Origin of the sequence: Calidithermus roseus, from assembly GCF_003574095.1 — a bacterium.
GTDB classification, from domain to species: domain Bacteria; phylum Deinococcota; class Deinococci; order Deinococcales; family Thermaceae; genus Calidithermus; species Calidithermus roseus.
Genome location: NZ_QWLA01000022.1, coordinates 1 through 44,237, shown reverse-complemented (window position 1 = coordinate 44,237; position 44,237 = coordinate 1). Strand labels below are relative to the sequence as shown.

The 44,237-nt window shown below is 66.1% G+C and carries 42 protein-coding genes; 33 read left to right on the top strand and 9 right to left on the bottom strand.

The features are described from left to right. Positions 1–380 precede the first annotated feature (380 nt). Positions 381–2,996: a leucine--tRNA ligase gene (leuS, locus tag Mrose_RS07355; protein ID WP_182482720.1), complete on the top strand. Its 2,616-nt coding sequence runs from the start codon at positions 381–383 to the stop codon at positions 2,994–2,996. A 144-nt stretch (positions 2,997–3,140) separates the two neighbouring features. Here leuS and Mrose_RS07350 read toward each other — a convergent pair whose 3' ends face one another. Further along, on the bottom strand, positions 3,141–4,289 hold the full coding sequence (locus Mrose_RS07350) for a phosphopentomutase (RefSeq protein WP_119276941.1): 1,149 nt from the start codon (positions 4,287–4,289) through the stop codon (positions 3,141–3,143). A 49-nt stretch (positions 4,290–4,338) separates the two neighbouring features. Next, positions 4,339–5,316 (bottom strand): cell division protein ZapE, encoded by a 978-nt coding sequence (gene zapE, locus Mrose_RS07345; protein ID WP_119276940.1) that lies wholly within the window; start codon positions 5,314–5,316, stop codon positions 4,339–4,341. 145 nt (positions 5,317–5,461) lie between these two features. Between zapE and Mrose_RS07340 the strand changes: the two genes are divergently transcribed. The 4 genes from Mrose_RS07340 to Mrose_RS07325 all read left to right on the top strand — a co-directional run bounded on the left by Mrose_RS07340 (position 5,462) and on the right by Mrose_RS07325 (position 9,989). Then, the gene (locus Mrose_RS07340) at positions 5,462–7,429 is read left to right on the top strand and encodes a diguanylate cyclase domain-containing protein (protein ID WP_182482717.1); all 1,968 of its coding nucleotides are present in this window, start codon (positions 5,462–5,464) and stop codon (positions 7,427–7,429) included. 66 nt (positions 7,430–7,495) lie between these two features. Further along, positions 7,496–8,338 carry an isoprenyl transferase gene (locus Mrose_RS07335; protein ID WP_119276936.1) on the top strand — a complete coding sequence of 281 codons (843 nt, stop codon included), beginning with the start codon at positions 7,496–7,498 and terminating at the stop codon, positions 8,336–8,338. A gap of 406 nt (positions 8,339–8,744) precedes the next feature. Then, the gene (locus tag Mrose_RS07330) at positions 8,745–9,113 is read left to right on the top strand and encodes a EutP/PduV family microcompartment system protein (protein WP_119276934.1); all 369 of its coding nucleotides are present in this window, start codon (positions 8,745–8,747) and stop codon (positions 9,111–9,113) included. 3 nt (positions 9,114–9,116) lie between these two features. Continuing rightward, the gene (locus tag Mrose_RS07325; protein ID WP_119276932.1) at positions 9,117–9,989 is read left to right on the top strand and encodes a DMT family transporter; all 873 of its coding nucleotides are present in this window, start codon (positions 9,117–9,119) and stop codon (positions 9,987–9,989) included. A gap of 71 nt (positions 9,990–10,060) precedes the next feature. On the opposite strand, the gene Mrose_RS07320 is transcribed toward Mrose_RS07325, so the two are convergent. Further along, positions 10,061–11,032 (bottom strand): hypothetical protein, encoded by a 972-nt coding sequence (locus Mrose_RS07320; RefSeq protein WP_119276930.1) that lies wholly within the window; start codon positions 11,030–11,032, stop codon positions 10,061–10,063. A gap of 146 nt (positions 11,033–11,178) precedes the next feature. On the opposite strand from Mrose_RS07320, the gene Mrose_RS07315 reads away from it, so the two are divergent. From Mrose_RS07315 to Mrose_RS07255, 13 genes are all read left to right on the top strand, one after another. Continuing rightward, complete coding sequence (locus Mrose_RS07315; RefSeq protein ID WP_245969681.1) at positions 11,179–11,748, top strand: DUF3105 domain-containing protein; 570 nt, start codon at positions 11,179–11,181, stop codon at positions 11,746–11,748. 3 nt (positions 11,749–11,751) lie between these two features. After that, positions 11,752–12,333, top strand: a complete 582-nt coding sequence (locus Mrose_RS07310) for a DUF305 domain-containing protein (RefSeq protein WP_119276926.1) — start codon at positions 11,752–11,754, stop codon at positions 12,331–12,333. A 75-nt stretch (positions 12,334–12,408) separates the two neighbouring features. Further along, complete coding sequence (locus tag Mrose_RS07305; protein ID WP_119276924.1) at positions 12,409–13,074, top strand: response regulator transcription factor; 666 nt, start codon at positions 12,409–12,411, stop codon at positions 13,072–13,074. Continuing rightward, complete coding sequence (locus Mrose_RS07300) at positions 13,074–14,159, top strand: sensor histidine kinase (RefSeq protein WP_119276922.1); 1,086 nt, start codon at positions 13,074–13,076, stop codon at positions 14,157–14,159. The genes Mrose_RS07305 and Mrose_RS07300 overlap by 1 nt, the downstream gene beginning before the upstream one ends. Positions 14,160–14,203: 44 nt before the next feature. Next, complete coding sequence (locus Mrose_RS07295) at positions 14,204–15,169, top strand: alpha/beta hydrolase family protein (RefSeq protein ID WP_119276921.1); 966 nt, start codon at positions 14,204–14,206, stop codon at positions 15,167–15,169. A 76-nt stretch (positions 15,170–15,245) separates the two neighbouring features. Further along, positions 15,246–15,479 carry an SHOCT domain-containing protein gene (locus Mrose_RS07290; protein WP_119276919.1) on the top strand — a complete coding sequence of 78 codons (234 nt, stop codon included), beginning with the start codon at positions 15,246–15,248 and terminating at the stop codon, positions 15,477–15,479. 13 nt (positions 15,480–15,492) lie between these two features. Further along, positions 15,493–16,170: a peptidase M4 gene (locus Mrose_RS07285; RefSeq protein WP_119276918.1), complete on the top strand. Its 678-nt coding sequence runs from the start codon at positions 15,493–15,495 to the stop codon at positions 16,168–16,170. Positions 16,171–16,242: 72 nt separating this feature from the next. After that, complete coding sequence (locus tag Mrose_RS07280; RefSeq protein ID WP_119276916.1) at positions 16,243–16,650, top strand: hypothetical protein; 408 nt, start codon at positions 16,243–16,245, stop codon at positions 16,648–16,650. Positions 16,651–16,812: 162 nt separating this feature from the next. Next, positions 16,813–17,379, top strand: coding sequence for a DUF305 domain-containing protein (locus Mrose_RS07275; RefSeq protein WP_245969673.1), 567 nt, complete (start codon positions 16,813–16,815; stop codon positions 17,377–17,379). A 111-nt stretch (positions 17,380–17,490) separates the two neighbouring features. After that, complete coding sequence (locus Mrose_RS07270) at positions 17,491–17,694, top strand: CopZ family metallochaperone (RefSeq protein WP_119276914.1); 204 nt, start codon at positions 17,491–17,493, stop codon at positions 17,692–17,694. Between the two features lie 26 nt (positions 17,695–17,720). Beyond that, a complete protein-coding gene (locus Mrose_RS07265; protein ID WP_119276953.1) occupies positions 17,721–18,011 on the top strand; it encodes a metal-sensitive transcriptional regulator in 291 nt (96 codons plus the stop codon). Positions 18,012–18,038: 27 nt separating this feature from the next. After that, the gene (locus tag Mrose_RS07260) at positions 18,039–20,588 is read left to right on the top strand and encodes a heavy metal translocating P-type ATPase (RefSeq protein ID WP_182482716.1); all 2,550 of its coding nucleotides are present in this window, start codon (positions 18,039–18,041) and stop codon (positions 20,586–20,588) included. Between the two features lie 72 nt (positions 20,589–20,660). Next, complete coding sequence (locus Mrose_RS07255) at positions 20,661–22,514, top strand: serine/threonine-protein kinase (protein WP_245969671.1); 1,854 nt, start codon at positions 20,661–20,663, stop codon at positions 22,512–22,514. A gap of 58 nt (positions 22,515–22,572) precedes the next feature. Here Mrose_RS07255 and Mrose_RS07250 read toward each other — a convergent pair whose 3' ends face one another. From Mrose_RS07250 to Mrose_RS07235, 4 genes are read right to left on the bottom strand one after another with little or no spacing between them, the layout of a single operon-like run. Further along, positions 22,573–23,268: a CHAD domain-containing protein gene (locus tag Mrose_RS07250; RefSeq protein ID WP_119276910.1), complete on the bottom strand. Its 696-nt coding sequence runs from the start codon at positions 23,266–23,268 to the stop codon at positions 22,573–22,575. After that, positions 23,265–23,732: a phosphohistidine phosphatase SixA gene (sixA, locus tag Mrose_RS07245; RefSeq protein ID WP_119276908.1), complete on the bottom strand. Its 468-nt coding sequence runs from the start codon at positions 23,730–23,732 to the stop codon at positions 23,265–23,267. The genes Mrose_RS07250 and sixA overlap by 4 nt, the downstream gene beginning before the upstream one ends. A 2-nt stretch (positions 23,733–23,734) precedes the next feature. Continuing rightward, complete coding sequence (locus Mrose_RS07240) at positions 23,735–25,237, bottom strand: Ppx/GppA phosphatase family protein (RefSeq protein ID WP_119276907.1); 1,503 nt, start codon at positions 25,235–25,237, stop codon at positions 23,735–23,737. A gap of 57 nt (positions 25,238–25,294) precedes the next feature. Further along, positions 25,295–27,175, bottom strand: coding sequence for a polyphosphate kinase (locus Mrose_RS07235; RefSeq protein ID WP_182482715.1), 1,881 nt, complete (start codon positions 27,173–27,175; stop codon positions 25,295–25,297). 208 nt (positions 27,176–27,383) lie between these two features. Here Mrose_RS07235 and Mrose_RS07230 point away from each other — a divergent pair, with 208 nt between their 5' ends. The 8 genes from Mrose_RS07230 to Mrose_RS07190 all read left to right on the top strand — a co-directional run bounded on the left by Mrose_RS07230 (position 27,384) and on the right by Mrose_RS07190 (position 33,226). Further along, positions 27,384–27,734: an ArsR/SmtB family transcription factor gene (locus Mrose_RS07230; RefSeq protein WP_245969669.1), complete on the top strand. Its 351-nt coding sequence runs from the start codon at positions 27,384–27,386 to the stop codon at positions 27,732–27,734. Between the two features lie 278 nt (positions 27,735–28,012). Then, on the top strand, positions 28,013–28,516 hold the full coding sequence (locus Mrose_RS07220) for a DUF6428 family protein (protein ID WP_119276903.1): 504 nt from the start codon (positions 28,013–28,015) through the stop codon (positions 28,514–28,516). Between the two features lie 19 nt (positions 28,517–28,535). Further along, entirely contained in the window at positions 28,536–29,774 is a 1,239-nt protein-coding gene (locus Mrose_RS07215) for an MFS transporter (protein WP_119276901.1), read from the top strand. Next, complete coding sequence (gene arsN2, locus Mrose_RS07210) at positions 29,771–30,196, top strand: arsenic resistance N-acetyltransferase ArsN2 (protein WP_245969659.1); 426 nt, start codon at positions 29,771–29,773, stop codon at positions 30,194–30,196. The genes Mrose_RS07215 and arsN2 overlap by 4 nt, the downstream gene beginning before the upstream one ends. Before the next feature lie 26 nt (positions 30,197–30,222). Continuing rightward, positions 30,223–30,666, top strand: coding sequence for an arsenate reductase ArsC (locus tag Mrose_RS07205; protein ID WP_119276900.1), 444 nt, complete (start codon positions 30,223–30,225; stop codon positions 30,664–30,666). 85 nt (positions 30,667–30,751) lie between these two features. Then, positions 30,752–31,111, top strand: coding sequence for a hypothetical protein (locus tag Mrose_RS07200; protein WP_119276898.1), 360 nt, complete (start codon positions 30,752–30,754; stop codon positions 31,109–31,111). Continuing rightward, on the top strand, positions 31,108–31,782 hold the full coding sequence (locus Mrose_RS07195; protein WP_119276896.1) for a response regulator transcription factor: 675 nt from the start codon (positions 31,108–31,110) through the stop codon (positions 31,780–31,782). Before Mrose_RS07200 ends, Mrose_RS07195 begins: the two co-directional genes overlap by 4 nt. Positions 31,783–31,888: 106 nt before the next feature. Further along, positions 31,889–33,226, top strand: a complete 1,338-nt coding sequence (locus tag Mrose_RS07190; RefSeq protein WP_119276894.1) for a sensor histidine kinase — start codon at positions 31,889–31,891, stop codon at positions 33,224–33,226. A 134-nt stretch (positions 33,227–33,360) separates the two neighbouring features. Here Mrose_RS07190 and Mrose_RS07185 read toward each other — a convergent pair whose 3' ends face one another. After that, on the bottom strand, positions 33,361–34,227 hold the full coding sequence (locus Mrose_RS07185; protein ID WP_119276892.1) for an alpha/beta hydrolase: 867 nt from the start codon (positions 34,225–34,227) through the stop codon (positions 33,361–33,363). Between the two features lie 121 nt (positions 34,228–34,348). Then, on the bottom strand, positions 34,349–34,888 hold the full coding sequence (locus tag Mrose_RS07180) for a Uma2 family endonuclease (protein ID WP_119276890.1): 540 nt from the start codon (positions 34,886–34,888) through the stop codon (positions 34,349–34,351). Positions 34,889–35,164: 276 nt separating this feature from the next. Here Mrose_RS07180 and Mrose_RS07175 point away from each other — a divergent pair, with 276 nt between their 5' ends. The 7 genes from Mrose_RS07175 to Mrose_RS07145 form a co-directional block, all read left to right on the top strand. Beyond that, entirely contained in the window at positions 35,165–35,941 is a 777-nt protein-coding gene (locus Mrose_RS07175; protein ID WP_119276888.1) for a (Fe-S)-binding protein, read from the top strand. Beyond that, entirely contained in the window at positions 35,931–37,322 is a 1,392-nt protein-coding gene (locus tag Mrose_RS07170; RefSeq protein ID WP_119276886.1) for a LutB/LldF family L-lactate oxidation iron-sulfur protein, read from the top strand. Before Mrose_RS07175 ends, Mrose_RS07170 begins: the two co-directional genes overlap by 11 nt. Further along, positions 37,319–37,900, top strand: coding sequence for a LutC/YkgG family protein (locus Mrose_RS07165; protein WP_119276884.1), 582 nt, complete (start codon positions 37,319–37,321; stop codon positions 37,898–37,900). The genes Mrose_RS07170 and Mrose_RS07165 overlap by 4 nt, the downstream gene beginning before the upstream one ends. Before the next feature lie 124 nt (positions 37,901–38,024). Further along, on the top strand, positions 38,025–39,440 hold the full coding sequence (locus Mrose_RS07160) for a sigma 54-interacting transcriptional regulator (RefSeq protein WP_119276882.1): 1,416 nt from the start codon (positions 38,025–38,027) through the stop codon (positions 39,438–39,440). An 87-nt stretch (positions 39,441–39,527) separates the two neighbouring features. Further along, positions 39,528–40,751, top strand: a complete 1,224-nt coding sequence (locus tag Mrose_RS07155) for a vWA domain-containing protein (RefSeq protein ID WP_119276880.1) — start codon at positions 39,528–39,530, stop codon at positions 40,749–40,751. Between the two features lie 599 nt (positions 40,752–41,350). After that, the gene (locus Mrose_RS07150) at positions 41,351–42,925 is read left to right on the top strand and encodes a hypothetical protein (protein WP_119276879.1); all 1,575 of its coding nucleotides are present in this window, start codon (positions 41,351–41,353) and stop codon (positions 42,923–42,925) included. Positions 42,926–42,937: 12 nt separating this feature from the next. After that, positions 42,938–44,237: Ig-like domain-containing protein (locus Mrose_RS07145; protein ID WP_182482714.1), on the top strand; the 1,300-nt coding region annotated here is incomplete at its 3' end.

The window sequence follows — 44,237 nt, the reverse complement described above, 5'->3', positions numbered from 1 at the left end:
CTGCTCCAGCTGGGCCAGTTTCATCCCCTTACCCTTCGCTTCCGCTTCCCCAATCAGCGCCATCAACCGCTCTTGTAGTGGGCTCATGCCTCAGTCTAGGCTATTGGGTTGTTTTTGGGACACACCCGGGCTTGCGCTTCTGGGGCCTCCCGGCGGCAAAGCGTGTTATCATGAACCCATGAGGTTTGCCGGACGGCTACTAGGGCAATTGGGAGGCCCCTGCTAAGAAGCCAGGTGTCCGGCCTCCCCCTTCACGTCGAAGGGGGATTTTTAGTACCCCAAATCGGGCCATGGGCCAGCGAGCGTCCCAACGACGATGCACGGCAACCGTCCGATTCAAGAACCCCTACTGTAAGAACGAGGAACAGGTAAAGATGAGCATGGACAAATACAACCCGCACGAACTCGAGCCCAAGTGGCAGAAGTACTGGCAGCAGACCGGCCTGCTCAAGGCGCAGGAGGGCGGCGCCAACAAGAGCTATATCCTGGTGATGTTCCCCTACCCCTCGGGCGACTTGCACATGGGCCACCTCAAAAACTACACCATGGGCGACGTGCTGGCCCGCTTCCGCACCCAACAGGGCTACTCGGTGCTGCATCCCTTCGGCTGGGACGCCTTTGGCCTGCCCGCCGAGAACGCCGCGCTCAAATACGGCGTCAGCCCTGCCGACTGGACCTATGGCAACATCAGGCAGTCGAAGGAGTCGCTGGCCCTCATGGGCATCCAGTACGACTGGAGCCGCGAGGTCACCACCTGCACACCCGAGTACTACAAGTGGAACCAGTGGATCTTCCTCAAGATGTACGAGCGGGGCTTGGCCTACCGCAAGAAGAGCCTGGTCAACTGGGATCCGGTCGAGCAGAGCGTGCTGGCCAACGAGCAGGTCATCGACGGGCGCGGCTGGCGCTCGGGGGCTTTAGTCGAGAAGCGCGAGCTCGAGCAGTGGTACCTCAAGATCACCGACTACGCCGAGCGGCTGCTGAATGACCTCGATAAGCTCCCCCGTTGGCCCGAGAAGGTCAAGGCCATGCAGCGGGCCTGGATCGGTAAGAGCACCGGGGCAGAGTTCGACTTCCAGGTCAAGGGTCACGACGCGAAGATCCGGGTCTTCTCCACCCGCCCCGATACCATCTTCGGGGCCACCTTCATGGTGCTGGCCCCCGAGCACGAGCTCGTCGCCCAGATCACCACCCCCGAGCAGAAAGAGGCAGTGGAAGCTTACGTCGCTGCGGCCAAGATGAAGAGCGAGGTCGAGCGCCAGCGCGAGGACCGCGAGAAGAGCGGGGTGTGGACCGGGGCCTACGCCATCAACCCGGCCAACGGCAAGGAGATCCCCATCTGGGTCGCCGACTACGTGCTCTCGGGCTACGGCACCGGCGCGATCATGGCGGTGCCGGGCCAGGACGAGCGCGACTGGGAGTTCGCCGAGAAGTTCGGGCTCGAGATCATCCGTACCGTAGAGCCCCCCGCCGGCTGGCAAGGCAAGGCCTACACCGAGGACGGCCCGGCCATCAACTCCGACTTCCTCAACGGGCTCTCCGTCGAGGAGGCTAAGAAGAAGATCATCGCCTGGATGGAGGAAAAGGGCATCGGGGAGGGCAAGGTCAACTACCGGTTGCGCGACTGGCTCATCAGCCGCCAGCGCTACTGGGGCACCCCCATCCCCATGATCCACTGCGATAGCTGCGGCATCGTCCCGGTGCCCTACGAGCAGTTGCCCGTCGAGTTGCCCACCCTCAAGGACGTGGAGGACATCCGGCCCAAGGGCAAGAGCCCGCTGGCCGCCCACCCTGAGTTCTACGAGGTGGACTGCCCCAAGTGCGGGCAAAAGGCCCGGCGCGACACCGACACCATGGACACCTTCATCGACTCGTCGTGGTACTTCCTGCGCTACGCCGACCCCCACAACGAGAACCTGCCCTTCGACCCCCAGAAGGCCAACTTCTGGATGCCGGTAGACCAGTACATCGGCGGCATCGAGCACGCCATTTTGCACCTGCTCTACGCCCGCTTCTTCACCAAGTTCCTGCACGATATCGGCATGGTGGAGGTCGAAGAGCCCTTCGATGGCCTCTTCACTCAGGGCATGGTGCAGGGCTGGACCGACGTGGGCCCCGTAGAGGTCAGCGGCGAGGAAATCCGCTTTCTGACCCACGACCGCCGGGTCAAACTCGACCTCCCCGAGACCCTCAGCATAGAGGAAGCCAAGAAGAGCGGAGCCGAGCTGCGCACTCACGACGACGGCAGCATCCACTTCTGGAAGCCCGCCACCATGTCCAAGAGCCTGGGCAATGGCGTGATGGTGGGGCCCTTCGTGAAGGAGCAGGGTGCCGACATCGCCCGCATCACCATCCTCTTCGCCGCCCCGCCCGAGAACGAGATGATCTGGACCGAGGAGGGCGTGCAGGGCGCCTGGCGCTACCTCAACCGGGTCTGGCGCCTGGTGGCCGAGAACCTGGCCGAGCTCAAGGCCCAGGGCGACGTGCACGACCCCAAAGCCTTGAGCGCCGCCGACAAGGCCCTCTACCAGAAGCTGCACCAGAGCATCAAGAAGGTGGGCGAGGACATCGAAGCGCTGCGCTTCAACACCGCCGTGGCCGCCTTGATGGAGCTCCTGAACGCGATGTACGACTACCGCAAGGAAAACCCGGTCTCCCCCGTGTTCCGCCTGGCCACGCTCAACTACATCCAGCTCCTGGCCCCCTTCGCCCCCCACATCGCTGAGGAGCTGTGGCACCAGTTCCACAACTCCTCGGTCTTCGAGGCCCGCTGGCCCACCGTGGACGAGGACGCCCTCGTCGCCGACGCCTTCGAGCTGGTGGTGCAGGTCTCGGGCAAGGTGCGCGGCAAGGCCACCGTCCCCGCGCAGGCCAGCGAGGACGAGATCAAGCGCATCGCCCGCGAGATCCCCAACGTGCAGGTGCACATCAACGGGAAGCAGGTGGTGAAGGAGATCTACGTACCCGGGAAGCTGCTCAACATCGTGGTGAGGTGAAGGGAAAAGCCGGCAGCGGTCAGCTTTCATCCTTCAGCCGTCCGCGGGAGGCTCGTGGCGTGTGGTAACCCCTCCCTGGCCCTCGACGCGTCTTACGTACGACGTAGGACGTACGACCCGCGTTCAGCGTTCGGCCGTCGGCGTTCACACGATCCGCCTCCCCGGCCCTCCCCACTCGAGCCCGAACAACCCTGCCCACGTCGCCGCCAGGTCGGCGAAGGTCTCGCGGGTGCCCAGGTCCCGCCCGGCCAGGCCCGGCCCTACCGCCAGGAGCATGCCGTACTCGCGGGTGTGGTCGGTGCCGCGCCAGGTGGGGTCGTTGCCGTGGTCGGAGACGATGAAGAGGTAATCGTCTGGCCCCAGCCCGGCCAGGATGCCGGGGAGGGCGGTGTCGAAGTCGCGCAGGGCGGCGGCGTAGCCCTCGGGGTTGCGGCGGTGGCCGAACTTGGCGTCGAAGTCGACGAGGTTGGTGAAGACCAAGCCGGAGAAGTCCTGTCGCATGAGCCCCAGCGTGCGGGCAATCCCGTCGGCGTTATCCTTCGACTTCACCTCGCGGGTGAAGCCGCGGTGGGCGTAGATGTCGGGGATCTTGCCCACCCCCACCACCTCGAGCCCGGCCCCCTTGAGCACATCGAGGACGTTGGGAGGGGGCTCGAGGGCGAAGTCCTTGCGCAGGTCCTCGCGGCGGGCGTAGTGGCCGGGCTCGCCCTCGAAGGGGCGGGCGATCACGCGGGCGACGGCCAGCGGGCCCACCAGCATCTCGCGGGCCACGCGGCACCACTCGTAGAGGGTCTGGAGGGGCACCTTGCCGACGTGGGCCGCCACCTGGAACACCGAGTCGGCGGAGGTATAGACGATGGGAAAGCCGGTCTTCAGGTGCTCGTCGCCGTAGTCGCGGATGGCGTCGGTGCCGGAGTAGGGCCGGTTCAAGAGCCAGCCCCCCACGCCGATGCGCTCGGCGTAGCGCTGCAGGAAGTCCTGTGGAAAACCCTGTGGAAAAACCTGGAAGGGGTGCTCGAGTTGGATGCCCACGAACTCCCAGTGCCCCGTCGAGGTATCCTTGCCGGGGTTGACCTCCCGCATGCGGCCAAAGGCCCCTCTGGGCCGCTCGACCTTGGGCAAAGTGTGAACCCCCGGCACGTGGCCCAGGCCCAGCGCGGCCAGGTTGGGCAGTTCCACGCCGGTCTTGAGCACGGTGTGGTCGAGGGTGTCGGCCCCCTCGTCGTCAAAGCGCGAGGCGTCGGGAAGGTAACCCAGGCCCACGGAGTCGAGGACGATGGTGGTGATCTTCATGGCCCGAGCATACGTGTACGGCGGGAGCGGCGTCGAGCTACCGGATGCCTCAGCGCTGGCTGAGCAACTCCGATAGCCTCGACAAGCAGCGGCCAAACTTCTTGGCGAAGGCCCCGTGGCGGTAGCTCTCGAGGAAGATCTGCTCCAGCGGCACCCCCGAGGCCCGAAGCTGCAGGCCGCGGTCGTAGAGTTTGTCGATGAAGTGCACGAAGCGCAGCGCGTCGTTGAGGTCGGGGATGGGGGCCAAGCCCTCGAGGTAGACGACCTCGAGCGACTCGAAGAGGTAACGGTAGCGGATAGGGTGCAGGCCGCGCAGCAGGTAGAAGAGTTCGGCGAAGGAGTCGTAGCTGGCCGCTCGAGTCTCCTCGTGATAGAGCTCCTCGAGTTCCTCGGCGTCTAAAGGCAGCGGGGGGTGCTGGAAGTCGCGGTGCCGATAGTCCTCCCCGTCGATGCTCTCCACCGCGAAGCGGCGGGCCAGGCTCTGGATCTGAATGCGGAACTGCTCGGCGTTGAAGCGGCCCTGGCCCAAGGCGCTGGGCTGGGTGTTGGAGGTAGCCGCCACGCGCAGGCCCTTTTCCATGGTCTGGCCCAGCAGGTTGGTGACCATCTGGGCGTTGCCGGGGTCGTCGAGCTCGAACTCGTCGATGAAGAGGTAGGCCAGGCCCCCGAAGCGCTCGACCGCCTGGGCCATGCCCATCAGGCCCACGGCGTAGGTGAGTTCCTCGAAGGAGAGGTAGGCCTTGGGCTCGGGGGCTTGCCAGTAGGCGGCTACCAGCAAGTGGGTCTTGCCCACTCCGAAGCCCCCATCGAGGTAAATTCCCCTCGGATCGGGCAATTTCTTGCGGAAAAAGCCCTGGGGACGGTCCCGCACCCAGCGACCCAGGCGCTCCTTGGCGGTGGCCTGTGAGGAAAAGCGGGGGTCGGGGTGGTAGGAATCGAAAGTGGCCCCGCTGTAGCGTGGCGGCGGCACGAAGTGGGCGAGCAGGGTCTCGAGGTTGACTTCAGGCGTTCGTTCGACCAGACGCACGGCTTCAAGCCTATCGCCTTTGGCGGGGTTTGGTCAGCGGCTCCGATCACCCCTGCGTCTTGCGAAATTTTCCCGTTTTTCCACCAAACCAAGGTGAGGGATGCAAAAAGGGTATGATCTCGATAAGCAGAACCCACCACGCGCTATGAAAGCCCGACCTCGCCCGACCCCCATCACTGCCCTCAGCAAGAGCGAACTCGAGCGCCGACTGCGCGAGGCCACCATGCTCAAGCAGATCGTGGCCACCTCGGGGGCCCCCCTCGAGCCCCTGACGGTGCTCAACGTCATTTGCAGCGAGCTGGTGGCGGTGGTGGGCGTGCAGCACGCGGGCTTTGCCCGCATGTCGGAGGATGGACACTACCTCACGGTGGTGGCCGAGTTTGGCCTCGAGCACCGCACCGGCCTCAACGAGCGCATCCCCCTCAAGGGCAACGTCATTACCCAGAAGGTCATCAAGACCCGCAAGCCCATAGCCGTGCTCGACGCGCAGAATGACCCCCGCATGGGCGCGGGCCGCGAGGCCGCCAAGCACTTTGGTGTGGTCTCGATGCTGATCGTGCCCATCCTGGCCGGGGAGCGGGTGGTGGGCACGCTGGGCCTCGACAGCTACGAGCCGCGTCGGTTCGGACGCAACGAGATCGCGCTGGTGGAGGCGGTCTCCAGGGCCGCCTCGCCCCTGCTGGAAAACGCCCACCTCTTCGACCAGCTCAAGAGCGAGCTGGCCGAACGCCAGCGGGCCGAGGAAGAGCTGCGCAAGTCGCGCACGCTCTACCAGGAGCTGGTCAACAGCCTCGAGGGCGTGGTGTGGGAGGCCGAGTTCCACAAGGATAGCCTCGTCTTCACCTTCGTCAGCCGCCAGATCGAGCGGGTGCTGGGCTATGGCATGAGCGAGTTTCTGGGCCCGCGCGAGAAGAGCGTGTGGCCCAGGGTGCTCTACCCCAGCGACTTCGAGCAGGTGGCCCAGCGGCTGCGTACTCTGGCCATCACCCTCGAGACCGCCGAGGTCGAGTACCGCGCCCTCGACAGGGACGGGCGGCTGCACTGGTTCCAAGACCGCATCTCGGCCCTGCGGGAGGTGGACGGCACCGTGCGGCTGCGCGGCCTGATCGTGGACGTGACCGACCACAAGCGCGCGGTGCGTCTGGAGCGCGACCGCAACCTGGCCCTGGAGCTCATCGCCCGAGGGGCCGAGCTGGAGGACATCCTCGAGGTGCTCATGGAGATGCTGGCCTCCCAACTCCCCGAAGTCGCCTGCGCCATCCAGGTGCTCAAGAGTGGCCGAGTGCGCTTCGCCGCCAGTGCCAACCTGCCCGAGACCCTCCGCAAGCTCTTCGAAGGCGGCACCATGGGGCCGCTGGGCTACCGGGTGCAGGAGGGCGAAGCCTCGGTGCTAGACGACCTCGAGCAAAACCAGCGCCTGAAGGCTGCCACGCGCCAGACCCTGCTGCGCGCGGGATACCGCAGCGCCCTGACGCTGCCGGTGATCTCCAAGGACAACGTGCTGGGCGCGCTTACCGTGCTGAGCCCGACCCCCCTCGAGCCCGACGTGCGCGCCGCCCACATCGTCGCCGACCTCGCCGCCATCGCCGTGGACCGCCAGGGACTCATCGAGCAGCTGGAGTACCAAGCCACCCACGACCCCCTCACCAAGCTGCCCAACCGCATGCTCTACCAGCAGCGTCTGGCCCAGGCCATGCAGCGGGCCGAGGAGAAGGGCCGCTTGGTGGGCGTGCTCTACATCGACCTCGACAACTTCAAGAAAGTCAACGACACCTTCAGCCACGCCACCGGCGACGAGCTATTGCGCAGCGTGGCCCGCCAGCTCGCCAGCGCCGTGCGCCCCAGCGACACCGTGGCCCGGCTGGGCGGCGACGAGTTCGGTGTCATCCTGGCCGACCTACCCTCGGTGGAGATGGCCGAGCGCATCGCCCGCAAGCTGGGAGCAGAGGTCAACACCAGCGTGCGCATCGGCAACCGGGCCCTCGAGGTCACCGCTTCCATCGGCCTGGCCCTCTACCCCCGCGACGGCACCGACGCCGACGCACTGTACCGCCACGCCGACCGCGAGATGTACGCGGTCAAGGGAAAATTGTCGGACCAAGTGGGCCATTGAAATCGAACGAACCAGGCAGGGTCTGGGCACTAGAATGGGCTTTGGATTGAGCCTCGAGGTTCACGCATGGCAGTAGACACCTCCGCAATTCCCCGCAAAAACTCGGCGCGGCAGCAGCTCATCAACGTGCTGCGCGTGGCCCTCAAGCCGTTGTACTGGTGGTACGAGAAACGATTGGAGGCCGAGGTGCGCCAGGGCCACGTGCCCCGCCACCTGGGCATGATTTTGGACGGCAACCGACGCTTCGCCCGCGAGCTGGGCCTCGCCGGCCACGAGGGCCACGAATTCGGCGTGCAGAAGGCCTACGAGGTGCTGGAGTGGTGCTTGGAGCTCAAGATCCCCACCGTCACCATCTGGGTCTTCTCAACCGACAACTTCAACCGCTCGCAGCTCGAGGTCGAGACCCTCATGAACCTCTTCGTCAAGGAGGCCAGGCGCATGGCCCAGGACCCGCGCATCCACGCCAACGAGGTGCGGGTGAAGGTCATCGGGCGCCACGACCGCTTCCCCCCGAAGGTGTTGCAGGCGCTGGAGGAGCTCGAGGAGGCCACCAAGCACCACGAGGGCATGCTGCTCAACATCGCCATGGGCTATGGTGGGCGCGAGGAAATCGTGGACGCGGTCAAGAGCCTGCTGCTCGAGGCCGCCCGCACCGGCAAAAGCCCCGAGGAACTCGCCGCCGAACTCGACATGGAGCACATCTCCGAGCGGCTTTACACCGCCGGCGTCCCCGACCCCGACTTCATCATCCGCACCTCGGGCGAGATCCGGCTCTCAGGCTTCCTGCTGTGGCAGGCCGCCTACAGCGAGTACTACTTCTTCGACGCCTTCTGGCCCGCTTTCCGCCGGGTGGATTTCCTGCGGGCCATCCGGGCTTACCAGGGTCGCGAACGGCGCTTCGGCAAGTGAGTGCCGCGTCCATTCTCAGGCGAACTCGAGGGCGCTCGAGCAGACGGCAGGCTGTCTATATAGACAGCGTCCATAGTAACTATGGAATTGCACATCCAGGATCAATTCTGTATTATTACGAAGCATGGTCTGGCGTTCATGGTTCAAAATGCGGCTACGCTGGTGGGAACTGCTTATTTTGGGCGTCCCCCTCATCGAGTGGCACTGAGCAGTGGGCTTGGCTGCTGAAGAGAAGGGGCTCGGGTTTCTCCCGAGTTTGCCCGGCAGATTCCAAGCTACACCTTGGTGGGTTTCCGTTGACACTCCCACGCCGTGGCGGGGCGTGGCAGGAAGTGCGTGGGATTCTTGGCTCGTCACCGCTTGCCCATCGACCTTTGCCCCTTCCCACGTTGTATTCTGAAGTTCTATGCCTTTGGAGCGGATCGTCGTATTCGGAACCACCGGCAGCGGCAAAAGCACCCTGGCCAGGCGGCTCAGCGAGCATCTGGGCCTGCCCTACTTCGAGACCGACGCCCTGCACTGGAACCCCGGCTGGATACCCACGCCCGAGCTCGAGTTCCGGGCCAGGGTCGAAAAGGCCACCGAAGGGCCCCGTTGGGTCACGGAGGGCAACTACAGCGCCATCCGCGACATCCTGCTCTCTCGCACCGACACCGCCATCTGGCTTGACTACCCTTTCCCCCTCGTCTTCAGCCGCTTGCTCAAGCGCATGCTGAGGCGGGTGATCCATCGGGAAGTTATTGTGAGGGTGACCCTCCGACCCGGTAGACTCTGATTCGTGCGCCGCGATCACCTGCTGGGACTGCTCTACCTCAACGTCGCCACGCTGCTGTGGGGCACCACCTTCGTCGTAATCAAGCAATCGCTGGAGTCGCTCAGCGCTTCGCAGATCACCCTGGCCCGCTTTGCGGTGGCGGCGCTGTGCTTCGTGCCTTTTTTGCTGCGGCTGGAGCGCAGGGTATGGCGGGCGGGGCTCGAGCTGGGCTTTTACCTATGGCTGGGCTACGCCACCCAGGCCATCGGACTGGAGTACACCACCGCCAGCCGCAGCGCCTTCATCACCACGCTCTACGTGGTGATTCTGCCGATGTTTCTCGGGCTCATCGGACACAAATTGCGCCTGCCGGTGTGGGCGGCGGCGATGATGGCGATCGCGGGCGTGGGGCTTTTATCCTACGACGGCTCCCCACCGAACCTGGGCGACGTGTGGACGCTGGGAACCGCGCTGGCCTATACCTTTTACATCTGGCGCCTCGAGCACTTCGTGGCGGTGCGCAGCTATCCCACGCTGCCCATCACCGGCGTACAGATGCTGGGCGTGGCCCTGCTGTCGGGGCTGTGGGTCGCCTGGGAAGGCCCCGGTTGGAGCGCTTCAGGCTTTCCCTATGCCCAGATGCTCTACCTGGGGCTGGTCGCCACCGCCCTGTGCATCTGGCTGCAGGCGCTAGGGCAGCGCACCGTCCCCGCCCCCGAAGCCGCCATCGCCTTCACCCTCGAGCCCGTCTATGCCGCCATCTTCGCCTACTTCCTGCTGGGCGAGCGCTTGGGCGTGCAGGGGCTGGTGGGGGGGTTCTTAATCCTGGGCGCGACGCTGGTGAGCCAGCTTCCCCAGTTGCTCAGGCCAAGGAAGGCCCTGAAAACAGAACGGTGAGCGGGAAAAGGGCCGGGTCTCGGACCCGACCTACCCACAGCATTTTGCGTTTGGCTACCTATCGACGCCCTTCACTCCACCGCCCCGCCGTTGAGCGTCACCGTAAACTCACCGCAGCCGGTGAACTCGAGACGCAGGGTGTCCTGCTCGCCGTTGGGGCGGGTATAGACCCACACCTTGGCTCCGCTGTCGTAGTTGAGCAGGCGGGCAGGGCTGGCGCAGTCGGCGCGGTTCCAGTGAAGGGTGGGATCGGTGTACCAGATCAGGTTGCGCACCCTGCCGCCGCGCTCCCAGGTCAGGCTGCCGGGGTTGTCCTGGGCGATGGTGATGGTGCCCTTAGCCCAGGGGGTATCGGGGAGCTCGGGAGCGTAGGTCTTTTCGACCTCTAACCGGGCGCTACCGTCGTAGGTGTTGCCGCCGGTGGTAACGCTCACGGCCTGGCTGTAGTTCTTGGCGATGGTGTAGAGGCTAGCGTCGCTCTTGTCAAGGGTGAAGCTGCCCTCGAGGCTGCGATCGATGACGGTGCCGTCGTCGCGGGTCACGACGGTGTGAAAACCATTGAAGCTGACGCTATAGCCGCTCAGGGGCAAGGCATCGTTAGTGTCGCTGAGGCTCACGCTGCCCTCGGTGGTGTAGCTGGCGCCGCCCGCGCGGGTTCCGGCGCAATCGAAGGTCACGGTGATGCTGGCGGGCACACCGTCGTCGTCGGCATCCACGAAGTTGGGAGGGCTCACCGTCACGCTGCACTCGCCCGAGCCAACAGGGGGTAGGTAGGCGCCCAGGGCGTTGAGCAGGTGGATGATCCGGCGGGGCAGGTTGTAGCCGATGGCGTTGAACGCGCCCTCGGAGAGGGCTGCTGCTTGAAGGCTCGTGCTTCCACGGGCATCGGCCAGCAGGCCGCCGTCGAGGGCGAGGTCTCCAGCCGCCACCTCGGAGAGGGCCCTGGCGTCTTGCTGGCTCAGGCCGCCAGAGCCGGGATTCTGGGTTCCGCAAGCCGCCAGCAGAAGGGTCAGGGTCAGACCGGCCAGATACTTATGCTTCATCGCTCTTACCTCCGCCTCCAAGAATGCTCACGCAGCCTTAAGCCCATACCAGGTCCAAGCTGAAGACAAGCTGAAGTCCCAATTGCTCTCATCCAGAATGGGGTAGTTTGGATGGGCGTATGGGAAAGAGCGCGAGAAAACAGGCCATGAAATATGCATCCAAAGCCAAGCCCAGCCCCTGGCCTTGGGTGATCGGCGGGGTCATCGTGCTGGCGGTGGCGGGCTGGGGCTTTATGCGCTGGCAGAGCCAGCAGGGGGTGCCCAGCCTCGAGAGCCTCATCGAGCAAGGCAAACCGGCTTTGGCCCAGGTGCAGAGCCAGCCCGATTATGGGCGCAGCCACGCCAATATTGGCACCTCGTTGAGCTACGCCACCGACCCGCCCACCTCGGGCACCCACTGGTTCAACTGGACCGAGCCGGGCTTCTACAGCCGCAGCGAGCCCAGGGAAAAGCTGGTGCATTCCCTCGAGCACGGCAACGTGGTGATCTACTACGACCAGCCCTCGGAGGAGGCGCTCAAGACCCTGCGGGCCTGGGCCAGCCGCTACCGGGGCCAGTGGGACGGGCTGGTGGTGGTGCCCAAGCAAGGGCTCGGACAGACCATCGAACTCACCGCCTGGACCAAGCTACTGCGGCTGGAGAACTGGGACGCCGCCGCCGCGGCTGCCTTCATCGACGCCTACCGGGGTCGGGGGCCGGAGAACCCGGTTCGTTAGGGCATGACTCTCCGCAACCTCGCGCTGCTACTGGCACTGGCGTTGCTCGCCACCGGGGTCTGGGCCCTGAGCACCTGGCGCTCCGGTCCCGAGGCCGCCTTCGCCCGACACATGATCCCCCACCACGCCCAGGCCGTCGAACTGGCCCGGCTGCTCGAGGCCCGCACCTCCGACCCCAACCTGCAAACCCTGGCCCGCGACATCTACCTCACCCAGGAGGCCCAGATCGGCCAGATGAACGCCTGGCTGCCTCCGTGGGAGCGGCCTTTCAGCCGCTCGGCCCGTTTTGAGGCGGCCATGCTGGCGGCGATGGGCATGGCCAGCAGGGCCGAGATAGACGACCTGGCGCGGAAGTCGGGCCGCGAGGCCGAGGTACGCTTCCTCCAGCTCATGATCCGCCACCACCAAGGGGCCATCCCCATGATCACCGAAGCCCTGCCAAAAGTGCAGGGCGAGCTGCCGCGCAAGCTGCTCCTGGCCATGGCCAGGAGCCAGATCCTCGAGATCGCGCTGATGGAGCAACTGCTGGCCGAACGCGGGGGAACGCCGCTAAAGCCGCCCCCCTCAGCCGGGCACCGGCACTGAAGGCCAGCCATCCCTTGGTGAACCCCCTTCCGCGGGCTGAAGCAGGGCAGAGCCACGGGTAAGCTGAGGGAGAACATGGCTCGGGTGCTGCTCGTTGACGACGACCCTTCCATCCACGAGGTGCTAGGGGCCTACCTGCGCCAGGAGGGGCACGAGGTCCTCGAGGCGCGCGACGGCGCCGAGGCGCTGGCCCGCCTCGGCAGTGCCGACGTGCTCATCCTCGACCTGATGCTGCCCAGGGTCGGAGGGCTCGAGGTAGCCCGGGAGGTGCGCCGCAACTACCCGGACATGCCCATCCTCATGCTCACGGCCAAGGGCGAGGAGGAAGAGCGCATCCAGGGCCTCGACAGCGGGGCCGACGACTACGTGGTCAAGCCCTTCAGCCCCCGCGAGGTGGTGGCGCGGGTGCGGGCCCTGCTGCGCCGCGGCGGGCTGAAGGACGAGCTGGTGTTTGGCGACCTGGCCCTGAGGCCCGCCGAGCGCATCGCCCGGCTGGGTGGCGAAGTCCTGCCCCTGTCGCGGCTGGAGTTCGACCTCCTGCTCACCCTGGCCCAGCATCCCGGCCTAGTGTGGAGCCGGGACCGCTTGCTGGAGCGCGTCTGGGGCGGGGGTTTCCCTGGGGTAGACCGCGTGGTGGACGTGCACATCGCAGGCCTGCGCAAGAAGCTGGGTGAGGACGGCGACAACCCCCGCTACATCGAGACCGTGCGCGGGGTAGGGTACCGCTTCCGGGAGGAGTGATGTTCACGCGGCTGTTCCTGACCCACCTGCTGGCGGCGCTGGTAGCGCTGGTGGCCCTGCTGGGCTTCGCCGAGTGGCTGGCTCCGCGCTTCTACCAGCGCCACATCGAGCGGATGGTGGCGGCCATCGGGCCGCAAGGCCACGACCTTCACGCCGACCTCGAGCGCGGCCTGCGCTCAACCCTCACCACCGCCTGGCTGGCCTCGCTCCCGCTGGCCGGGTTGCTGGCGGCGGGCACGGCCTGGGTGGTCTCGAGGCGGGTGAGCCAGAGTGTGCGGCTGCTGGCCCACGGCAGCCGGAACATCGCCCAGGGGCATTACCGCAACCGCCTGAAGGTTCAGGGGAACGACGAGCTGGCTTCGCTGGCCCAGGACTTCAACCGCATGGCCGAGGCGCTGGAGAAGGTCGAACAAGGACGAATCGAACTCATCAGCTCCGTGGCTCACGAGTTGCGCACTCCACTCGCCGGCCTGCAGGGTTATGCCGAAGCCCTGGCCGATGGGGTCCTGCCACCCGAGCAGGTCGCCCAGCGCATCGCCCACGAGGTCCGGGCCATGCGCCGCCTGGTCGAGGACCTGTCACTGGTCTCGAGGGTCGAGGCGGGCGCGGTGGAGATCTACCCGCAAACCCTCAACCCCAAAGACGCCCTGACCCAGGCCGCCGAACGCTTCGCGCTGGCCTTCAGCGAACAGGGGGTGGCCCTGGAGCTAGAACTCCCCCCACAATCGCCCCCCGTCTGGGCCGACCCCGAGCGCCTCCAGCAGGTGTTGTCCAACCTGCTCTCCAACGCCCTGCGCCATACCCCCCGTGGGGGGAAGGTGACGTTGAGCGCCGAGCCCGTGAGGGGAATGGTGCGTTTTGGTGTTCGGGATACGGGCTGCGGCATTCCCCCCGAACAGCAGGCACGGGTCTTCGAGCGCTTTTACCGGCTGGATTCGGCCCGCAGCCGCCAGGACGGCGGGAGCGGGGTGGGCCTCACGGTCGCGCGGGGCCTAGTCGAGGCCATGGGCGGGGAGATGGGCCTGCAGAGCGAAGTAGGCAAGGGCAGCACCTTCTGGTTCACCCTTCCCGCTTCGCCTTGGTAAGGCGGCTTCTACTCGAGGCTGCCTTCTGAGTTTAATTTTGGTCCATGAACCTCAATCGGTTCCTTCCGGCGATGGCCGCTCTGGCTCTCAGCACAGCCCTGGCCCAAGCCAGTCCCCTCGAGCACCCCATGTCCATCGAGGCCATGCGGCGGGGCAGCTACCCCGGCTCTGCCATCGTCCTCGAGCAGCGCCTGGCCCCCGGCTCCAACTATCAGCGCTACATCGCCTCTTACCGCTCGGAGGGGCTCAAGATTTACGGGTTGCTCACCGTCCCCACCGGGAAGAAGCCCCAAGGAGGCTGGCCGGGCATAGTCTTCGTGCACGGTTACATCCCACCCGAGCAGTACCGCACCACCGAGCGCTATGTGGCCTACGTCGACGGCTTCGCCCGGCAGGGCTACGTGGTGTTCAAGACCGATCTGCGCGGCCACGGCAACTCCGAGGGCGAGCCCAGCGGGGCCTACTGGTCGCCGGATTACACCATCGACGTGCTCAACGCCTATGCCTCGCTGCGCCGATTTGGGGAAGTCAACCCCGAACGCATAGGCATGTGGGGGCACTCGATGGGGGGCTACCTGACCCTGCGGGCTATGGTGATCGACCGGCGCATCCGGGCCGGGGTGATCTGGGCCGGAGTAGTGGCTCCCTACAGCGACATCCTAGGCGGTTGGCGGCGGCCCAGCCGCCCGGGTGCCATCCCCTCGCAAGCCCGCCGCCGGCGCGAGGAGTTCATCCGCCAGCACGGCACCCCCGAGAGCAACCCGGCTTTCTGGAACGCCATCTCGGCCAACAGCTACCTAAGCCAGGGAGTCTCGCCCATCCAGATCCACCACGGGCTGGCCGACAGCGTGGTCCCGGTGAGCTTTTCCCAGCGGCTTTCGGCCCAGCTCAAGGCAGCCGGGCAAACCCACGAGCTCTACCTCTACCCCGGCAACAACCACAACCTCAGCCAGAGCTTCGCCACCGCCATGGGCAAATCGGTGGCCTTCTTCGATCGCCACCTCAAATAACCACCTTCCCGTCACATCCCAGCGAGGTTTTACGCCAGCTTAACAATACCGCCCTAGGATATAGCTGGAGGTCGAGATGATGGGTTGGTGGCCTTACGGTTACGGAATGATGGGCGGCTGGGGTTGGCTCGGGATGCTGCTCGAGCTGATTGTCTTGGTGCTACTGGTCTACTTGCTGGTGCGGGCGCTCTCCCGCCCGCCCTCGAGCGAGGGGCGGGACCGCGCGCTGGACATCCTGCGGGAGCGCTACGCCAGGGGGGAGCTCGACAAGGAGAGCTTCGAGCGGATGAAGCGCGACCTGGAGGAGTAAAAGGAGGTATGCCGTGAAACGCGGACTGCTGTGGTTGGGCATCACAGGCCTGGCCGTGGTGGGGGTGGCCCTTACCCAGGGCATGTGGGGCAATCCAGGCTATGGGGGCATGATGCAGGGCTACGGATATGGGTACGGCCCTGGAATGATGATGGGCGGGGGGATGGGAATGGGCATGATGAGCGTCTACCCCGCCCAGGCCCAGCCCATCTCCCCAGCCGAAGCCAGGGCCCGGCTCGAGGCCTTCGCCAAACGCTTTAGCCCCGAAGCCAGGCTCAAAGACTTCATGAGCTTCAGCGAGAACTACTACGCCCAGGTGGTCGATGCCAGGGGCAACGGCCTGGTGGAGATCCTGGCCGACCGCTACACTGGCAACATCTACCTCGAGCCCGGCCCCAACATGATGTGGAACACCCGCTTGGGCATGGGCTACGGCATGATGGGTGGGGGTGGCATGATGCAGGGCCAGCCTCCAGCCGCTGCACGCTACGACAAGGCTGCGGCGCAGAAGCTGGCCGAGCAGTTCCTCAAGGGCTACCTGCCGGGGGCCAGGGTCATGGAGGGCCAGGCATTCGGCGGTTACTACACCTTTGACTTTGGCCGCAAGGAGATCGAGGGCATGCTCTCGGTGAGCGCCTATACCGGTGAGGTCTGGATACACACCTGGCACGGGATTTTCCTGGGAGAGTAGCAAACGTGCATACCGAGCCGGGGATATGTTCCGCGGTCGGGAGGGGTTAGGATTGTCTCTCGAGGAGAAACCGTGGAAGCCACCGAACCTTCGCTGGGCCAGTACGTCGCCAGCCTCAAGGCCAGCAAGGACCTCGTGCGCGACCGTGAGGCCTTTCTCGAGCGCTGCCGGCGCAAATACCAGACCCCGAGCATCGCGGGTTTCCCCATGGTGGGGCTGGGCGGAAGCTGCGGAAAGCCCGCCTTCCTGATGCCTTTCGTGATCCGTTTTGACTGGGATACCGTGCTGGCTCTGGAGGCCGTGGCCGAGCACTTTGGCATGTACGTGGAGTATGGGGCCTACCCACACCTCAAGCTACCCGACGAAACCGAAATCGCCGCCGTGCAAGACTGGACAAACGCCACGCTGGTCTTTCTGCGGCCTTCCTACGAGCGCAAGGAAGAGTTACTTACCGCGATTGCCGAAGCCCTGAAGCCCTAAGCCCACCTTTGCCTTCCCCGCCAGCAGGAAAAGCCGGCGGGGGGTTGACCTTTTGCATGGTCCGGACTACTGCGAACGCCCTGCTGCTGGGTATGGGTTCCCGGCGACGCTTTATACGGGCTTAACACAAGCCCCCCACCATCTTGCATGGAGGTAGGAGAGATGATGCAAAGAATCGTGGCACTTACACTCGCGCTGGGGCTGGCCCTGGCTCAAACCGACTACGCGCAGCACAGCGGGATGCCCATGAAGAGCATGGGCGCGCTCGAGAAGCTCTCGGGTAAGGACTTCGACATCGCCTACATGTCGATGATGATCGAGCACCACAAGGGTGCGGTGGAGATGGCCCAGGCCATCCTCGAGGTGTCGAAGGATGCGCGTGTCCGCAGAGCTGCCCAGGACATCATCGCCGTGCAGAACCGGGAAGTCGCCCAGCTCACCACCTGGCTCAGGGGCTGGTACGGGGTGGCTCCCTCCAAGCTGTACATGGGCATGATGCGCGACGACATGAAGACCATGATGAACACTGCCATGACGGGCATGAAAGGCCAAAGCCCAGACCGGGCCTTCCTCGAGGGTATGATCCCCCATCACCAAGACGCCATCGACATGTCCGAGCTGGCCCTGAGAAAGGCTGCCAGGGCGGAACTCAAGCGCTTCGCCCAGGGCGTGATCGACGTGCAGGCCAGGGAGATTGAGCAGTATCGGGAGTGGCTGAAATCCCTTTGAGGACGAAGTACCGTGACTTGACCCCACCCCTCCTAGGGTGGGGTTGACTTCATCCGGCAGGGAGCCTAAGCTAGGGCTGTACCCCTCCCCAGGAGGGAATGGAGGCAAAGGATGACCACCGAACTCAAGGTTGAAGGCATGAGCTGCGGCCACTGCAAGATGAGCGTCGAGGAAGCCCTCAAGAGCGTGCAGGGCGTGGAGAAGGTGGAGGTTTTCCTCCAGGAGGGAAAGGCCATCGTCGAGGGCAGTGCTCCCGTGGAAGCGCTCATCGCCGCAGTGCAGGAAGAAGGCTACGGCGCGTCGGTCCGGCAGTGAGCCGGGCCGATGCCCAGGGGGCGAATGTGAACCCTATCACCGAACACACCCTGCACCTCGAGCCCAGGGCGCGCGAAGACGCCCGCAACCGGCTGCTCTCAGCCAAGGGGCACCTGGAGGGCATTTTGAAGATGCTCGAGGGCGAGCCCTACTGCGTGGACGTGCTCAAGCAGATCAAGGCCGTGCAGGGTGCTTTGGACAAGGTGGGCGACCTGGTCTTGAAGAGCCACCTCGAGCACCACGTCGCCAGCGCGGCCCAGCGGGGCGATGCCGACAAGCTCGTAGCGGAGTTGATGGAAGTGCTGAAGTACCGCTAAACGCTCGGTTTGGATGTGGTGGAGCGAATGACCAAAGAGCTGCACATCGGTGTCGAGGGCATGACCTGCGCGGCCTGTGTCAATCGGGTGGAGCGCGGGCTGAAGAAGGTCGAAGGGGTCGAATCGGCCTCGGTCAACCTGGCTACCGAGAGCGCCAGCGTCGTCTACGACCCCGAGAAGACTACCCCGGAGGCCCTCGTGGAGAAGGTCAGGGAGGTAGGCTACACCCCCGTGGTAGCCGAGGTTGAATTCGGCGTCACGGGCATGACTTGCGCGGCCTGCGTGGGGCGGGTGGAGCGGGCCTTGAAGAAGCTCGACGGGGTGCTCGAGGCCAGCGTCAACCTCGCCACCGAACGGGCTAGGGTCAAGTTCCTTCCAGCCAGCACGGGCCTGGCCCAGTTCAAGCGGGCTATCCGCGACGCAGGCTACGGCGTGCTCGAGGCGGGGGTGGGTCAAGACCGCGCCGACCTCGAGCGCGAAGCCCGCGCCCGGGAGATCGCCAGCCTGCGCCGCTCGGTGCTCATCTCGGCGGTATTCGCTCTCCCCCTGCTCCTCACCGCCATGCTGCCCATGCTGTTTCCGGCGGTCGAGGAGTGGCTGATGGCCACCTTCGGGCATGGCGTCATGAGCACGTTGAACTGGGTGATGCTGGCCCTGGCGACCCCCGTGCAGTTCGGCCCCGGCCTGCGCTTCTACCGCCACGGTTGGAAGAGCCTGCGCTCTCTTTCGCCCGACATGAACAGCCTGGTGATGATCGGCACCAGCGCGGCCTACTTCTACAGCCTGGGCGTGGTCCTCTTCCCCAGCGTCTTCCCCCCTCAGGCCCGCCACGCCTACTTCGAGGCGGCGGGGGTGGTGATCACGCTGATCCTCCTGGGTAAGTACCTCGAGGCCCTGGCCAAGGGCCGCACCTCCGAGGCCATGAAGCGGCTGCTCTCCTTGCAGGCCAAGACGGCGAGGATCATCGAGGGCATAGGCGAGCGGGAAATCCCCGTCGACGAGGTGCTGCCGGGTGACGTCATCTCGGTGAGGCCCGGCGAGCGAGTGCCGGTGGACGGGGTGGTGCTCTCGGGCCAGAGCTACGTCGATGAGTCCATGATCACCGGCGAACCCATCCCCGTGCTCAAATCCGAGGGGGTCAAGGTCATTGGGGGGACCGTCAACCAGACCGGGGCCTTCACCTTCCGGGCCACCGCTGTGGGCGCGGATACCGTGCTCGCGCAGATCATCAAGCTGGTCGAGAGTGCCCAGAGCTCCAAGCCGCCCATCCAGAACCTGGCCGACCGGGTGGTGGCGGTGTTCACCCCCATCGTGCTGGGGATCGCCCTGCTCACCGCCCTCACCTGGCTGCTCCTCGGCGGGGAAAACGCCCTCACCCTGGCCCTGGTCAACACCGTGGCGGTGCTGATCATCGCCTGTCCCTGCGCGATGGGCCTGGCCACTCCGGTGAGCATCATGGTAGGTAGCGGCAAGGCCGCCGAGATGGGGGTGCTCTTCCGCAAGGGCGAGGCCCTGCAAACCCTGCAACAAGCCCAGGTGATCGCCCTCGACAAGACCGGCACTCTCACCAAGGGCAAGCCGGAGCTCACCGATTTGCGGACCGAGGAGGGTTTCGAGGAGGCCGAAGTGCTCCGCCTGATTGCCTCCCTCGAGCAGAAATCCGAGCACCCCATCGCCCGCGCGATCGTGAGGGCAGCCGAGGCCAGGGGGCTCGAACTCGTGGAGCCTCAGGGCTTCGAGGCCCTCCCCGGCTTCGGGGTGAGCGCTCAGGTCGGGATTTACCGCGTGGAGGTGGGGGCCGACCGCTACATGGCGCGGCTGGGCCTCGACGTGAGCCCCTTCGCTGCTGAGGCCCAGCGCCTGGCCGATGAGGGCAAGACCCCGCTCTACGCCGCGATCAACGGGAAGTTGGCGGCCATCGTCGCGGTTTCCGACCCCATCAAGGAAGGAACCCCCGAGGCCATCGCCGCGCTGCACCGCCAGGGCTTCAAGGTGGCGATGATCACCGGCGACAACGCCCGCACCGCACAGGCTATCGCCCGGCAACTGGGCATCGACGAGGTGCTGGCCGAAGTCCTGCCCGATGGCAAGGCCGATGCGGTGAAGCAACTCCAGGACAAGGGCTACCGCGTCGCCTTCGTGGGCGACGGCATCAACGACGCCCCTGCGCTGGCTCAGGCCGACGTGGGCCTCGCCATCGGCACCGGCACCGACGTAGCCATCGAGACCGCCGACGTGATCCTGATGTCGGGCGACCTGCGCGGAGTGCCCAATGCCATCGCGCTCTCACGCTCGACGTTGCGCAACATCAAGCTCAACCTGTTCTGGGCTTTCGCCTACAACATCGTGCTGATCCCGGTGGCCGCGGGCGTGCTCTACCCCCTCACCGGCTGGCTGCTCTCGCCGGTGCTGGCGGGCGCGGCCATGGGCCTGTCCTCGGTGTTCGTGCTCTCCAACGCCCTGCGCCTGCGTAGGTTCCAAGCGCCGCTGAGGGGGCCGGTGATCGATGATCGTACGTCCTACGTCCTACGTCGTACGCAAGACTCTAAACGCGAAACGCGAAAAGACAGCTCATAGCTTGTGGCCTTGTGGTTGGGTTTTGAGCACGGGCTGCAAGCTACGAGCCATCTCTCAACTACGCCCTCCCGCATGGGATATATTGCCCCTGTGAAGCTGGCGGGTCGCTACAGGCTCGAGGCTCCCCTGGGCGAGGGAGGCATGGCCGAGGTGTGGCGGGCTACCGATGAGCGCGTGGGGCGGCAGGTAGCGGTGAAGATGCTGCACGCCTACGTGCATCCTGCCGAGCGCCAGCGCTTTTTTCAGGAAGCCAGGGCTCTCTCCAAGCTCTCGCATCCCGGCGTGGTCCAGGTCTACGACCTGGGGCAGGAGGAGGGCCGCACCTTCTTCGTGATGGAGTTGGTGCAGGGCGGCACTTTCGATCAACTGGGCCCCTTCGAGGACGGGCTGGAGGGCCTGCGGCTGCTGGAGGCGGCACAGAAGGTGCTCGAGGCCCTCGCCCACCTACATGAGCGCGGGGTGATCCACCGCGACCTGACCCCCCGCAACATCCTGCTCACCGCCGAAGGCCACCCCAAGGTGATGGACTTCGGCCTGGCCTACTTAATCCAGGAGAGCCGCCACCTCACCCGCACCGGCTACACCCTGGGCACTCCGCAGTACATGGCCCCCGAACAGGCCAAAGGGCTGCCGCTGAGCCCCAAGGCCGACCTCTACAGCTTCGGCGCCGTGCTCTACCGCACCCTCGGCGGCAAGCCACCCTTCGAGGGCGAGAACGACCAGTCGGTGCTGTACCAGCACGTCTACGAAAACCCCAGGCCGCTGCTCGAGGTCAACCCCGCCGTGCCGCCTTCGGTCTCGAGGCTCTCCCAGAGCCTGCTGCACAAGGACTCCGGTCCCAGGCCCTCCGCCGCCGCCGCGGCCCACACCCTGGGCGAGGTGCTGCGCGAGTACCGCGAACACCTCAGCGCCACCCCCAGGGGCGGTCTTAGCCGTAGTGGCCACTATCCCGGTGGTCCCGCCGAGCCGGGGCGGCTCGAGATCGCCGGAAGCTACGACTTAGGAGGAGAGGTGGCCTGGCCGGGCGAGCTGGTGGCCTGGGAAGGCCGGTTGTGGGTCGGGTCCGGACGTGGAGTGGCCCGCTTCGACCTGGCCGAGGGCCGGGTGCAGCGCTTCCCCCTCGCCGACGAGGTGAGCGCCCCCCCGGCCTTTGGCCACGGGCGGCTCTACGCCGGGGCCTGGGACGGCACGCTGAGCGCGCTCGAGCTGTCCGGACGCCTGGCCTGGAGCTTCCCCACCCGTGCCGAGATCACCGCCGCCCCCCTGGTCCTGGGCGGGCGCATCTACCTGGCCGGACGCGACGGCTTTTTGCACTGCATCGACGAGAAGGGAAGCCTGATCTGGGCCTTCCAGGCCGGCGGCCACCTCTCGGCCTCCCCCACCCTCTACCGCGGGCTCTTGTTCGCCGCCGCCGAGGACGGCTGGCTCTACGCCCTCGACCCCCTCAGCGGCCACCTGCGCTACAAGGTCGAGACCGGCCCGGTCCACGCCAGCCTCCCCGCCGCCAGGGGCATCCTGCTGATTCCCACCTGGGCGGGAGAAGTCCACGCCTTCGATCCGCTGGGGCGCGAGGTGCTGTGGAGCTTCGAACTCGAGGGCGAGATCTGGGGACCGCCCGCCCTCGACCACCAGCGGGCCTACCTCAGCAGCTGGGGCGGCAGGCTCATCGCTGTGGATCTCCACAGCGGCGAGGAGTGCTGGAGTTACCCGGCGGGCAAGATCACGGCGGGGCTCTCGCTGGCCGGGGGCCACGTCTTCGCCGCCACCGAGGAGGGCCGGGTGTTGGCGCTCGAGGCCAGCAGCGGCAGGCTGATCTTCGAGGCCAGCGGCCTGGGCCCCGTGCAGATCCCCCCACTCCCCTACCGCGCTTCGCTCTACGTCGCCAGCCTCGAGGGCAGGCTCTATCGCTTCACGGAAAGTTGGTGAGCGGAGAGGGGATCGTCAGCAAGAAGCATGTCTGGGGTTGTACGTCGAGCACCCAAGGCTAAAGATCCCCAGTCCATTCCCGCCAACTCTGCCTCGCCTGCTCGATAGCCTGTTGCAGGCGGCCCTCGAGCCGCCGCCTGTGGCTCGAGGCGACCTTCCCCCCCTGTTGCTCGAAACGCTGGAGGTAGGTCAGGGTGAAGCTCAGGTCGCCGACCTGGCCCAGGGCATCCTGGAGGCGCTTGAGGTCGTCGGTGTCGTGTCCCAACCACTCCCTGGCGTAGCGCAGGCGGCGCAGGGCTCTGCGCACGCCGTGCAGGGCCTCGAGGGTGTCCTCCTGGGCCCAGGTGGCGGCCCGGCGCCGGAGGCGGCGTTCGAAGCGGGAGAGGCGGGCTTGGGCCTGGGAGAGGGGGATGGGAGGCAGGCTCGATAAGGCCCACAGCAGCCCCGCCATCCGGGGGGAATCGAGCGTGGGAACGAAGGTAGCTCGAGCGGCTTTGAGTTCCTTTCGGAGCCACTTAGCGAAGGCTTCGGGCTGCTCGTCGCTCAGCAGAACCTCGAGGTCGCGCACCTGGCCGGCTACCTGCACCAACCAGGCCAGGTCGTCCTCGAGTAAGCTCATGCCCGCCAGCTCGAGCCACACCCGCAAGCGCCGACCGGCCACCCGCACCTGATGCACTCCCTCGGGGTCGGAACCCTCGCGGGCGATGAGCAGGTGAACGCGCAAGTGAGTGAGCCAGGGCTGCGGGTCGATCACAGCTTTCTCCCGATGGCCGGGGGCAAAAAGGCCAGCAGGCGCATCCCACCGGGTTCGGGGCGGCCCTCGAGGTGGGCCACCCCGCCCTTCTTGAAGGGGAAGCGCTCGCCCAGCCGCTCTCCGGTCAGCAGCCAGGCTACCAGCTCGCCCATCCAGGGCTCATGCCCCACCAGGGCCACCGACTCCCCCCGAAGCTGCTCGAGCAGCGCGCTCGAGGGGGCTTCAGCCAGATGAGGAGTCACCTCGGCCTCCCCCTGCAACAGCGGCCTCAGCAACTCGGCAGTCTGCACCGCCCGCAGCTTGGGGCTGAAGTAGAGGCGATCGAAGCCGACGCCCAGCTTTTTCAGGGCCCTGACCATGAGCCTGAAGCGTTCGACCCCCTCCGGCGTGAGGGGCCGGGCGTCGTCGCTCTGGCCAGGGAGGGCATTCGCGGCGATGGCGTGGCGCACCAGGAAGACCTCCATCCTCACCTCACCCACTCCACCACCAGCTCCCGCCCAAACGCTTGCCTGAAGAGCTTGGCCTGCTTGCCAGCCTCGGCCATCTCGACCCAGGGTTCCTCTTCGGCCTGTAGGCCCAGCCGCACCCGCTGGCCCTCGAGCCCCACCTCCACCCCCCCCACCCGGCCTGCGCGGGAGCGCTCGAGGTACTCCGCCAGGCGCAAAATGGCCGTCAGGCGCAGCAGGCGGCGGGCATCGCCGTCCTCGAGCAGGCTCTTGTAGATGCCCACCCTGGGCTCGCCCTTGCGGTGGTGGCGCACCAGCAGGCCCAGCAAGGCCTGCTCGCGGTGGGTCATGCCAGGGATGGCCGCGCCCATGACCAGGTACTCCCCGTGCTTGTGGTGGTCGTAGTAGGCCACGCTCATGCCGATGTCGTGCAGCAGGGCTGCCTCGTCGAGCAGGCGTTCCTCCTCGGGGCCATAGCCGTGCAGAGGCCCCAGGGCGCGGAAGAGCTGGCGGCAGAGGTGGCGCACCCGCGCGGTGTGCCCGAAGTCCTGGGGGTAGCGGGCGAAGAGGTTGCGCACGCTGAAGCCGCGCACGTCGCTCAGGAGGTGGGGGGCGGGGGAAAACTCCTCGTAGAACACCCCTTCGCGCACCCCCTGCCCCGAGACCCACAGCCCCCTGAGCCCGCCCTCGCGCAGCACCGTGCGGTAGACCAGCCCTCCGGCCACGATGATGTCGGCGCGGTCGCTCTGCAGGCCCTCGAGCTCGCGCCGCTCGGACAGGGGCATCTTCAGCAGGCGTTCGAGCAACTCCTCCAAAGCGGAGCGCTCGAGCCAGTAGCCGTGCACCAGGTCCAGCGGGTAGTCCTGCTGTTTCTGCACCATCTTGGCCAGGTTGCGCACCGTGCCCCCCATCGCCACCAGGGGCAGCGGCTCATCGCGCACCAGCCTCAGCGCCTCGCGCATCTCCTTCTTCACGAAGCGCTCGAGGTCTTCGACTTCCCCCTTCCTGGGCGGGTCGGACTTCAAAAACAGCTCGGTCAGTCGCACCGACCCCAGCGGGTAAGCCTGGCCGAAGCTGAAGCAGCGCTTCTTCATGCGCGAGAGCTGGGCGCTGCCCCCGCCCAGATCCATCACCCAGGCCTCCTCGAGGGCGAAGCTGTTGGCAACAGCCATCACCCCGTAGCGGGCCTCGTCCTCTCCCGAGAGGATGCGGACGTTGAGACCCAGCTCGCGCGCCCGGCGCAGGAATTCGGGCCCGTTCTCCGCGTCGCGCGCAGCGCTGGTGGCGACGACGCGCATCTCCTCGAGTTCGGTGGCCTCGGCAAAATCGGCGTAGAGCTTGAGGGCCGAGAAGGCCCGCTCCATGCCCTCCTCGCTCAGGCGGTTGTTGCCAGCCAGCCCCTCCCCCAACCGCACCGATTCGCGAATCTCATCGATCAGCCGGAAATGCTTGCCGGGTTCGAAAAGGTAGACCACCAATCGACTGGTGTTAGAACCCAAATCCACGATGCCGATACGCTGCATGGCTCAAATCATAAGACTTCCGTCTACTGAAGAACTCGCCGATAGTCGATAGATCCTTCAAGGCAACTTCTGCCCGTCGTGCTTGCCCCCCCACAGCGCCTCCTGGCCCTCGGGGTCGAGGAGGAAGGTGTTGCGGTCGTCGCAGAGCTGGGCTTGCAGGAGCTCGAGCACCTTGCTTTTGGCGCGGTGGCTCTGGATGGGGAAGAACAGCTCGTAGCGGCGGTCGAGGTTGCGGGGCATGAGGTCGGCGCTGCCCGCCCAGACGCGCCACTTGCCCTTGTTTTTGAAGGCGGCGATGCGGGCGTGCTCGAGGTAGCGCCCCACCAGACTGCGGGCTTTAACTTCCGGCCACAGCGCGGTGAGGGTCGAGCGCACGATCAGGTGGACCCTGGCCCCCTTGCGCAGGGCTTCCTCGAGGGCTGCCAAAAGGGGGGGATCGGTGAGGTGATTGCACTTGAGGATGATCTCGCCCTTTTTGTGGGCCTCGCCCTCGATGGCTTCGCGCAGGGTGTCGCGGATGCCCTCGGCGGTGCGCAAAACCGCGAGGCGGGGGACATGGTCGTGCTCGAGGGCCTCAAAGAACGTGGCCACGTCCTGGTTGATGCGGGGTTCGGCGGTGAAGAGGGATAGGTCGGTGTAGAAGCGCCCGTTGAGCGAGTTGTAGTTGCCGGTGCCCAGGTGGACGTAACTCTGCCCGTTCCGCCGCACGTAGAGGGCCTTGGCGTGGACTTTTCTGGTCGGCAAGGGCAGCACCCGCACCCCCGCGCCTTGGAAACGCAGGCTCCACTCGAGGTTGGCCAGTTCGTCGAAGCGGGCCCGGCCCTCCAGCAGCACCGCCACGTCCTTGCCGGCCCTGGCGGCCTGGATCAGGGCCTCGGCGATGCCGTTGTCCTGCCCGATGCGGTAGAGGGTGGCGCGAATGGCCTCCACCTTGGGATCCTGGGCGGCGGCGAGAGCAAACGCCTCGACCTGGCCATAGTCCTCGAAGGGGTGGTAGAGCACCAGGTCGCGCCGCTCCAGATAACCCCAGGGATCCTTGAGAAAGCCCTTGGCCTTGAGGGTTTTACTGGCTGAGAAGCGGGCGCTGGCCGGGCCCCGCTCCACCACGGTGCTCACGAAGCGCAGATCCAGCGGCAGAGAGAGCCGGAACACCTCCTCCGGTTCCAGACCTAAGGCCACCCGGATAGTTTCGGCCCACGACTGGGGGAAGTCTTCTTCGAGCTCGAGGTGGCTCACCCGGCCGTCCAACCTCGCCTCCAGCGCCTCGGGCAGTTCGTCCCAGTCGGCGCGGGAGCGCTCGAGCTGGGCCAGCCGGATCAGGCGGAACTCGAAAAGCTGGCTCTTGGTGGGCACGAAGAGGTCGGAGCGCATGCGGATGAGCGCCCCCAGCCGCACGTAGCTGCCCTCGCGCCCGGGAATGGGCAGCAGGCGGGGCAGGCTGTCGGGCAGGCGGATGAGGTGGTGCATCAGGCCGTCTCCGGCGGCGAAGTAGAGCGCCCTGGGCGAGAGGTCGGCGATGGCTTCGGGGGGGATCAGGTCGGTGCGGGGGGCCACCTCCTCGGCCAGGTAAGCCCCGAAGTACTGCTGTTCGGCCTTGGTGAGCTGGATGGGCTCGAGCACGTAAATCCCCAGCCCGGTGAGCTCACGCAGGAACTCGCGGTAAAGACGACCGGCCTCCTGCGCCTGGCTGAGGGCTTCTTGCATGAGGGCCAGGTAGCCCGGCGAACCGCGCTCCTCGAGAAAGGCCCGCGAGACGCGCGCGGCGAAAAATTCGTCGGTGTTGCTAGCCCAGATGCCCAAGAAGCGCAGCCGCTCGAGCAAGGGAAAGTCCGGGCGCAGGGTCTGCAACAAGACCCGCCGGTTGAAGGAGAGCCAGGAAGCCTCCTGGCTTATGTGCACCCCCCGGATCTCGAGGTTCCCCTTGTTCCTGGGCCTCATCGCCCCGGAGTCTTTCGCTTTTGGGTCAGGGGAGTGTAAGGAGTTTTTGTTCTTGCGCTTACCCACGCCATCTCCGAGTGTACTCAAAGATATCGACCATGACCCCTACAAACCCCACGCAAAAGCCCCAACCTCAGGCCGGAATCGCTAGGCAACCGGGATGGCCCAACATATTGACATTTATCAATGTATTGTTTAGGCTGTGGCTGTGAGCACGGTGCCCCCGGTGATCGAACTCGAGCCCGCCCCCACCTCGGAAGCTAACCTCGAGGCGGCGGCCTGGGTCTTCAAGGCCCTCAGCGACCCGGCTCGGCTCAAGATTCTGGCCTATCTGGCCAGCCACGATACCGGGCCTTGCTGCGGCCCCGAGGGCGGGATCTGCGCCTGCGACCTCGAGGCCGTCACCGGGCTCTCCCAGCCCACCGTCAGCCACCACATGAAGTGTCTGATCTCGGCCAAGCTGGTGATCGGAGAAAAGCGTGGCAGGTGGATGTACTACCGCATCGACCCCAAAGGCTTTGCCTTGTTGCGGGCTTTCTTGCCCCGCATCGGGGGGTGAGTTTTTTTACTCAAACACATCGACAGATTTCGATGTTTCAATCTGAGGAGGAAGCGTATGCACGAGCAAACGATGTGGATGTTGGCCAGGGAGCGGCAACGGGAGCTGTGTGCGGAGGTCTGCCGCTTGCGCGGCGTACCGCGCCCGGAAAAGGGGTTCTGGGCGGTGCTGCTGGGGAAGCTGTCCTTTACGAGGGCTCGAGTCCAGTCCACGCTGACTAGAGGTACGTGTTGCGTTGAGGCCGCGTGCTGCGTGGCCTGAGAAGGAGGAAGGTCGTGATGAACACCCAGGAGTTTTTACAAAAGCTCGCCCAGCACCCCGACAAAGGCTTGGTCTTCGAGTACGCCGAGGGCCGGCGGGTAGCCCCCGGCTACCACGTCACCGAGATCATGAACGTTACTTACGAGAGCATGGACTGCGGTGGGCAGGCCAACGCCTGGCGCGAGACGGTGGTGCAGCTGATGGACCCCAGCCCCAAGGACAAGCCCAAGTTCATGCCGGTGAAGAAGTTTTTGAGCATCTACAACCGGGTAGCGGCCTCGGTGGCAGTGCAGGGCGAGGCGGAGGTGCGCTTCGAGTACGGCAACGCCGCCATGCCAGCGGTTCACTACCACGTAGGGCAGATCGAAGCCGAGGGCGAGGAGTTGGTGGTGCGCCTGACCCCTCCCGGCGTGACCTGCAAGGCCACCGACCGGGCCAGGGCGGGGGGGTGCTGTGGGCCTGCCGTGGAGGCCGGGGCGAGGGGCCAGGAATTCCCAGTGGCGGCTCGAGGCTGCTGCTGAGTTGGGGTATAACACTCCCATGCTCCCCCACGCGGCTCCCAGGCGCTTCTACGGCTGGAGGATCGTCTGGGCCCTGGCCCTGACCACGACCATTTCTTACGGCATCCTCTACTACGGCTTCGGCGTGCTGGTCAAGCCGATGGAGGCCGAGCTGGGTTGGAGTCGGGCCCAGACCTCGGGGGCCTACTCGCTGGGGCTGTTGATCTCGGGGCTGATGGCGATCCCGGTGGGCTACTGGGTGGACCATCGGGGAGCAAGGGGCCTGCTCCTGCTGGGCTCGTTGCTGGGCAGCCTGATGCTGCTGGCCTGGTCGCAGGTGCACGGCCTTGGCGCCTTCTACGGGGTGTGGGTGGGGATGGGCCTGGCGATGGCCATGGTGCTCTACGAGGTGGCCTTCACGGTGGTTGCGGTATGGTTTCGCCGCTGGCGCCACCGAGCCACCTTCGTCATCACCATGGTGGCCGGGCTGGCCAGCACCCTCTTTGTGCCGCTGGAAACGCTGCTGGTCGAGAGCCTGGGCTGGCGCAGCGCCCTGGTGGTCCTGGCCCTGATCTTCGGGCTGCTCACCCTGCCCCTGCACACCGTTGTGCGCCGCCGCCCGCAGGACTTGGGCCAGTGGCCCGACGGCGAGGCCGACCCCGCCGTCCAGCCTCCCGAAGCCAGCGTGGGCGCTCGGGCTGCCTTCGCGGGTGCGACTTTCTGGTGGCTGGCCGCCGCCTTCACCCTCTTGCGGCTGACCACCGCCGCCATCGGGGCACACGGGGTGCCGCTGCTGCTCGAGCGCGGCTATAGCCCGGCCTTCACGGCGGCGGCGGTAGGCTCAATCGGGCTGGTGCAATTGCTGGGGCGGGCCTTCTTCCTGCCCGGCAGCCAGCGTTGGTCGCTCTACAGCGCCACGCTGGGCGTGATGCTCTGCCAGGCTCTGGGCTCGCTGGCCCTGCTGCTGGTCCCCGGCGGGCTGGGGGTGTGGGCCTTCGTGCTGCTTTACGGCATGAGCAACGGCGCGGGCACTCTGGCCAGGGCCGGGCTCGTCGCCGAACTCTACGGCCCTGAGAGCTACGGGCGCATCAACGGGGGCATCAGCCTAGTGGTCTCGCTCACCCAGAGCCTCGGGCCCATCGGCGCGGGGCTGCTGCACGGGGTCGCGGGCGGCTACGACGCGGTGCTGGGGATTCTGGTCGCCGCTTCGCTGCTGGCGGCCTTGTGCGTACGGCAGGTTCGACTGACGGGGCAACAGCTCAGGGAGGTTCGATCGTGAGACAGGCCAGGACTGAGGGTTTGCCGCAGGTACTCGAGCTACTCCGGCAGGTCGGGCTGCCCTTGGAGGGGGTGGCCCAGCATCTCGAGAGCTTCCTGCTGGAGTTCGACGACGAGAAGCTGGTGGGCTGCGCGGGGCTCGAGGTCTGGGATCAGGCTGGGCTGCTGCGCTCGGTGGCAGTGCATCCGGATTACCGCTCGCGGGGCATCGCGGGAGGGCTGGTGCGGGCTGCGCTCGAGCAGGCCCGCCGGCGCGGGCTAAAGAGCCTCTCGCTGCTGACGACCACTGCCGAGGACTACTTCCCCCGCTTCGGCTTTGTCCGGGTGGAACGCTCGCAGCTGCCCACCGCCCTGCATGCCTCGGAGGAGTTCAGGGGGGCCTGCCCGGCCACCGCTGCCGCCCTGCACCTGACCCTGAGCTGACTCAAAGGGGGGTAAATTGGGGCAGGATGAGGCTGCTCATTCTCTGCACTGCCAACTCCGCCCGCAGCCAGATGGCCGAGGGCTGGGCCCGCTACTACGCCCAGAAGCACGGCCTGGACCTCGAGGTCCACAGCGCGGGCACCAAAGCCACCCAGGTCAACCCTCACGCCATCGCGGCCATGGCCGAGCGGGGCATCGACATCTCCACCCACCACTCCAAGACCCTCTTCGAGGTGCCCGACCCCTGGAACTTCGACTACGTGCTCACCGTCTGCGACTCGGCAGCCGAGAACTGCCCGGTCTACCCGGCCAAAACCACCCGCCTGCACCACTCCTTCCCCGATCCTGCCGCAGCGGTGGACGAGCCCAGAGCCTTCCGCGAGGTGCGGGACAGGATCGGCCCCTTCATCGAGCAGTTGATCCTGACCCTCAAGCAGGGCCAGGACGTGGCCACGGTGGAGGCGGGTTGAGTCTGGCTCGAGCTTTTGGGCAAGTTAAGGGCGCCTTCACCCCCCTCCCATTCAGCCCGAATCCCCACTCCCCAGACTATGGGGCGTGCTTGGCTGGATCCTCGGCCTGACCCTGGCGCTGGCTCCCCTGCCCCAACTGCCCTGGATTCCCCACGGCAGCGAGTTGCGGCTGACCTCCCCCGACTACCGCAGGGTCTATGCGGTGTATCAGGTGCGCCAGCGTCGCCTGGTAGCCCCCTCCAAACCCACACCGATCACGGTATCCAAGGAGTTGCGGGTGATTATTCGGACACCCGGCAGGATTCACGTGTACAATGGGCTCAGTGCTTCCAGGGGCGATGTGTGGCTGCAGGTCAGAGAGAATAAATTAAGCCTCAACGAGTTGCTGACCCGCACCTATCGCCTGGAGCTGTCCGGTGGCAGGGTATTGCCGGAGGTGCGATGAAACAGATTTTGCTCATCGAGGACGACCCTGAAATCGCCCGTCTCCTGCAGCTCGAGCTGGGCGAGGCGGGTTTCAACGTGGACTGGGCCAACGGAGGCATGGCTGGACTGGTGCGGCTGCGCGAGGCCCCCCCGGACCTGGTGATCCTGGACCTGGGGTTGCCGGATTTGGACGGGGCTGAAGTAGCCCGGCGCATCCGCTCGAGCACCGAAGTACCCATCATCGTGCTGACCGCCGCCGACTCGGTGGAGCGCAAAGTGAGCTTGCTGTCGGGCGGAGCCGACGACTACATCGTCAAGCCTTTCCACCCCGCCGAGCTGCTCGCGCGCATCCAGGTGCAGCTTCGTCACCGCGAGGGCGGGGAGCAGATCCGGGTGGGGGGGCTCGAGGTGCACCTGGCCAAACGCCAGGTCAACTTCGACGGCCACGAGATGAGGCTCTCGCCCAAGGAGTTCGAGCTGCTCTCCCTGCTGTGCACGCGTCCTGGTAAGGTCTTCAGCCGGGTGGAGATCGAGGAGCACCTGTGGGGCCGGCCCTTAGAGCGCGACTCCAACGTGGTCGACGTGCACGTAGCCAACCTGCGCTCCAAGCTGCGCGAAGCCGGGGCCTACGGCTATCTGCGCACGGTCCGCGGCGTAGGATACGCGCTGCGGCAACGCGACAAGGAGTAAGCAAGCGCCAAATGCCGAGCACAAAAGGCCAAACGCAAGACGCAAGACGCCGTGGGATCGCGGTTTTGGGCGTTCGGCGCACTTTGGCCATCGGCGTTGACCCCTCATGACCTTCCGCCTTCGCCTGATCCTGGCCTACACCGTCATCTGGGGCGTGCTGCTGCTGCTGGCGGTGGGGGTGACGACATACGCGGTGCGTCAGGGGTTGTACCGGCAAGTCGAGCAAACCCTGCTACACGACGCCCAGCGCCTGGGAGAACTCTACGACAGCCCCAACCCCGGCGGGGTCTCGGCGGAGTCGGGCGGCGCCCTGATCACCATCTACAAGCTGGAGGGCGCGGAGGCAGGGGAGCCCTACGAGATCACCGACAAGTCCCAGCAGTTGCCCAAAGAGGTGGTGTTGCAGGCCGGGATGGCTCCTCGCATCTACCGGGCTCCCACCTTCCGCGCCGCCTACATCCGCACCCAGCAGGTGGGCGTCTTCGCGGTCAGCCAGGACACCACCTTCATCGAGAACATCTCGCGGGGCGTGGCCCGCTCGCTACTGCAAACGCTGTTCCTGCTGCTGCCCATAGGCGCACTGCTGATGGCGGTGTCGGGCGGGGTGGCGCTGGCCCCTTTGCAACGGGCCGCCTGGGCGGTGCGCACTCGAGGCCCCAACAACCTGACCCCCCTGCCCTACAACGGGCCTTCCGACGAGTTGGGCCAGATCATCGAACGAGTCAACTCCTTGCTGGAAGCCCTGCGCGAGGCCCAGAGCCGTGAGCGGGCTTTCCTGGCCGAGGTTTCCCACGAGCTGCGAACCCCCCTCACCGCCCTCAACGGCAACCTGGACCGGCTCTCGCGCAACCCCGGCGACTCCGAGGCCCTGTTGCGGGCCCGCCGAACCGCCGAGCACCTCTCGAGGCTGGTCGGCGACCTGCTCTCGCTGGCCAGGGGCGAGGCCGAGCGCACGGTCAACCCCCACATCGTCCCGCTGGGCGAGTTGCTGAGCCAGGCGGTGGGCGAGTACCCAGGCGTGACGCTGTTCCTGCCGCCCAATCCCCCCGAGGTGCTGGGCGACCCCGACCGCCTGCTGCAACTCGCCCGCAACCTCATCGCCAACGCGGTCCGGGCCGCCGGGCGGCCCCAGGGGGTGCGGGTGCGCACCTGGGTGGACGAGGCTCCCCCCGCTAACACGGCGGTAGCGGGAGCACTGCAAGCTCAAAAGTGGGCCGCTTTCTCGGTCACCGACGATGGGCCGGGCATCCCGCCCGAGGTGCTGCCCCGCCTGTTCCAGCGCTTCGCTCGAGGCCCCCAGGGCGGCACGGGGCTGGGCCTGGCCATCGCCAAACAGATCGCCGAGGCTCACGGGGGCCGCATCCTGGTTTCCTCTCAGCCGGGCAAAACCCGCTTCGCGGTGTACCTGCCACTATTGGCGGACGGGGAGGAGGAAGCGGAGTAGTAAGGGTGACAGCCCTCAGCGATAGGCACGTGGCCCGTGGCTTGTCGAGGGTCTAAGGCCAAGGGCCAAAGCATCTTGCGTTTTGCGTGCGGCGTAGGACGTACGACCCGCACCCGGCGTCCAGCCATCAGCATTCAACCCGCCCCCAGCAGGAAGCGCAACGCCCCAGGCAGGCGGCGGGCCCAGTCGGCCTCGTTGTGCACGCCCCGCTTGTCCTCGAGGTAGAGGTAGTCGCCCTCCTTGTAGCCCTTGCGCAGCAGGATGCGGTGCATGCGGCGCACGTCGGCCAGGTAGCGCCTGGAGCTGACATGGGAGAGGGTAGACTCCTTGTAGCCTACGTCCATGTAGAGCCGGCCCGGCACGAAGGGGGTCGCTTCGACATAATCGAACACCCTCCGATCACCAAACCACAGCGACGGACTCATCACCCCGGCTCCGCCGAAGACCTCGGGATGGCGGAAAAAGGCATAGAGGCTGATGAGGCCGCCCATGGACGAGCCCATCACGAAGGTGTGCTCGCGTCGGGGCAGGGTGCGGAAGTCGCGGTCGATGAGGGGCTTGACGGCCTCGAGCAGGAAGCGCAGGTAGGCTTCGCCCTCACCGCCGCCGTACTCGGAGTCCTCGAAGGGGCTGTATTCGTCCAAACGCCTGACCCCGGCATTGGGAATGCCCACGACGAGGGCCTCGAGGCCCTCTTTCGCCAGATCCTCCATGATCTCGTCGACGTGCCACTCGCCCACGTAGCTCGTGGCCTCGTCGAAGATATTTTGCCCATCGTGCATGTACAACACCGGGTAGCGCTTTTGCGAGGCCGCATAGGACGGAGGCAGATAGACCAGGATATCCCGGTAGTTGCCCAGTTGGGGGCTGTGCAGCTTCCGAAACACCCGCACGTCCCCGCTGACGGTGTGCCCTCTGCCCTTGGGGTAGCTTTCCCAGCCGACGATCTTCTCAACGTGCACGCTTCTCCTCCTGCGGCTGGGCAGGGGTTTCCGGCCCATACTGCGGCATTGTAACAGCGCTGCGTGAAGCGATTGCGTCAGATGCACCAAAGCCCACTTCAGGCGCTGTGGCAAGGCTTTGTGGAGCGCTAAGTACCCCAGGTGGGGGCAAATCAAATGCTTAACCGAAGAACAGCTCGGCGACCTTGCAATTGAAGCCGTGGAGCACCTGGGGGGCCTCGAGGGTGTCCCCGTCGCGGTAGGTCTTCATCAGCCCGTCCGGCATGTGGGCCTCGACCTGGTGGAAGCGCGGGTAGATCAGCCATACCAGCCGGGTCCCGGCAGCGAAGTAGTCCTCCAGGCGCTCCTTGATCTCCTCGACCGTGGCACTGGGGGCCACCACTTCCACCGCGAGGTCGGGAGCGATCTCCCAGAAGCCCTGGGGCACGCCCTCCTTGGGTACCCGCTCGCGCTGCACGAACCAGATGTCCGGTCCCCGCACCCGGTCGGGATCGCGACGCAGCACGAAGCCCGAGCCCAACCCCACCCGGCCATGCTGCCCCTGCTTGGCCCAAGTGTGCAGGCGGCTGGCCAGTTCGGCGGCGATCTCTCCGTTGCGGGCTCCCGGCGGTACGCGCTCGTCGAGCCAGGCAGCGTGAGGACTCTTCCCCGGACGACCTTCGTCGCCACCGGGTTCAGCCTTCTTGACGTGCACGCTCATAAGTCTCTTCGGACAATAGGCGATGGGCGGTGCTCGGCGGGATGCTATCGAATTCGCCCCCCTGGGGCATGAGAGCTCGAGCCAAGCCGGATTAACTTCAAGCGCTTCGTGCGCTTCCCAAGGGCCTCAATCGTTAAGCTGGTCGCCTGCTGCTCATGGTGAACCGCTCGCTTACAGCTTAGCGCTTCGGGGGCTCGAGCAGCACGTTCTTGGGGCATCCTCCACCCCACGGGCATTTGACAAAGCCCCGCTCCCGACTCGAGACTAAGGCTCGACATGAAAGTGGCGCTGTTCGTGACCTGCCTGGTCGACCAGTTCTATGCCGAAGCAGGGGTGGCGGCAGTCCGGCTGCTGCGCAGCCTCGGTTGCACGGTAGCATTCCCCCCAGCCCAGACCTGCTGTGGCCAGCCCGCCTACAACGCGGGCTACTGGAGCGAGGCCCGCCAGATGGCCGAGCACACCCTGGGGGTGTTCGAAAACGCCGACTACGTGGTGCTGCCCTCGGGCTCCTGCACCACCATGCTGCGGGCCTTCTACCCCGAGCTCTACCGCGATAACCCCAGGATGTTCGCCAGAGCCAGCAGCCTCAGCGGCAAGAGCTACGAACTGGCCGAGTTCATCGTCAAGGTGCTGGGCATCACCCGCCTGGGCCAGGGCCTCGCCGGGCAGCGCATCGCCTACCATCACGGCTGCCACGCCCTGCGCGAACTGGGCATCAAGGACGAGCCCATCGCCCTACTGCGCAACGCCGGGGCCGAGATCGTCGACTGGCCCGCCGCCACCGAGTGCTGCGGCTTCGGCGGGCTGTTCTCGGTCAAGCTGCCCGAGGTGTCGCTGGGCATGGCCGACCGCAAGCTCTCGACCCTGCCCGAGATCGACGTGCTCACCAGCGCTGATGGAGGCTGCCTGCTGCACCTGTCGGGCCGCATCCAAAACCACCGACTGCCTCTCCCCGTCAAACCACTGGCCGCGGTGCTGTGGGAAGCGACGCAAAGCCGCGGGACGCAAATGGCAAAAGGCCAGACGCGCGAGGAGAATCCCCATGCGGGTTAGAGCCAACGAATACCCCAAGGAATCGGCACGGGTCATCCGGGAAGAGCCCCACGTGCGCGAGTCGGTGACGGGGGCCACCCTCAACTTCGACGCCAAGCGCCGCGCAGCCTACGCCGAGGTGGATTCCGAGCAGTGGCGCCACTTCGCGGAAGACGTCAAGAACCACGTGCTGATGAACCTCGAGCACTACCTCGAGCAAGCCGCCACAGCCCTCGAGCGAAGCGGCGTTCGGGTGCACTGGGCCGAGGACGCCGAAGCCGCCCAGCGCATCGTGGCCGCGCTGGTGCGCGAGAAGGGCGTCAGGCGCGCAGTCAAGGCCAAGACCATGATCTCGGAGGAGCTGGGCATCAACCCGCTGCTCGAGGGCCTGGGCGTGAACGTGCTCGAGACCGACCTGGGTGAGTACATCATCCAGCTCCTGGAGCAGCCCCCCAGCCACATCGTCGGCCCGGCCATCCACCTGAGCCTCGAGCAAATCCGCCGGCTCTTCCACGAGCGCTTCGGCACCCCCCTCGACGCTGCGCCCGACACCCTAGCGGCGGCGGCCCGCAAGCTGCTGCGGCAGGGCTTCCTCGAGGCCGACTTGGGCATCAGCGGGGCCAACTTCGTGGTGGCCGAGACCGGGACGCTGGTGCTCATCGAAAACGAGGGCAACATCCGCCTCTCCACCTCCGCCCCCCGCCTCCACCTCGCGCTGGTGGGCATCGAGAAGCTCCTGCCCCGCTTCTCCGACCTCTCGGTGTTTCTCTCGCTCACCGCCCGCGCTGCCACCGGCCAGCGCTTGGGCACCTTCGTCTCGCTGATCCAGGGCCCCCGCCGCCCCGACGAGATCGACGGCCCCGAGGAGGTCCACGTCGTCTTCGTGGACAACGGGCGCAGCAGCGTCCTGGCCGACGACGAAGCCTGGGAAACCCTGCGCTGCGTGCGCTGCGCGGCCTGCCTCAACGCCTGCCCGGTCTACCGCCAGACCGGCGGCCACGCCTACGGCTACGTCTACTCCGGCCCCATCGGCGCGGTGCTGAGCCCCGGGCTGGTGGGCCTGGAGAACACCAAGCCCCTCCCCTACGCCTCCTCGCTGTGCGGGGCCTGCTTCCAGGCCTGCCCGGTGCGCATCCCCATCCCCAAGCTGCTCCTCACCTGGCGCCACCGCGCCGTGGAGGAGGGCCTCACCCCCCGCTTCGAGAAAGCCGCCATCAAGGGCTACGCCCTGGCCATGACCCAGCCCTGGGCCTACCGCCTGGCCTCCAAAGCCCTACGCCTCCTGCCCGAGAAAGCCCTCGACAACACGGTAGTCCCGGTGCTCCAGGCCTGGGTAGAGGGCCGGGCCGGGCTCAAACCCAGCTCAAAGAGCTTCAGGGAGTTGTGGGAGGAGGGGCTGTGAAAGAGCGCATCCTCTCCTGCGTGCGTCGGGCCCTTGAGCACCGCCCCAGCCCCGTCCTGCCTGACCCCCTCACCCTGCCCAGCCTCTCCCGCGAGGAAGCCGTCGCCCTCTTCACCGAGCGGCTCAGCGGCAACGGGGGCGAGGTGGTGCGCCTGCCCGACCTCAAGGGGTCGCGGGAGTGGCTCGAGGGCTTCGCCCAAAGCTTCAGCGGCGCGGCGGTGAGCCGGATGGTCCCGCCGGTGCTCTACCCCGCCCTGCCCGCCCTACCGCCCGAGGAGGCCCCGCTGGGCATCTCCTGGGCCATCGGGGCCGTGGCCGAGACCGGAACGGTGTTGCTCTCCAGCCGCGAGGGGCGGCGCACCCAACTGCTCCCGCCCACCCACCTGGTGTTCGTGCCCGAGGAGACCCTCTACGCCACGCTGCTCGAGGCCCTCCAGGCCCTAAAAGGCGACCTGCCCTCGGCCATCGGGCTGCACTCGGGCCCCAGCAAGTCGGCGGACATCGGGCAGGTCATGGTCCGGGGGGTTCACGGTCCGGGGCGGCTGGTCGCGGCCCTGATCGCCGAGCTGAGCGACTGAGTCGCGTCAGGTGAAAACCTCGCGGCAAACAGCAATTTGGGTGGTCAATACATCTGGGGGCCGATAAAGAAGACTTGAAAGCCAATCCACATATATTCGGGGGCTCGAGGCGTACACTTCCTGCATGAAGGCCACAACCCTAGGTGAGCTGAAGCGCTCGTACCCCATGGCGAAACTCGGGCGTAGCGTCAAGGACGAGGCCCGTGAAAACCTCATCGCCAAGCTGCGCTCGGGCGAGCGGCTGTTCCCCGGCATCCAGGGCTATGACGACTCGGTGATCCCCGCGCTCATCAACGCGGTGCTGGCCCGCCACAACTTCATCCTGCTGGGGCTGCGGGGGCAGGCCAAAAGCCGCATCCTGCGCCAGATGACCGAACTCCTCGACGAGGAGATTCCCGCCCTGCCCACCGACCTGCGCGACAACCCCCTCAGACCCCTTTCCGCCGAGGCCAAGCGCCTGCTCGCCGAAGCCGGGGACGACGCCCCCATCGTGTGGGTTCCGCGTGACGAGCGCTACGTGGAGAAGCTGGCCACCCCCGACACCACCGTGGCCGACCTGCTGGGCGACATCGACCCTATCAAGGCCGCCAAACGCGGAACGGGCCTTTCGGACCTCGAGGCCGTGCACTACGGTCTGTTGCCCCGCGCCAACCGGGGCATCTTCGGCATCAACGAGGTCGCCGACCTCGCCCCCAAGGTGCAGGTGGCGCTGTTCAACATCCTGCAGGAGGGCGACGTACAAATCCGGGGATACCCGGTGCGGTTGCAGCTCGACGTGTGGATCGCCTTCACCGCCAACCCCCAGGACTACACCGCCCGCGGCAAGATCGTCACCCCCCTCAAAGACCGCATCGGCTCGGAAATTCGCACCCACTACCCCAGGACCCTCGACGAGGGCTTAGCCATCACCCAGCAAGAAGCTTGGACCGCCCGCGAAGAGGGGCTCTACATCCCCGCCTACGTGGCCGAGGCCAGCGAGGCCGTGGCCTTCATGGCGCGCGAGGACAAGCGGGTGGACAAGACCTCGGGGGTTTCCCAGCGCCTGTCCATCAGCCTGCTCGAGCTCGTGGCCTCCAACGCCGAGCGCCGCGCCCTGCAGTACGGCGAGCGCACCGTGGCCCGCCCCATGGACCTCTACTTCGCCCTGCCCGCCATCACCGGCAAGATCGAGCTCGAGTACGAAGGCGAGCTGCAAGGGGCCGAGCGGGTAGCCCGCGACCTGCTGCTCAAAGCCTTCGGGATGGCCTACGGCGAGCGCTCCAAGGGGCTCAAGACCGACGAGATCGTCGATTACTTCACCCAGGGCAACCTGCTGACCCTGCCCGAAGACGCCAGGGGTGCCCTCAGGGAGATGGAGCAGGTGCCGGGCCTGCTGGACGCCGCCCGCCGCTTGGAAAGCCACAACACCCCCGAAGCCCTCGTAGCCGCGGGGGAATTCATCCTCGAGGGCCTGGCCGGTCGGCGCAAGATTGCCCGGGGTGAGGAGAGCTACAGCGCCCCCGTCGAACGCGAGCGGGAGCGTTGGGGAAGTGGGAATTAAATGCGTCTAGGGTCGAGATTCAAGGGTCAAGAGCCGGTGCTCGAGGTGTTTTTGCAGCCCTAGACCCTCGACCCCACCGGAGGCAGCATGAGGGTTCGCTACAGCAAATACGAAGCCAGCCTCGACGACCTGACGAGCTCCGAGCTCATGGACATGCTCGAGGACTTCCTCCTCGACTCGGGCTTCTCCGACCCCTACAACCGCTACCAGCCCGACCCCGACCGCCAGCCTACCCTCGAGGACCTCATGGATGCGCTGCTGCAATCGCTCTTAGAGCAAGACCGCATCCCCGAGGAGTGGCTGCAGGAGGCCCGCAACGCCCGCGAACGGCAGAACACCCGACTCTACCAGGAACTCCAGAAGCTCATCCAGCGCCTTCAGGACGAGGGCTTCATCCGGCTGAGCGGCAACGACCCCACCGATCCCGCCCAGGGGCAGGGGATGCAGGGTGAGGCCCAGGAGACCCGCCTCGAGCTGACCAACAAGTCGGTAGACTTCCTGGGCCTGCGTTCGCTGCGCTCGCTGATGGGGGCTCTGGGCAAGAACAACCCCGGCACCCACGCCACCCGCCACTACGCCTCGGGCGTGGAGGCCAGCGGCGAAACCAAGCCCTACGAGTTCGGCGACCAGCCCAACCTCAACGTCTCCGAGACCCTCAAGCGCGCGGCCATGAAGGGGATGGAGAAGCTCGAGGAAGAAGACCTCATCATCGAGCTCGCCGAGTACACCGCGGCCATGAACACCGTGGTGCTCTTAGATTGCTCGCACTCCATGATCCTCTATGGCGAGGACCGCTTCACCCCGGCCAAGCGCGTGGCCTTGGGGCTCTCCCACCTCATCCGCACCCAGTACCCCGGCGACCAGGTGCGCTTTGGCATCTTCCACGACTCCGCCGAAGAGGTGCCATTGGGTCGGCTGCCCACGGTGCAGGTAGGGCCCTACCACACCAACACCGCCGAGGGCATCAAGCTCGCCCGCAAGCTCCTGCGCAAGATGGGGGGGGAAATGCGGCAGATCATCATGATCACCGATGGCAAGCCCTCCGCCCTTACCCTGCCCTCGGGGCAGATCTACAAGAACGCCTGGGGCCTCGACCCCGTGATCCTGGCCGAAACCCTCAAGGAAGCCACGCTCGCGCGCAAGGAGGGCATCCCCATCCACACCTTCATGCTCGCCCGCGAGCCCGAGTTGCTGGCTTTTGTCAAGAAACTCACCCAGATCACCCGCGGCAAGGCCTACCTGACCACCCCGGCCAACATCGGGCGCTACGTGCTCATGGACTTTCTCACCCGCAAGATCAGCCGTAACTGACAAAGGCTTTTCCTCGACCCTAGGCCCTATCTGCCACAGCCTCCCGTCACCCTTCACCACGGACTCAAGGTCGCGGGGTGCCAGGGTCAACGCTGGCGAGGGCATGTTAAAGGAAATCTCAATTTCTCCTCAAAAATCCGGCCAAACCCGGCTTTGCCCCTGAAGGATCACTTCAGGGGTGGATTTATGGGTCGTGGAAGCGGGTCTTTTCGCCGGCATTAAGGGGAGTTAACACACCAAAAAATCGGCTGGAGGGTCCGTCGTCATGGGCTTGATGGATTTTACCCTTCAGGTCGTCATCGGGCTGGCCTCAAGCTTAGGCATCAGAGTGAATTTTTTGCGCAAACCACGAGAAAGATAAATGCGGCTTTAAGTCCCTCTAAAGGAGGAGGCTCGTTCCCTCATCTATAAATAACGGGCGGAGTTACGCTCCGTTACCTCTCAAGGTCAAGATGACAAGAGCAAACCGACCCTCCAACACATGGAAACGTGCAGGATCGCTGGGACTGGGGCTACTCATAACCCTGCTGGCCGCGTGTAACACCAGCCCGCAGGGTGGGCCCACCAATCCCCCCACCAATCCTCCTACCGGGGAGGGGGTGCTCATCACCCAGTACGATTCGTGCATTGGGCCCTGCTCGAGCGAGCCCCCCACCACCTGGCGAAGCCGCCAGAACATGGCCTACAAGCCGCGCCAGTTCCAGGCTGGGGCCAAGCTCGACCTTGCCAACCCTACCCGCAAAGTGGTGCAGGATCCTGGCCCCTATGCCGGTTGGGACTACCTGGCCCTCAACGAAGAGCAGGACCTCGAGACCGAGTTCTACCTGCGCCGCGACGCCAAGGTGGGCATCGCCCTCTATGGCTCCCTGCCGTCGTGGATGCAACAGCAGGGATGGGTGAAGGAGGGCTCGTTCACCAGCAGCCCCTCCTATGCGGACTCCGGCTCCCAGCGGGTGGATGTGTACGTGAAGGTGCTTCCCGCCGGCCTCCACCGCTTTGGCAAGTTCGGCAACGTCGCCCCCGCTTTCTTGCTGGCCGAGGCCAACGGCACACCCTCCAAGCCCCCGGCCTATCCCCAGGGCTACGAGGAGCCCATCCCCAACCAAAAATGCCCGGCCTGGGTCCACGACTCCTACAACGTGCGTGACCCCGAGGGGGTATGGCGCCACGGCTGGCATCCCCCCATTGACCCGACGTACTGGTGCTACTTCGACCACGAGCACGGTTCCAGGCCCCTGCCCGAGATTGAGAAACTCATCAAGGAAGCGGCGGCAGCCCTGAATCAGGGGTATGGCTATGTCGCGGACAAAGCCAACAAAACCGCCTTCTGCACCTCGTGCCACGAGCCCCTCGAGGAGTACCGCGAAGGCAACAAAAACTTCAGCTTCTATTGGGAAGGCAACGCCTGGATGGTGAACTTCCACCAAGCCACCGCCCACGAAAACATCGCAGTCAACGAGCACCACACCTGGGGCGTCACCATCGCCGATAAGAACTCGAGGCTGCTGGCCGACGTGCACCTGATGGCCAACACCGGCTACGCCGAAAGCGCCCACGACAACATCAAGATCATTCACCCCAAGGCCAAGCCAGAGCAGAACCCCCGCTACCGCTACGGGGCTCACCGCGGCCTCCCTTTCACCGACCAGCAGGGCTACGGCCCCTATGCCGCGGTCGACCTCAACACCCTTATCACCAGCGGCAACCGCTCCTACATCACGGTGGACTGGATCCGCCGCTGCGCTCCCCAGCCCCTCATACGCAATCCCTTCGAGAGCGGCGACCCCAACCTCTACCACACCTGCGCTTCCATGCCGGATGTGGGAGGAGCGGGCATGGATCGCTGGTTCAACATCCCAGGGGGGGATGAGGGTCGGGGCTTCTGCGTGGTCTACAACCGCGACGTAGACCTCACTGACGGCAAAATCGACGGCTACGGCTACACCGACCCGCTGGGGCTCGAGCTGCGCAAGCCCTCCGACCCCGACGCGGTGCGCCAGTTCGTGCGCCCCGACATAGCGGGGGGCAAAATCTGCCAAATCACCGAGTTGCGCTTCGCCGGTGACGGGTTCGACCTGCGATATTACGGAGTCGCCGCCAACCAAAACAACTCCGTATATCCCTACTACGAAGACGCAGTAAGGCTCGGACGCAGCAAGGGAATCACCAACTAATAAGAGGTCAAGATGAAGCACACGTATCGACCCTCCACCCCACCACACGGGCGTAAGCGGGCACTGGGACTGGGACTGGGAGTGGGGCTGCTGACCCTGCTGGCAGCCTGCAACAGCACCTCAGAGGACTTCGTCAAGCCCGCTATCAACCTCTACAACCCCATCCCCGACGCGCACATCTCCGGCCAAGGCTGGCAGATCGCGGGCAAGGTCGCCGACAACCACCAAGCCGCCCGCCTCGCCTATCGCCTCAACGACGGCCAGGAGCGCGAGGTCTCGCTGGAGGGCCTGGCCGAGTTCCGCTTCGGCTTCAACCTCCAAGAGCTCAAGCCCGGCAAGAACACCCTCACCCTCATCGCCACCGACCAGGCCGGCAACACCAACACCCGGGTGCTGGAGTTCAAGTACGCCGCCGCCACCACCGCCGCTCCCACCATCACCCTCTCCTCCCCCGCCCCCGACAGCACCACCCAGACCAACACCGTCCGGCTCATCGGCTCCGCCAGCGACGACGTCAGCGTCACCCGCATGGCCTTCCAGCTCAACAACGAGCCCGAGGAGCCCATAGCCATCACCCCCGGCAAGAGTGTGAGCTTCGACCACACTGCCGGCTTCCTCAGCCCCGGCGCCAACACCCTCCGTCTCATCGCCTACGACGGCAATGGCAACCGCAGCCTCAGCAGCCTCACCGTCCACTACGGCTCCAGCCCGCCTCCCCCTTCGGGCTCCACCGTCCCCACGGTGAAGCTGACCCAGCCCGCCGACGGCACTGTCGTCAGCAGCACCACCGTGCGCATCAAGGGCAGCGCCAGCGACGACAGGGGGGTGAGCAAACTGACCTTCCAACTCAACGACGAGCCCGAGGAGGTCATCGCCATCAAGCCCAGCACCAGCGTGAGCTTCGCCCGCACCATCGGCTACCTCAAGCCGGGGGCCAACACCATCACCGTCTTCGCCTACGACGCCGACGGGGGCCGGGGTTCGACCCGTATCACCGTCCACTACGGCTCCGGCAGCAACACCCCCCCCACCGTCAGCCTCAGCCAGCCGGCCAACGGCAGCACCACCAGCAGCCCCACCCTCACCGTCAGCGGCTCTGCCAGCGACGACGCCGGCGTGACCAAGCTGACCTACCAGTTGGGCAGCGGCCCCGAGCAGAACGTGAGCCTCAACGGCAGCGGGACCAACCTCCCCTTCAGCTTCAGCCTCAGCGGCTTCCCGGAGGGTGCCAACACCCTCACCGTCCATGCCTACGACGCCACCGGAGCCAAGGGCAGCGCCAGCGTGAGCTTCACCTACGCCCCCAATCCCC

Excerpts from the sequence above, each read along its gene's own strand:
- leuS (WP_182482720.1), top strand. The coding sequence starts at position 381 with ATGGACAAATACAACCCGCACGAACTCGAGCCCAAGTGGCAGAAGTAC.
- Mrose_RS07350 (WP_119276941.1), bottom strand. The coding sequence starts at position 4,289 with ATGAAGATCACCACCATCGTCCTCGACTCCGTGGGCCTGGGTTACCTT.
- Mrose_RS07340 (WP_182482717.1), top strand. The coding sequence starts at position 5,462 with ATGAAAGCCCGACCTCGCCCGACCCCCATCACTGCCCTCAGCAAGAGC.
- Mrose_RS07335 (WP_119276936.1), top strand. The coding sequence starts at position 7,496 with ATGGCAGTAGACACCTCCGCAATTCCCCGCAAAAACTCGGCGCGGCAG.
- Mrose_RS07330 (WP_119276934.1), top strand. The coding sequence starts at position 8,745 with ATGCCTTTGGAGCGGATCGTCGTATTCGGAACCACCGGCAGCGGCAAA.
- Mrose_RS07320 (WP_119276930.1), bottom strand. The coding sequence starts at position 11,032 with ATGAAGCATAAGTATCTGGCCGGTCTGACCCTGACCCTTCTGCTGGCG.
- Mrose_RS07315 (WP_245969681.1), top strand. The coding sequence starts at position 11,179 with ATGAAATATGCATCCAAAGCCAAGCCCAGCCCCTGGCCTTGGGTGATC.
- Mrose_RS07310 (WP_119276926.1), top strand. The coding sequence starts at position 11,752 with ATGACTCTCCGCAACCTCGCGCTGCTACTGGCACTGGCGTTGCTCGCC.
- Mrose_RS07305 (WP_119276924.1), top strand. The coding sequence starts at position 12,409 with ATGGCTCGGGTGCTGCTCGTTGACGACGACCCTTCCATCCACGAGGTG.
- Mrose_RS07300 (WP_119276922.1), top strand. The coding sequence starts at position 13,074 with ATGTTCACGCGGCTGTTCCTGACCCACCTGCTGGCGGCGCTGGTAGCG.
- Mrose_RS07295 (WP_119276921.1), top strand. The coding sequence starts at position 14,204 with ATGAACCTCAATCGGTTCCTTCCGGCGATGGCCGCTCTGGCTCTCAGC.
- Mrose_RS07290 (WP_119276919.1), top strand. The coding sequence starts at position 15,246 with ATGATGGGTTGGTGGCCTTACGGTTACGGAATGATGGGCGGCTGGGGT.
- Mrose_RS07275 (WP_245969673.1), top strand. The coding sequence starts at position 16,813 with ATGATGCAAAGAATCGTGGCACTTACACTCGCGCTGGGGCTGGCCCTG.
- Mrose_RS07270 (WP_119276914.1), top strand. The coding sequence starts at position 17,491 with ATGACCACCGAACTCAAGGTTGAAGGCATGAGCTGCGGCCACTGCAAG.
- Mrose_RS07260 (WP_182482716.1), top strand. The coding sequence starts at position 18,039 with ATGACCAAAGAGCTGCACATCGGTGTCGAGGGCATGACCTGCGCGGCC.
- Mrose_RS07255 (WP_245969671.1), top strand. The coding sequence starts at position 20,661 with ATGGGATATATTGCCCCTGTGAAGCTGGCGGGTCGCTACAGGCTCGAG.
- sixA (WP_119276908.1), bottom strand. The coding sequence starts at position 23,732 with ATGGAGGTCTTCCTGGTGCGCCACGCCATCGCCGCGAATGCCCTCCCT.
- Mrose_RS07240 (WP_119276907.1), bottom strand. The coding sequence starts at position 25,237 with ATGCAGCGTATCGGCATCGTGGATTTGGGTTCTAACACCAGTCGATTG.
- Mrose_RS07235 (WP_182482715.1), bottom strand. The coding sequence starts at position 27,175 with ATGAGGCCCAGGAACAAGGGGAACCTCGAGATCCGGGGGGTGCACATA.
- Mrose_RS07220 (WP_119276903.1), top strand. The coding sequence starts at position 28,013 with ATGAACACCCAGGAGTTTTTACAAAAGCTCGCCCAGCACCCCGACAAA.
- Mrose_RS07215 (WP_119276901.1), top strand. The coding sequence starts at position 28,536 with ATGCTCCCCCACGCGGCTCCCAGGCGCTTCTACGGCTGGAGGATCGTC.
- Mrose_RS07205 (WP_119276900.1), top strand. The coding sequence starts at position 30,223 with ATGAGGCTGCTCATTCTCTGCACTGCCAACTCCGCCCGCAGCCAGATG.
- Mrose_RS07195 (WP_119276896.1), top strand. The coding sequence starts at position 31,108 with ATGAAACAGATTTTGCTCATCGAGGACGACCCTGAAATCGCCCGTCTC.
- Mrose_RS07190 (WP_119276894.1), top strand. The coding sequence starts at position 31,889 with ATGACCTTCCGCCTTCGCCTGATCCTGGCCTACACCGTCATCTGGGGC.
- Mrose_RS07185 (WP_119276892.1), bottom strand. The coding sequence starts at position 34,227 with ATGGGCCGGAAACCCCTGCCCAGCCGCAGGAGGAGAAGCGTGCACGTT.
- Mrose_RS07180 (WP_119276890.1), bottom strand. The coding sequence starts at position 34,888 with ATGAGCGTGCACGTCAAGAAGGCTGAACCCGGTGGCGACGAAGGTCGT.
- Mrose_RS07175 (WP_119276888.1), top strand. The coding sequence starts at position 35,165 with ATGAAAGTGGCGCTGTTCGTGACCTGCCTGGTCGACCAGTTCTATGCC.
- Mrose_RS07170 (WP_119276886.1), top strand. The coding sequence starts at position 35,931 with ATGCGGGTTAGAGCCAACGAATACCCCAAGGAATCGGCACGGGTCATC.
- Mrose_RS07160 (WP_119276882.1), top strand. The coding sequence starts at position 38,025 with ATGAAGGCCACAACCCTAGGTGAGCTGAAGCGCTCGTACCCCATGGCG.
- Mrose_RS07155 (WP_119276880.1), top strand. The coding sequence starts at position 39,528 with ATGAGGGTTCGCTACAGCAAATACGAAGCCAGCCTCGACGACCTGACG.